The sequence below is a fragment of the Mesorhizobium sp. EU05-FHT14A09 genome (genome assembly GCF_058790995.1).
In genome coordinates this window covers 336420-392145 of the sequence record NZ_JBYTDF010000002.1, presented here as the reverse complement: position 1 = coordinate 392145, position 55726 = coordinate 336420, and the positions used below count along the sequence as shown (strand labels likewise).

At 62.4% G+C, this 55726-nt stretch carries 54 protein-coding genes (1 of these 54 running past the window's edge); 37 read left to right on the top strand and 17 right to left on the bottom strand.

All coding sequences use genetic code 11. The features are described 5' to 3' along the window. Window positions 1–19: 19 nt before the first annotated feature. The gene (locus AC3WTO_RS09295) at window positions 20–412 is read left to right on the top strand and encodes a hypothetical protein (RefSeq protein ID WP_492460421.1); all 393 of its coding nucleotides are present in this window, start codon (window positions 20–22) and stop codon (window positions 410–412) included. 43 nt (window positions 413–455) lie between these two features. On the opposite strand, the gene AC3WTO_RS09290 is transcribed toward AC3WTO_RS09295, so the two are convergent. Further along, window positions 456–1625, bottom strand: a complete 1170-nt coding sequence (locus AC3WTO_RS09290) for a cystathionine beta-lyase (protein ID WP_492460420.1) — start codon at window positions 1623–1625, stop codon at window positions 456–458. A gap of 398 nt (window positions 1626–2023) precedes the next feature. On the opposite strand from AC3WTO_RS09290, the gene AC3WTO_RS09285 reads away from it, so the two are divergent. From AC3WTO_RS09285 to AC3WTO_RS09265, 5 genes are all read left to right on the top strand, one after another. Beyond that, the gene (locus AC3WTO_RS09285; protein WP_492460419.1) at window positions 2024–3055 is read left to right on the top strand and encodes an amino acid ABC transporter substrate-binding protein; all 1032 of its coding nucleotides are present in this window, start codon (window positions 2024–2026) and stop codon (window positions 3053–3055) included. 62 nt (window positions 3056–3117) lie between these two features. Continuing rightward, window positions 3118–4305: an amino acid ABC transporter permease gene (locus AC3WTO_RS09280; RefSeq protein ID WP_492460418.1), complete on the top strand. Its 1188-nt coding sequence runs from the start codon at window positions 3118–3120 to the stop codon at window positions 4303–4305. A gap of 4 nt (window positions 4306–4309) precedes the next feature. Next, entirely contained in the window at window positions 4310–5467 is a 1158-nt protein-coding gene (locus AC3WTO_RS09275; RefSeq protein WP_492460417.1) for an amino acid ABC transporter permease, read from the top strand. Window positions 5468–5511: 44 nt separating this feature from the next. After that, complete coding sequence (locus AC3WTO_RS09270; RefSeq protein ID WP_492460415.1) at window positions 5512–6315, top strand: amino acid ABC transporter ATP-binding protein; 804 nt, start codon at window positions 5512–5514, stop codon at window positions 6313–6315. A 106-nt stretch (window positions 6316–6421) separates the two neighbouring features. Next, window positions 6422–7096 (top strand): TIGR02117 family protein, encoded by a 675-nt coding sequence (locus tag AC3WTO_RS09265; RefSeq protein ID WP_492460414.1) that lies wholly within the window; start codon window positions 6422–6424, stop codon window positions 7094–7096. A gap of 11 nt (window positions 7097–7107) precedes the next feature. Here the strand turns inward: AC3WTO_RS09265 and AC3WTO_RS09260 are convergent, their stop codons facing one another. Together AC3WTO_RS09260 and AC3WTO_RS09255 are read right to left on the bottom strand one after the other, a co-directional pair. Continuing rightward, window positions 7108–8346 (bottom strand): FAD-dependent monooxygenase, encoded by a 1239-nt coding sequence (locus AC3WTO_RS09260; RefSeq protein WP_492460413.1) that lies wholly within the window; start codon window positions 8344–8346, stop codon window positions 7108–7110. A gap of 19 nt (window positions 8347–8365) precedes the next feature. After that, window positions 8366–8611: a zinc-finger domain-containing protein gene (locus AC3WTO_RS09255; protein WP_492460412.1), complete on the bottom strand. Its 246-nt coding sequence runs from the start codon at window positions 8609–8611 to the stop codon at window positions 8366–8368. Window positions 8612–8756: 145 nt separating this feature from the next. Between AC3WTO_RS09255 and AC3WTO_RS09250 the strand changes: the two genes are divergently transcribed. Then, the gene (locus tag AC3WTO_RS09250; RefSeq protein ID WP_492460411.1) at window positions 8757–10952 is read left to right on the top strand and encodes an RNA degradosome polyphosphate kinase; all 2196 of its coding nucleotides are present in this window, start codon (window positions 8757–8759) and stop codon (window positions 10950–10952) included. Then, a complete protein-coding gene (gene ppx / locus AC3WTO_RS09245; RefSeq protein ID WP_492460410.1) occupies window positions 10952–12487 on the top strand; it encodes an exopolyphosphatase in 1536 nt (511 codons plus the stop codon). The genes AC3WTO_RS09250 and ppx overlap by 1 nt, the downstream gene beginning before the upstream one ends. 6 nt (window positions 12488–12493) lie before the next feature. Here ppx and AC3WTO_RS09240 read toward each other — a convergent pair whose 3' ends face one another. From AC3WTO_RS09240 to fumC, 3 genes are all read right to left on the bottom strand, one after another. After that, window positions 12494–12892: a DoxX family protein gene (locus tag AC3WTO_RS09240; protein ID WP_492460409.1), complete on the bottom strand. Its 399-nt coding sequence runs from the start codon at window positions 12890–12892 to the stop codon at window positions 12494–12496. Between the two features lie 195 nt (window positions 12893–13087). Further along, complete coding sequence (locus AC3WTO_RS09235) at window positions 13088–13507, bottom strand: DoxX family protein (RefSeq protein ID WP_492460408.1); 420 nt, start codon at window positions 13505–13507, stop codon at window positions 13088–13090. A 124-nt stretch (window positions 13508–13631) separates the two neighbouring features. Beyond that, window positions 13632–15029 (bottom strand): class II fumarate hydratase, encoded by a 1398-nt coding sequence (gene fumC / locus AC3WTO_RS09230; protein ID WP_492460406.1) that lies wholly within the window; start codon window positions 15027–15029, stop codon window positions 13632–13634. 290 nt (window positions 15030–15319) lie between these two features. Between fumC and AC3WTO_RS09225 the strand changes: the two genes are divergently transcribed. The 3 genes from AC3WTO_RS09225 to AC3WTO_RS09215 all read left to right on the top strand — a co-directional run bounded on the left by AC3WTO_RS09225 (window position 15320) and on the right by AC3WTO_RS09215 (window position 18663). Next, window positions 15320–16441 (top strand): metallophosphoesterase, encoded by a 1122-nt coding sequence (locus AC3WTO_RS09225; RefSeq protein WP_492460405.1) that lies wholly within the window; start codon window positions 15320–15322, stop codon window positions 16439–16441. 181 nt (window positions 16442–16622) lie between these two features. Continuing rightward, a complete protein-coding gene (locus AC3WTO_RS09220; RefSeq protein ID WP_492460404.1) occupies window positions 16623–17300 on the top strand; it encodes a winged helix-turn-helix domain-containing protein in 678 nt (225 codons plus the stop codon). Beyond that, window positions 17287–18663 carry a HAMP domain-containing sensor histidine kinase gene (locus AC3WTO_RS09215; protein ID WP_492460403.1) on the top strand — a complete coding sequence of 459 codons (1377 nt, stop codon included), beginning with the start codon at window positions 17287–17289 and terminating at the stop codon, window positions 18661–18663. Before AC3WTO_RS09220 ends, AC3WTO_RS09215 begins: the two co-directional genes overlap by 14 nt. Before the next feature lie 65 nt (window positions 18664–18728). On the opposite strand, the gene AC3WTO_RS09210 is transcribed toward AC3WTO_RS09215, so the two are convergent. Next, on the bottom strand, window positions 18729–19634 hold the full coding sequence (locus tag AC3WTO_RS09210; protein ID WP_492460402.1) for an aminoglycoside phosphotransferase family protein: 906 nt from the start codon (window positions 19632–19634) through the stop codon (window positions 18729–18731). Between AC3WTO_RS09210 and AC3WTO_RS09205 the strand changes: the two genes are divergently transcribed. Beyond that, window positions 19633–19896 (top strand): hypothetical protein, encoded by a 264-nt coding sequence (locus AC3WTO_RS09205; protein WP_492460401.1) that lies wholly within the window; start codon window positions 19633–19635, stop codon window positions 19894–19896. The two genes, AC3WTO_RS09210 and AC3WTO_RS09205, sit on opposite strands and share 2 nt — an antisense overlap. On the opposite strand, the gene groL is transcribed toward AC3WTO_RS09205, so the two are convergent. Both groL and groES read right to left on the bottom strand, forming a co-directional pair. Beyond that, complete coding sequence (gene groL / locus AC3WTO_RS09200) at window positions 19893–21533, bottom strand: chaperonin GroEL (protein ID WP_492460400.1); 1641 nt, start codon at window positions 21531–21533, stop codon at window positions 19893–19895. The two genes, AC3WTO_RS09205 and groL, sit on opposite strands and share 4 nt — an antisense overlap. A gap of 61 nt (window positions 21534–21594) precedes the next feature. After that, window positions 21595–21891 (bottom strand): co-chaperone GroES, encoded by a 297-nt coding sequence (gene groES, locus AC3WTO_RS09195; protein WP_019173599.1) that lies wholly within the window; start codon window positions 21889–21891, stop codon window positions 21595–21597. A 269-nt stretch (window positions 21892–22160) separates the two neighbouring features. On the opposite strand from groES, the gene AC3WTO_RS09190 reads away from it, so the two are divergent. Continuing rightward, the gene (locus AC3WTO_RS09190; RefSeq protein ID WP_492460399.1) at window positions 22161–22973 is read left to right on the top strand and encodes a class I SAM-dependent methyltransferase; all 813 of its coding nucleotides are present in this window, start codon (window positions 22161–22163) and stop codon (window positions 22971–22973) included. Between the two features lie 65 nt (window positions 22974–23038). On the opposite strand, the gene AC3WTO_RS09185 is transcribed toward AC3WTO_RS09190, so the two are convergent. Beyond that, window positions 23039–23710 (bottom strand): TetR/AcrR family transcriptional regulator, encoded by a 672-nt coding sequence (locus AC3WTO_RS09185; RefSeq protein ID WP_492460398.1) that lies wholly within the window; start codon window positions 23708–23710, stop codon window positions 23039–23041. Between the two features lie 96 nt (window positions 23711–23806). On the opposite strand from AC3WTO_RS09185, the gene AC3WTO_RS09180 reads away from it, so the two are divergent. The 8 genes from AC3WTO_RS09180 to AC3WTO_RS09145 all read left to right on the top strand — a co-directional run bounded on the left by AC3WTO_RS09180 (window position 23807) and on the right by AC3WTO_RS09145 (window position 32998). Then, window positions 23807–24991 (top strand): MFS transporter, encoded by a 1185-nt coding sequence (locus AC3WTO_RS09180; RefSeq protein WP_492460397.1) that lies wholly within the window; start codon window positions 23807–23809, stop codon window positions 24989–24991. 13 nt (window positions 24992–25004) lie between these two features. Then, entirely contained in the window at window positions 25005–26288 is a 1284-nt protein-coding gene (locus AC3WTO_RS09175) for a D-arabinono-1,4-lactone oxidase (protein ID WP_492460396.1), read from the top strand. Next, entirely contained in the window at window positions 26288–27436 is a 1149-nt protein-coding gene (locus tag AC3WTO_RS09170; RefSeq protein ID WP_492460395.1) for an alanine racemase, read from the top strand. Before AC3WTO_RS09175 ends, AC3WTO_RS09170 begins: the two co-directional genes overlap by 1 nt. A gap of 111 nt (window positions 27437–27547) precedes the next feature. Next, entirely contained in the window at window positions 27548–28483 is a 936-nt protein-coding gene (locus AC3WTO_RS09165; RefSeq protein ID WP_492460394.1) for a bifunctional helix-turn-helix transcriptional regulator/GNAT family N-acetyltransferase, read from the top strand. Between the two features lie 177 nt (window positions 28484–28660). Continuing rightward, window positions 28661–29185, top strand: coding sequence for an OsmC family protein (locus AC3WTO_RS09160; protein ID WP_492460393.1), 525 nt, complete (start codon window positions 28661–28663; stop codon window positions 29183–29185). Window positions 29186–29539: 354 nt separating this feature from the next. Further along, window positions 29540–30034: a MarR family winged helix-turn-helix transcriptional regulator gene (locus AC3WTO_RS09155; RefSeq protein ID WP_492460392.1), complete on the top strand. Its 495-nt coding sequence runs from the start codon at window positions 29540–29542 to the stop codon at window positions 30032–30034. Then, complete coding sequence (locus AC3WTO_RS09150; RefSeq protein ID WP_492460391.1) at window positions 30031–31212, top strand: HlyD family secretion protein; 1182 nt, start codon at window positions 30031–30033, stop codon at window positions 31210–31212. The genes AC3WTO_RS09155 and AC3WTO_RS09150 overlap by 4 nt, the downstream gene beginning before the upstream one ends. 253 nt (window positions 31213–31465) lie before the next feature. Continuing rightward, complete coding sequence (locus AC3WTO_RS09145; RefSeq protein ID WP_492460390.1) at window positions 31466–32998, top strand: DHA2 family efflux MFS transporter permease subunit; 1533 nt, start codon at window positions 31466–31468, stop codon at window positions 32996–32998. 49 nt (window positions 32999–33047) lie between these two features. Here the strand turns inward: AC3WTO_RS09145 and AC3WTO_RS09140 are convergent, their stop codons facing one another. Continuing rightward, window positions 33048–33569 carry a CAP domain-containing protein gene (locus AC3WTO_RS09140; protein WP_492460389.1) on the bottom strand — a complete coding sequence of 174 codons (522 nt, stop codon included), beginning with the start codon at window positions 33567–33569 and terminating at the stop codon, window positions 33048–33050. 182 nt (window positions 33570–33751) lie between these two features. Here AC3WTO_RS09140 and AC3WTO_RS09135 point away from each other — a divergent pair, with 182 nt between their 5' ends. Beyond that, window positions 33752–34570 (top strand): DUF2189 domain-containing protein, encoded by an 819-nt coding sequence (locus AC3WTO_RS09135; RefSeq protein ID WP_492460388.1) that lies wholly within the window; start codon window positions 33752–33754, stop codon window positions 34568–34570. 10 nt (window positions 34571–34580) lie between these two features. Here AC3WTO_RS09135 and AC3WTO_RS09130 read toward each other — a convergent pair whose 3' ends face one another. Beyond that, window positions 34581–35165 carry a LysE family translocator gene (locus tag AC3WTO_RS09130; RefSeq protein WP_492460843.1) on the bottom strand — a complete coding sequence of 195 codons (585 nt, stop codon included), beginning with the start codon at window positions 35163–35165 and terminating at the stop codon, window positions 34581–34583. A gap of 297 nt (window positions 35166–35462) precedes the next feature. Between AC3WTO_RS09130 and AC3WTO_RS09125 the strand changes: the two genes are divergently transcribed. Next, window positions 35463–36323: a TIGR01459 family HAD-type hydrolase gene (locus tag AC3WTO_RS09125; RefSeq protein ID WP_492460387.1), complete on the top strand. Its 861-nt coding sequence runs from the start codon at window positions 35463–35465 to the stop codon at window positions 36321–36323. A 10-nt stretch (window positions 36324–36333) separates the two neighbouring features. After that, window positions 36334–37317: a bifunctional riboflavin kinase/FAD synthetase gene (locus AC3WTO_RS09120; protein WP_492460386.1), complete on the top strand. Its 984-nt coding sequence runs from the start codon at window positions 36334–36336 to the stop codon at window positions 37315–37317. A gap of 165 nt (window positions 37318–37482) precedes the next feature. On the opposite strand, the gene AC3WTO_RS09115 is transcribed toward AC3WTO_RS09120, so the two are convergent. Then, the gene (locus AC3WTO_RS09115; RefSeq protein WP_492460385.1) at window positions 37483–38046 is read right to left on the bottom strand and encodes an HdeD family acid-resistance protein; all 564 of its coding nucleotides are present in this window, start codon (window positions 38044–38046) and stop codon (window positions 37483–37485) included. 379 nt (window positions 38047–38425) lie between these two features. On the opposite strand from AC3WTO_RS09115, the gene AC3WTO_RS09110 reads away from it, so the two are divergent. The 3 genes from AC3WTO_RS09110 (at window position 38426) to AC3WTO_RS09100 (ending at window position 43439) form a co-directional block, all read left to right on the top strand. Further along, window positions 38426–39235 (top strand): MipA/OmpV family protein, encoded by an 810-nt coding sequence (locus AC3WTO_RS09110; protein WP_492460384.1) that lies wholly within the window; start codon window positions 38426–38428, stop codon window positions 39233–39235. Window positions 39236–39629: 394 nt separating this feature from the next. Beyond that, a complete protein-coding gene (gene ileS / locus AC3WTO_RS09105) occupies window positions 39630–42566 on the top strand; it encodes an isoleucine--tRNA ligase (protein ID WP_492460383.1) in 2937 nt (978 codons plus the stop codon). Window positions 42567–42758: 192 nt separating this feature from the next. Then, window positions 42759–43439: a hypothetical protein gene (locus AC3WTO_RS09100; protein WP_492460382.1), complete on the top strand. Its 681-nt coding sequence runs from the start codon at window positions 42759–42761 to the stop codon at window positions 43437–43439. A gap of 137 nt (window positions 43440–43576) precedes the next feature. Here AC3WTO_RS09100 and AC3WTO_RS09095 read toward each other — a convergent pair whose 3' ends face one another. After that, window positions 43577–44023: a nucleoside deaminase gene (locus tag AC3WTO_RS09095; RefSeq protein ID WP_492460381.1), complete on the bottom strand. Its 447-nt coding sequence runs from the start codon at window positions 44021–44023 to the stop codon at window positions 43577–43579. A gap of 232 nt (window positions 44024–44255) precedes the next feature. Between AC3WTO_RS09095 and AC3WTO_RS09090 the strand changes: the two genes are divergently transcribed. The 5 genes from AC3WTO_RS09090 to AC3WTO_RS09070 all read left to right on the top strand — a co-directional run bounded on the left by AC3WTO_RS09090 (window position 44256) and on the right by AC3WTO_RS09070 (window position 50695). Then, on the top strand, window positions 44256–46379 hold the full coding sequence (locus tag AC3WTO_RS09090) for a pseudouridine synthase (RefSeq protein ID WP_492460380.1): 2124 nt from the start codon (window positions 44256–44258) through the stop codon (window positions 46377–46379). Then, window positions 46379–46933, top strand: coding sequence for a 16S rRNA (guanine(966)-N(2))-methyltransferase RsmD (gene rsmD / locus AC3WTO_RS09085; RefSeq protein WP_492460379.1), 555 nt, complete (start codon window positions 46379–46381; stop codon window positions 46931–46933). Before AC3WTO_RS09090 ends, rsmD begins: the two co-directional genes overlap by 1 nt. Window positions 46934–47207: 274 nt before the next feature. After that, window positions 47208–48512 (top strand): M16 family metallopeptidase, encoded by a 1305-nt coding sequence (locus tag AC3WTO_RS09080; protein ID WP_492460378.1) that lies wholly within the window; start codon window positions 47208–47210, stop codon window positions 48510–48512. A 3-nt stretch (window positions 48513–48515) separates the two neighbouring features. Continuing rightward, a complete protein-coding gene (locus tag AC3WTO_RS09075) occupies window positions 48516–49859 on the top strand; it encodes a M16 family metallopeptidase (protein ID WP_492460377.1) in 1344 nt (447 codons plus the stop codon). Next, entirely contained in the window at window positions 49856–50695 is an 840-nt protein-coding gene (locus AC3WTO_RS09070; protein ID WP_492460376.1) for a patatin-like phospholipase family protein, read from the top strand. The genes AC3WTO_RS09075 and AC3WTO_RS09070 overlap by 4 nt, the downstream gene beginning before the upstream one ends. Before the next feature lie 12 nt (window positions 50696–50707). Here the strand turns inward: AC3WTO_RS09070 and AC3WTO_RS09065 are convergent, their stop codons facing one another. The 3 genes from AC3WTO_RS09065 to AC3WTO_RS09055 form a co-directional block, all read right to left on the bottom strand. Beyond that, window positions 50708–51124, bottom strand: coding sequence for a VOC family protein (locus AC3WTO_RS09065; RefSeq protein WP_492460375.1), 417 nt, complete (start codon window positions 51122–51124; stop codon window positions 50708–50710). Between the two features lie 85 nt (window positions 51125–51209). Further along, window positions 51210–51575 carry a hypothetical protein gene (locus AC3WTO_RS09060; RefSeq protein ID WP_492460374.1) on the bottom strand — a complete coding sequence of 122 codons (366 nt, stop codon included), beginning with the start codon at window positions 51573–51575 and terminating at the stop codon, window positions 51210–51212. 1 nt (window position 51576) lies between these two features. Next, complete coding sequence (locus AC3WTO_RS09055; protein ID WP_492460373.1) at window positions 51577–52458, bottom strand: NAD(P)-dependent oxidoreductase; 882 nt, start codon at window positions 52456–52458, stop codon at window positions 51577–51579. A 128-nt stretch (window positions 52459–52586) separates the two neighbouring features. Between AC3WTO_RS09055 and AC3WTO_RS09050 the strand changes: the two genes are divergently transcribed. The 5 genes from AC3WTO_RS09050 to AC3WTO_RS09030 form a co-directional block, all read left to right on the top strand. Then, window positions 52587–52913, top strand: a complete 327-nt coding sequence (locus AC3WTO_RS09050; RefSeq protein ID WP_492460372.1) for a winged helix-turn-helix transcriptional regulator — start codon at window positions 52587–52589, stop codon at window positions 52911–52913. Window positions 52914–53028: 115 nt separating this feature from the next. After that, window positions 53029–54372 (top strand): TldD/PmbA family protein, encoded by a 1344-nt coding sequence (locus AC3WTO_RS09045; protein ID WP_492460371.1) that lies wholly within the window; start codon window positions 53029–53031, stop codon window positions 54370–54372. Next, on the top strand, window positions 54359–55165 hold the full coding sequence (locus AC3WTO_RS09040; protein WP_492460370.1) for a 3'(2'),5'-bisphosphate nucleotidase CysQ: 807 nt from the start codon (window positions 54359–54361) through the stop codon (window positions 55163–55165). The genes AC3WTO_RS09045 and AC3WTO_RS09040 overlap by 14 nt, the downstream gene beginning before the upstream one ends. Before the next feature lie 74 nt (window positions 55166–55239). Further along, complete coding sequence (locus AC3WTO_RS09035) at window positions 55240–55485, top strand: DUF4170 domain-containing protein (protein ID WP_326892365.1); 246 nt, start codon at window positions 55240–55242, stop codon at window positions 55483–55485. Between the two features lie 2 nt (window positions 55486–55487). Continuing rightward, window positions 55488–55726 carry the beginning of a lysophospholipid acyltransferase family protein gene (locus AC3WTO_RS09030; protein ID WP_492460842.1) on the top strand. Its footprint extends 553 nt past the window's final position, so the window shows 239 of its 792 coding nt (coding positions 1–239); the start codon lies at window positions 55488–55490; its stop codon lies off the right edge, out of view.

Below are 55726 nucleotides of genomic sequence, written 5' to 3'. Positions count from 1 at the left end.
GCAGCACAGTGGGCCCATCATGGCGGCGGAGTTGGATACAGTCCTGTTCGAGATGGCGGTGCGGGCCGCCAGCACGCTGCCGACCAGCTTTTCGGAAAAGGTGACGGACATTGCAGCGCGCACCGCGGGGCAGCTGGCTTTCGATGTGCGGGTCGAGGGTGACTATCGCTTCCAGCGTATCGCCGGCATCCGCTATGGCGGTGATGTCGGCATCCTGGCGCTGACCAAGAATGGCCAGTCGGTCGACAGCTGCAGGGTCAACGGCGCCCTGGCGGGTTTCATAGAGCCGCTGGAGAACTGGAACGGTCTGTCGCTGCAGGCCCAGGCGCAGACCGATATCCTTGGCCATACCAGCCTGCTGGTTGCCGCGCTCCGGAATGCCGGCAGCCTGCCCAATCGGTCGACCGATTGAACAGGGTGCGCAGGTCGAGCGCGCCGCTGTTTCTGCAAGGGTGTCAGGCGCTGCCGGCAGCCGCCAATCCGGCTGAGAGATCGGCTTTCAGATCCTCGATATCCTCAAGCCCGATCTGCAAACGGATCAACGGGCCTTCATAGGGGCCTTTGGCGATGATGCGGTCGCCAAGGAAGACGGGGACGGCGAGGCTCTCGTAGCCACCCCAGGAATAGCCGAGACCGAAGATCTTCAGCGCGTCGAGGAAGGCATGCGCCTGTTTCTGGCCACCGCCGGCAAGGACGATGGAAAAGACGCCGCTGGCGCCGCTGAAGTCGCGCTTCCACAGGCTATGATCAGGGTGGCTCGGCAAGGCGGGGTGGAGGACCCGTGCAATGCCAGCCTGTGCTTCCAGCCAACTGGCGATCTCCAGGGCGTTCCTGCCGTGATGATCCAGTCGAACGCCCATGGTACGCAGGCCGCGCAGCACCTGGTAGACGTCGTTGGGGCCGGCACAGCAACCCAGGGCATCAAAGCCGGCGAGCAGTTGCGGCCAGCAGGCTTCGTTGGCCGAAACGGTGCCGAGAAGCACGTCCGAGTGGCCGCCCGGATATTTGGTGGCGGCGTGGATGGAGATGTCGACGCCATGGTCGAGCGGCCGCAGATAGAGCGGCGTCGCCCAGGTGTTGTCCATCATCACCACCGCGCCAATGGCATGGGCCTCCTTCGCGATCGCCGGTATATCCTGCACCTCATAGGTGTTCGATGCCGGCGATTCGGTGAAGACGACCTTGGTGTTCGGCCGGAACAGCGCCTTGATGCCGGCGCCGACGCGCGGCTCGTAATATTCCACATCCACGCCCATGCGCTTCAGCATGGTGTCGCAGAAATGGCGGGTCGGCCGATAAATGCTGTCGACAACCAGGATGTGGTCGCCGGCCGAAGCGAATGCCAGCAGCGGTACCGTCACGGCCGCGAGGCCCGACGGCACGATGATGGTCCCGGCCGAGCCTTCGAGTTCATCGATCGCCGCAGCCAGTGCATCCGATGTCGGCGTGCCATGCGTGCCATAGGTATACTTCTGGCCGCGGGAGTTCATGGTGGCGGCATCGGGATAGAGCACGGTGGAGGCATGGACCACGGGCGGATTGACAAAGCCGAAGAAGTCGCGCGGATCGTTGCCGCTGTGGGCGAGCCGGGTGTTGATGCCCCAATTGTCGTTGTTTTTTGCCATGATCCTGCTGCCTGCTGAGGTTGGGAAGGGATAGTGCGGGCAGGGCGATGGCGCAACCACCGGACGGTTGCCAGCGCCTCGCATCGGATGGACCAGTAAAGCAAAATCCGTACTGTTCTTTGGGCAATTTTGAGTTGAATTTCGTCGATCTGCCGAACGGCGTAACAGTCGCGAGCGCAGGTTTGTTCGAGCCTCGATATTATTTGCTTGTTGGCCGCCACGGTTCGGTCATTTTTCTTGACCTCACGGGAATTATCGCCTTCGATGCTCTTCGTGAACGGGAACAGCTCGTGCGTCGGCTAGGGAGCCGCGTTCCGGAAGTGGGCCGGAATGGCTGGTGGGGTTCGCACAAAAAATCGGGCAATGCGCCCAAACAACCGAAAAAGGGTCTGAGGGTTATGAAACACATTGCAATCGGCATTCTGGCTGCGGCGACCATGGGTCTGATGGCGTCCGCCGCTTCGGCCGCAAGCACTCTGGAGGCCGTCAAGGCCAAGGGATTTATCCAGTGCGGCGTCAACACCGGTCTGTCGGGCTTCTCGTCGCCGGACGACAAGGGCGAATGGAAGGGCCTGGACGCTGATTTCTGCCGCGCGGTCGCTGCCGCCGTCTTTGGTGACGGCACCAAGGTCAAGTTCACGCCGCTGTCGGCCAAGGAACGTTTCACGGCCCTGCAGTCGGGCGAAATCGACTTGCTGTCGCGCAACACAACCTGGACGATCAATCGCGACACCGCGCTCGGCCTGAACTTCGCCGGGGTAACCTACTATGACGGCCAGGGCTTCATGGTGAACGCCAAGAAGCTGCCGGGCGTCAATTCCGCTCTCCAGCTTTCGGGCGCTGCGGTCTGCGTGCAGTCCGGCACTACGACCGAGCTCAACCTTGCCGACTACTTCAAGGCAAACAAGATGGAGTACAATCCGGTCGTCTTCGAGAAGGTCGAGGAAGCCAATGCGGCATATGATTCCGGCCGCTGCGACGCCTACACCACCGACCAGTCCGGCCTCTACGGCATCCGCCTGACGCTGTCGTCGCCGGGCGATCATGTCGTGCTGCCGGAGATTATCTCCAAGGAACCGCTCGGACCGGCCGTACGCCAGGGTGACGACCAGTGGTACCACATCGTGAAGTGGACCTATTTTGCCCTGCTGCAGGCGGAAGAGCTCGGCATCACCCAGGCCAATGTCGACGAGCTGAAGGCTTCGGGCGGTCCTGAAGTGAAGCGCGTGCTCGGCCAGGAAGCCGACACCAAGCTTGGCACCGATCTCGGCGTCTCCAACGACTGGGTCGTCAGCATCGTCAAGTCCGTCGGCAACTACGGCGAAATGTTCGAGCGCAATGTCGGTGCCGGCAGCCCGCTCAAGATTGCGCGCGGCATCAATGCTCTCTGGACGAAGGGCGGCCTGCAATACGCTCCGCCGATCCGCTGATCGAGAATACCGCGAGGGAGGCAGCTTTGCTGCCTCCCGGTTTCTCATTAGGGGATTGACCCATGGCATCGCAGGAAGTTCTTCGCGAGGAGCCCGCTCGCGGCTCCTTGATCAATGACCCGAGAGTCCGCAGCATCTTCGTTCAGGTCGTCGCTGCCCTGGCGCTGGTCCTGCTTATCTGGTGGATCGTCGGCAACACCATCGAAAATCTTCAGCGCCTGCGGATCGCGTCCGGCTTCGCTTTCCTGAAAGGGCGCGCCGGCTTCGACATCGCCGACAGCGCCATCGCCTATTCGTCGGACAACACCTATGGCCGCGCCATCCTCGTCGGCCTGATCAACACGGCGATCGTGGCCCTTGCCGGTATCGTGACGGCAACCATCATCGGTTTCATGGTCGGCATCGGCCGGCTCTCCAACAACTGGCTGATCCGCAAGATTTGTACGGTCTATGTCGAGGTGTTCCGCAACATCCCGCCGCTGCTGGTCATATTCTTCTGGTATTTCGGCGTGCTGTCGGTGCTACCACTGCCACGCGATAGTATCGAATTGCCTTTCGGCTCCTTTGTGAACAGTCGCGGGTTCTATTTCCCGCGCGCCGTCTGGGGTGAGGGCTCGTGGCTGATCCTGCTGGCCTTTGTGCTTGGCATCGCCATGTCCTGGTTCGTCGCTCGAAAGGCGCGCCAGCGGCAGATGGCCACCGGGCAGCAGTTTCCCGTATTCTGGACATCCGTGGCGTTGATCGTCGGACTGCCATTGCTCGCCTATGTCGCCAGCGGTTTTCCGTTGTCGTTCGACATGCCGAAGAAGTCGACTTTCAACCTGACCGGCGGTTTCCAGGTCAAACCGGAATTCCTGTCGCTTTACCTGGCGCTCTCCTTCTACACGGCGTCTTTTATCGCGGAGATCGTGCGTGCCGGCATTCGCGGCGTGAGCAGGGGGCAGACAGAGGCTGCCGGGGCGCTCGGATTGCGTTCAGGCCCGATCCTTCGCCTTGTCGTTGTTCCTCAGGCGATGCGCATCGTCATCCCGCCGCTGACCAGCCAGTATCTCAACCTGACCAAGAATTCGTCGCTGGCCATCGCGATCGGTTATCCCGATCTGACCGCCATCGCCGGGACCGTGCTCAACCAGACCGGCCAGGCGATCGAACCGATCCTGATCATGATGGCGGTCTATCTCGGTCTCAGCCTGTTGACGTCGGCCATCATGAATGTGGTCAACGCCAAGATGGCATTGGTGGAGAGGTAAGGTCATGACACAGACTGATCTTTCCTGGGTTCGCACCGAAATGGCGCAGGCATTGCCTGCGCCTGCCGGGGAGCGTGGGCTGGTAGCCTGGGTCCGCAAGAACCTGTTCGCCTCGATTGGCGACACCATTCTCACCCTGGTGGGGCTGGTCCTCGTCGCCATGATCCTGCCGCCGATCATCGATTGGGCTTTCGTGCAGGCGCAATGGAGCGGGCCGGACCGGTCGGTCTGCGCGACTGTGGCACAAGGAGGCATCCAGCCTGACGGCTGGTCCGGTGCCTGCTGGGCCTTCGTCAACGCCAAGTTCGGCCAGTTCATGTTTGGGCGCTATCCGCTGGAAGAACGCTGGCGGCCGATCCTGGTCGCCATCCTGTTCGTGGCGCTGCTTGTGCCGCTGCTGATCCCGCGGGCTCCGCGCAAAGGGCTGAATGCGGTACTGTTCTTCCTGGTGCTGCCAGTCGTGTCTTTCGCGCTGCTGGTGGGCGGCATGTTCGGCCTGCCGCATGTCGAGACCCCGCTGTGGGGCGGCCTGCTGGTGACGCTGACGCTGTCTTTTGTCGGCATCGTCGTCTCGCTGCCGCTCGGCATCCTGCTGGCGCTTGGCAGGCGCTCGAAGATGCCGGTCGTCAAGATGATCTGCGTCGTCTTCATCGAAACGATCCGCGGCATCCCGCTGATCACAGTGCTGTTCATGGCGAGTGTGATGCTGCCGCTGTTCCTGCCGGCGGGCGTCACCTTCGACAAGTTCCTGCGCGCGCTGATCGGTGTCTCGCTGTTTGCTGCAGCCTATATGGCGGAAGTGGTGCGCGGCGGCCTGCAGGCGATCTCGAAAGGGCAGTACGAAGGCGCCGATTCGCTCGGGCTGAGCTACTGGCAGAAGATGTATTTCATCGTGCTGCCGCAGGCGCTGAAGCTGGTCATTCCCGGCATCGTCAACACCTTCATCGGCATGTTCAAGGACACCAGCCTCGTCTACATCATTTCGATGTTCGACCTGCTGGCGATCGTGCGCCAGAATTTCTCAGACGCTTCATGGGCATCGCCGCAGACACCTGCGTCGGGGCTTATTTTCGCGGCGGCGGTATTCTGGCTGTTCTGCTTCGGCATGTCTCGCTATTCTATGTTCATGGAACGCCGGCTGGACACCGGTCACAAGCGTTGACCGGCAACGGTCAGCGCCAGAATCAAACAAGGGGAAATCGGCTTATGGCCATAGAGAATGCAGTCAGCGCGGAAGATCTGAGCGTCAACACCAAGAAGATGCATATTTCGGATACCGATGTGGCGATCGAAATCGTCGGCATGCACAAGTGGTACGGCGAGTTCCATGTGCTGAAGGACATCAATCTGAAGGTGATGCGTGGCGAGCGCATCGTCATCTGTGGTCCTTCCGGCTCCGGCAAATCGACCATGATCCGCTGCATCAACCGTCTGGAAGAACACCAGAAGGGCAAGATCATCGTCGACGGCAAGGAACTGACCAACGATCTGAAGAAGATCGACGAAGTGCGCCGCGAGGTCGGCATGGTGTTCCAGCACTTCAACCTGTTCCCGCACCTGACCATCCTTGAGAACTGCACGCTGGCGCCGATCTGGGTGCGCAAGATCCCGAAGAAGCAGGCGGAGGAGACCGCCATGCACTTCCTCAAGCGCGTCAAGATTCCGGAGCAGGCCCACAAATATCCGGGCCAGCTGTCGGGCGGCCAGCAGCAGCGTGTGGCGATCGCTCGCTCGCTGTGCATGAACCCGCGCATCATGCTGTTCGATGAGCCGACCTCGGCACTCGATCCGGAAATGATCAAGGAAGTTCTGGAGACGATGGTGGGTCTTGCCGAAGAAGGCATGACGATGCTGTGCGTGACGCACGAGATGGGCTTCGCCCGCAAAGTCGCCAACCGCGTCATCTTCATGGATCAAGGCCAGATCGTGGAAGAGAACACCCCGGTGGAGTTCTTCGATCATCCGCGCCACGAGCGCACCAAGCTTTTCCTCAGCCAGATCCTGCACTGATCGCGCTGGCTGCAATTTTCGAAAAAGGCCCCGTCGCAAGACGGGGCCTTTTGCTTGAGGCGGTAAACGGCTTCCCCATGGCTGGTGGTTTCTGCGGGACATCAAGATGAGAAGAGCCCTTCGCCTGGTTCTGCGTGTTTTGGCTCTGGTCGCCGGCATTGCCGTCCTGGGTACGGTTGTGCCAAGGCCGCTGTGGTCTACGGATGCGGATGAAGGCCCGGCCACACGCCGCATCTATGTCATCAGCAATCCCATCCACACCGACATCGCCGTTCCGCTCGATGCCGCGGTCCTTGAACGTTTCCGCTTCCTCGCCGAAGACGGCATTCCGGCAAATGGGGAGGGCGTGCGCTATCTCATCTTCGGGTGGGGTGGCCGGGCTTTCTATCTTGAAACGCCGACCTGGTCGCAATTGAAGGCCGGGCCGGTGTTCAAGGCGCTGACAGTCGACGCAGCTGCAATGCATGTCGATATCGCCGGTGCCATCCCCGAGACCCATCCGGCCGTGGCTGGCTATGACATCAGCGAAACGCGGTTCATCGCGTTGCTGGACTTCATAGCCGCAAGCTTCTCGCGACAGGCGGACCGGCCGAAATTCATTCCGGGTGCCGGTTACTCCAGCAGCGACGGGTTCTACGAAGCGGAAGGTGTGTTCAATGCACTTGTCGGCTGCAATACCTGGACAGCCAAGGCCCTGCGGGTGGCCGGGCTCAAGACGGGCTGGTGGAACCCGTTGCCGTGGTCGCTGAACCTTTCGATGCAACTCCACAACCAGCAGTAAACGGGTCGCCGTCAGGTTTTGCGCTTGGCAGCTGCATCTGGCATCTGCCAGCCGTAAAGCCAGTCGAGATCCGCGGCAAGGCGGTGCGGCGGACGCAAAGCCAGCACCAGATTGCGCGCCACGGCGATCGGTCCTGCGGCATGCCAGGCAAGGTGATTGAACGCGCCGCGTCGCGCCACCTTGGCCACCCGCGGCTTGCGCTGTTGCTGCCAGTTCGTCAGCGCCTGAGCGATGCCGGCCGGGGATTCCGCGATGCAAGCCGCAAGCGTGGCGGCATCCTCGATCGCCATGCCGGCGCCCTGCGCGGCAAACGGCGTCATGGCGTGTGCCGCATCGCCAATCAGGGCAACGCCTTGCGGCAACGTCCATGACGGTCTCTGGTCGACGGCATGCAGCGGCCAGGCCAACCAACGACTGGCCTCCGCGACCAGCCTTACGAGGGCAGGGGCGGCCCCCTTGAGTGCATCGTTCAGAATTGCCGGATCGGCATGGCCGGACCAGCCTTCGGCGATACGCTCGCCTTTGGTGAAGGCCACGAGGTTGATCGCTGCACCCGCGCTGACCGGATAGGCAATGAGATGAAAGCCGGAATGCAGGAAGGCGGTGACGCAGCCTGCGGCACCGATGGAGGCAAAGACTTCGCCCGCCGGGCTGTCCGCGGCAATGGTGACGCGCCAGGCAAGTTCGCCGGTGAAGCGGCTCCTGCCGGCAAGGCCGGGCAGTTGCCTGACCATTGACCAGACGCCATCTGCACCGACCAGAAGCGAGCAAGGAGGCTGCGCTTGCGTACCGTCATGTTCGAAGGTGCCGATGACGCCCTCGGGGAAAATGCCGATATCCTTGAGTGTCGCGCCTGTGGTCAGCCGGATGTTCGGCGTCTCGGCTACTTTCGCGACCAGGGCCGCCTGTACGTCGGCACGGTGGGCCGTGAGATAAGGTGCGAACCAGCGTCGTTCGGCAAAGGCGCCGAGCGGCACGCGTGCGCGTTCTTTCAAACTGGCCGCATCCTTGAGCACGACGGCGTCGGGCTTCACGGCCACGGGCAACAGTGGCTCCAGCACGCCGAGGCTCCCCAGGATGCGCGTCGCGTTCGGGGAAAGCTGGATGCCGGCGCCGATAGTTTCGAGGCGAGGTGCCTGCTCGCAGACCTCAACCGCGAAGCCGCGCCGGGCAAAGGCAAGGGCAGCGGTCAGGCCGGCGATACCGCCGCCGGCGATCACGACTGGTCGGGACCGCGCATCCGTCGTCATGGTGTGGTAATTGGAAAGATCAGGCGGCGCGATCGAGGTAGAGGCAGCCGGCCGGAACCGTTTCGGTCGCCTTCAGCTTCGCCGAATAGCGATAAAGAGTCGAGCAGTAAGGGCAGACCTTCTCGTCGTCACTGCCGAGGTCAAGGAAGACATGCGGGTGATCGAAGGGCGGGTTGGCGCCGACGCACATGAATTCACGCACGCCGATCTCGATTGCCGGGTGACCCGCATCGTTCTGGAAATGGGGAATGGAACCGCCGGCCATCATCGTCTCCTTCAGCGCGTACGACATGCGTTTGAAGCATATCTGTGTTCTTTGCAAGTTCGATGAAATGAAACTGTCGCAAAACCCTGTCACAGGATAAATTGAGCCGGTTAACCGGTGTGACTCGCTGGAGAGAAAGGCGGACATGAACGAGCTCAAGCCGGTCCAGGCTGATTTCATCAATGTCGAAACGGCAAGCGTCGACGGCGGTAACCCCGATCGCTTCGTCAATCGCGAGTTTTCCTGGCTGCAATTCAACCGTCGTGTGCTGGAGGAATCGCTCAATGCGAACCATCCGCCGCTCGAACGCGTCCGCTTCCTGTCGATCTCCGCCGCCAATCTGGACGAGTTCTTCATGGTGCGCGTCGCCGGCCTTGCCGGACAGGTGCGCGAAGGCATCGTGCTGAAAAGTCCGGACGGGCGCACGCCGGAACAACAGCTCGAGCAGTTGCTGCGCGAAGTGGAGCGCCTGCAGGAAGATCAGCAGAAGAGCCTGTCGGCGCTGATGACGCTGCTCAACAAGGAAGGCATCGAGACGGTCGCCGGCGACGGGCTGACCAAGGAAGAGCGGGTTTGGCTGGAAGAGCATTTCCAGGAACAGGTCTTCCCGGTGCTGACGCCGCTGTCGATCGACCCGGCGCACCCGTTCCCGTTCATCCCCAACCTCGGGTTTTCGATCGCGTTGCAGCTACGGCATCGCAAGAACGGCGAGACGATGAGCGCGCTGCTACGCCTGCCGCAGGCCCTGAAGCGCTACATCCGCCTGCCGGATCGCAAGGGACATGTGCGTTTCATTCCGCTGGAGGCGGTGGTCGGCCTCTACATCGGCAAGCTTTTCCCGGGCTATGAGGTCACCGGCTCCGGCACGTTCCGGATCATTCGCGACAGCGATATCGAGGTCGAGGAAGAGTCCGAAGATCTGGTGCGGCTGTTTGAGACGGCGCTGAAACGCCGCCGCCGCGGTTCGGTGATCCGCATCGAGTTCGACAATTCGATGCCTGGGGAATTGCGCGAATTCGTCGCCGGTGAGCTCGGCGTTTCGTCGAGCCGCATCAGTGTTTTGACCGGACCGCTGGCTCTCAGCCAGATTTCCGAGATCGTCTCGGTCGCACGCGACGACCTGAAGTTCGTGCCCTACAATCCACGCTTTCCGGAACGTATCCGCGAGCACGGCGGCGACTGTTTCGCGGCGATCCGCGAGAAGGACATCGTCGTCCATCATCCATACGAATCCTTCGACGTCGTGGTGCAGTTCCTGCGCCAGGCGGCAGCCGATCCGGAAGTCGTCGCCATCAAGCAGACGCTTTATCGCACCTCGAATGACAGCCCGATCGTGCGGGCGCTGGCGGATGCGGCCGAGGCCGGCAAGTCAGTCACCGCGCTGGTCGAGCTGAAGGCGCGTTTCGACGAAGAGGCTAACATTCGCTGGGCGCGCGACCTCGAGCGCGCCGGCGTGCAGGTCGTGTTCGGGTTCCTGGAATTGAAGACACATGCCAAGATGTCGCTGGTGGTTCGGCGCGAAGACGGACGGCTGCGCAACTACGTGCATCTCGGCACCGGCAACTATCACCCGATCACTGCGCGCATCTACACCGATCTGTCCTTCTTCACGACCGACGCACACATTGCGCGCGACGTGGCGCAGATCTTCAACTTCATCACCGGCTACGCCGAACCGACCGGCGAGATGCGCCTGGCGTTGTCTCCCTACACACTGCGCAGCCGCATCCTCGACCATATCAAGGAAGAGATCGAACATGCGCACAACGGCAAGCCGGCGCGCATCTGGATGAAGATGAACTCGCTGGTCGACCCGACCATCATCGACGCGCTCTACGATGCCAGTCGCGCCGGGGTCGAAATTGACCTCGTCGTGCGCGGCATCTGCTGCCTGCGGCCCCAGGTTCCTGGCCTTTCCGAGAACATCCGCGTCAAGTCGATCATCGGCCGCTTCCTGGAGCACAGCCGCATCTACTGTTTCGGCAACGGACACGGGCTACCCTCCGACGATGCCGTCGTCTACATATCGTCGGCGGACCTGATGCCACGCAACCTCGACCGCCGTGTTGAATGCATGGTGCCGATCACCAATCCAACTGTGCATGAACAGATCCTTGGCCAGATCATGCTGGGCAACATCATGGACAACCAGCAAAGTTTCGAAGTATTGGCCGATGGTACCTCCCGACGCCTTGTGCCCGATGAGGGCGAGGAACCGTTCAACGCGCAGGAATATTTCATGACCAATCCGAGCCTGTCGGGACGGGGCGACGCCTTGAAATCGCATGCGCCCAAGCGCATCGCGCAATTCAAGCGCCGCAAGAAGGACATGGCCGGCTGATGATGGCCGCATCCCAGGGGCGGCTGCAGGACCGCCGCCCGCTGTCGATCATCGATATCGGCTCAAACTCGATCCGCCTCGTCGTTTACGAAGGGCTGGCGCGTTCGCCGACGGTGCTGTTCAACGAAAAGATGCTGGCCGGCCTTGGTCGCGGCATCGTTTCCACGGGCAAGCTAGACCCAGAGGCCGTCACCCGCTCGATGGAGGAGTTTCGCCGCTTCCGTGCGCTGTCGGAACAGGCCGGCGCGGAGCGCATGTATGTGCTGGCGACCGCCGCCGCGCGCGAGGCCGGCAACGGCCCGGACTTCATCCAGCGCGCCGAACGGGTCCTTGGCACTGAAATCCATGTGTTGAGCGGCCGACAGGAAGCCTATTATTCTGCACTCGGCGTCATTTCCGGCTTCCACCCGGCCAACGGCATTGCGGGCGACCTTGGTGGCGGCAGCCTGGAACTTATCGACATCAACGGCGAAGTGATCGGCGACGGCATCACACTGCCGCTTGGCGGCTTGCGGCTGCAGGACATGGCCAAGAATTCGCTGGCCCAGGCGACCCGCATCGCCAAGACGCAACTGGCCAAAGCCAAGCTGCTCAAGGGCGGTCAGGGCCGGCCCTTCTATGCCGTCGGTGGCACCTGGCGAAACCTGGCGCGTCTCCATATGGAGATGAACAACTATCCGCTCGGCGTCATGCACCATTACGAGATCGGCGTGGAGAGCGCGCTGACCTTTCTCAAGCAGGTGGCCAAGGGCGACGTTGAAAAGGTCAAGGGCATTGAAGGCGTGTCGAAGAACCGCCGTTCACTGCTGCCTTACGGCGCCGTCGTTCTCCAGGAAATCCTCGGCGCGATGCAGCCGTCGAAGATCGTGGTTTCGGCGATCGGCGTGCGCGAGGGCTATCTTTATTCATTGCTCGACGAGGTCGAGCGCAAGGCCGATCCGCTGATCTCGGCAGCCGAGGAACTGGCCCGGCTGCGTTCGCGTTCGGTCACCCACGCGCATGAATTGGTCGACTGGACCGGCAAGTCGTTCGAGACATTCGGCATCGACGAAACCGCCGACGAGGCCCGCTACCGCAAGGCCGCCTGCCTGCTTGCCGATATCGGCTGGCGCGCGCATCCCGAATATCGCGGCCGCCAGTCCCTCAACATCATCGCCCACGCTTCCTTCATCGGCGTCGACCATCCCGGCCGCGCATTCCTGGCGCTGGCCAACGCCTATCGCCATGACGGCGTGTTTAACGAAAGCATCGCTCCGGAGATCAAGGCGCTGGCGACCCCGCGCTATCTGGAGCGGGCTCGTATCCTGGCCGGCATGATGCGCGTCGTTTACCTGCTCACCGCTTCGATGCCGGGCGTGATGCCGCGCCTGCGCTGGGAGAGCCGCGCCAACGGTGCGCTTGCGCTGGTCATACCCGCCGATCTCGCCGGCCTCTATGGCGAGCGCCCGGCCGGGCGCTTGGCACAACTGGCCAAGATCACCAATCGCCGTCTCTTCCTGGCTGTGGATGGCGGTCCCAGCATCAGCGCCAAATAGGCGGGCTCAGCGCCAGCGGGAATCGATCGACCAAGCGCCCGCGCCAGCCGCGGCAAGTGCCAGAAAGCCGCCGGCGATGGCGATGTCCTTCATCAGCATCTGCGTGTGCAGGAAAACAAGCATCGGGTCACCACCCTGGCCGTAATGGCCGAGATAGCCAGCAAACAGGCAGAAAGCGGCAAGCAAGGTCGCCGCGATGCGGGTCTGGAAGCCGACCAGAATGGCTGCTCCGCCAATGAGTTCGAACAGGCCGACACTCCAGGCGGCAAGCCGTGGCGAGGGTAGGCCGAGGCTGATGAAATAATCCGTCGCACCGCCGATGTCGCCAAGCGTCTGGATGCCGGCAGGGACAAACAAAGCCGCCAGCAAAAGCCGGGACAGAAATAGCAGAAGATTCGCTCGCATGGCGTGCCTCCGACCAGAGATGCCGCTGACGCAGTCTACATCGGTTGCGGAACGCTCCGATAAAGAAAAAGGGCGTGGAGTTCATCCACGCCCTTTCGTTTGTGCTTAGAGCGATGGAAACGCTCTAAGTTTTGTTTTCGCCGCATTCTGTAGCCCAGTGATCCTACTTGGCTACACAATGCTCTGGCGGATCGATCAGCCGCGGCGGCCGTCGATCGAATAAGCGCCGGCGCCAATCAGGGCGAGCAGCAGGAAACCGCCGGTGATGGCGAGGTTCTTCTGCAGCATCAGCGGATTGATTTCCTGCGAGAAGTCGAGATGTGCGACCGCGGTGGCAGCCAAGGTGAAGATGGCGAGCACGATCGCGGCGATGCGTGTCTTGAAGCCGACCAGAATGGCCAAGCCGCCAAGCAGTTCGACCAAGCCGATGAGGACCGTGGTCGCAGTCGGAGCGGGCAGGCCGAGGCTGGCGAACCAGCCGGCGGTGCCGGCGATGGCGGTCAGTTTGCCGTAGCCGGCGAGAATGAACAGGATGGACAGGAAAATGCGGCTGACGAGAATGACGCCCGAAGCATTTGAGGTAACGCCGGAAGTGGCGGATGAGTTGACGGACAATGTACCCTCCAATGGCAAGCGTCCCCCCAGGAACGCAACACCAGCAAGGTAACGCACTTTCACCGTTCACTAAAGACGGCTGTCCGGCAACACATCGTTCACTGGTTGGCCCGCGTCCCCGGTGTTATCCAGGGTGCGTCATGTCCTCCGGCTTCACCAGGCGATCGAAGTCGGCGTCGCTGACATAGCCGCCGCCAACAGCTTCCTCGCGCAGCGTGGTGCCGTTCTTGTGCGCGGTCTTGGCGATCTTGGCGGCATTGTCGTAGCCGATCGTTGGCGCGAGCGCGGTGACCAGCATCAGCGAGCGTTCGAGCGCCGCCTTGATGTTGTCTTCGCGGGCTTCGATGCCGACCACGCAATTGTCGGTGAACGAGACAGCCGCATCGGACAGCAACTGCACGGATTGCAGGAAATTGTAGGCCATCAGCGGGTTGTAGACGTTGAGCTCGAAATGGCCCTGGCTGCCGGCAAAGGTGAGGGCGGCATTGTTGCCGAATACCTGCACGCAGACCTGCGTCAGTGCCTCGCACTGGGTCGGATTGACCTTGCCCGGCATGATCGACGAGCCAGGTTCATTTTCCGGCAGTGACAATTCACCGAGGCCCGAGCGCGGGCCGGAGCCGAGGAAGCGGATATCATTGGCGATCTTGAACAGCGCGGCAGCAGTCGCGTTGATGGCGCCGTGAGAGAACACCATGGAATCGTGAGCGGCGAGCGCCTCGAACTTGTTCGGAGCCGATGTGAACGCGATGCCGGTGATCTTGGCGATGTTGGCCGCGACCTTTTCGGCAAAACCGATCGGCGCGTTGAGGCCGGTGCCGACGGCGGTGCCGCCCTGCGCCAGTTCCTGCAGGCCCGGCAGGGTCAGTTCGATGCGCTTGATGGAGGAGGCGATCTGCGCTGCATAGCCGCCGAATTCCTGGCCGAGCGTCAGCGGCGTGGCGTCCTGCGTATGGGTACGGCCGATCTTGACGATGTGATCGAAGGCCTTGGCCTTGGAATCCAGCGCGGCATGCAGATGCTTCAGGGCCGGCAGAAGGTCGTGCACGATGCGTTCTGCGCAGGCGATATGCATGGCCGTCGGATAGGTGTCGTTCGACGACTGGCTCATGTTGACGTGATCGTTCGGGTGCACCGGCTTCTTGGAGCCCATCGTTCCACCGAGCAGTTCGATTGCCCGGTTGGAGATCACCTCATTGGCGTTCATGTTGGACTGCGTGCCCGAGCCGGTCTGCCAGACGACGAGCGGGAAATGCTCGTCGAGTTTGCCGTCGATCACTTCCTGCGCGGCTTCGATGATGGTCTTGCCGAGCGCCGGGTCGAGGCGTCCCAGTTCCATATTGGCTTCTGCTGCCGCGCGCTTGACGATGCCGAGCGCCCGCACCACCGAAAGCGGCTGCTTTTCCCAGCCGATCTTGAAATTGCCGAGCGAGCGCTGCGCCTGTGCACCCCAGTAACGATCGCTGGCCACTTCGATCGGGCCGAACGTATCGGTTTCGGTTCTGGTCTTTTCAGCGCTCACGGCCTCACTCCAATCTGATGCGGTGGCAAGGGCCTATCGCGTTGCACAATACGCTTCAAGCGAAGAATGCGCGGCGTCCGAAACCAAATCGGTTGAAGGAGATGCGGTCAAACCTGCTGGTGACACGGCAGAAGCCGTCAGGGTGTCCGAACACCGATTTGGCGGTGTTCCAAGCCAGTGCTGCAACAATCGCTGTCGGTCACAACCAGGCCTATGCTGGGCGGCGGCCGGCCGAGGGCAGGCTGGGGAACTGGACGAGAGCGGGAGTGGCGTGCTGAACTGGCGATGTCATGGCCAACCAGCTCACATTTCCATTTTCACGGCGTCGCTTGCTTGCCGGTATGGGGGCCATGGCCGCCGGTGGGCTCGTGCCCGGCCTGGTCCATGGCCGGTCGTCGGCGCCTGCCGACGCGACGTTCCTGTTCATCGCCGATATCCATGCCTGTCGCATGGCAAGCGGATTGAGTCCCAATTGCCAGCAGGAAGGCAAGACCGATGCCGCGCTGCTGCGCCATATCGCCGTACTGAACGGCATCGGTGACAAGCTGTGGCCGGCAGAGATCGCTGGCGTCGCCACCAATCTGCATTCGGCCGGCAGCGCGATCGGTACTCCGCTCGGTGTCGTCGTTGGCGGCGACATGACCGACGATGGCGGCGGCCAGGTGACGCAGCCCAGCGAGGGCACCCAGCTTCTCCAGTTCAGCCAGCGCTACCAGGAAGGGATCGGACCGGACCGTGTGCATGTGCCGGTCTATGTCGGCCTCGGCAATCACGATCTCGACCAGAATGGTCCACCGCCGCATATCGACTGGTATCGACGTGAATTGCGCGATTATGTCGAGGTCAATCATCGCTCCGGGGTGTTCTTCAAACCACCGGTGCCGGTCGCGGACTATGATGTCGCTTCCGATTGCTATTCCTGGGATTGGGGAGGGCTGCACCTGGTGCAGTTGCACCGTTTCGCCGGCGATACGGCCTTTGGTGCCGAAAGCAGTCTGCCCTGGCTGAAGCAAAACCTGGCAGCAAATGCGGCCGGCGGGCGGCCAGTGGTGCTGTTCCAGCATTATGGCTGGGACAGCTTTTCAACGGAGCGATGGGATCCGCAGAAATCCACCTTCGACGACGATGGTTCCGGCGCGCCGCATTGGTGGAATGATGCAGATCGGGAAGCGTTGTTGGCGGTGCTCAAGGGATACAACGTCGTTGCGGTCTTCCACGGCCATCAGCACGAGACCCCAATGATCTACCAGCGGGATGCCCTCGACATCGTCAAACCGAAAGCGGCCTATTTGGGCGGCTTCGCTCTGGCCCGCGTCACCAACGACGGCATGGATGTGGTGCTGGGCGAGGCGAGCGGCGATGATGGTGGCGTTGTCTTCACCAACGCGCTGGCGCGCCGCTGGAAGAGTTGACAGCGGATCTGGCGGTTCGTTTGGGCGACACAGGCTGCTCTGCCATGATTGGGCCGGCAGCGCTCCATCATTTCATCATAAAGCCCTGCCACCTCATCATCGCGCCGATGCTGGTGCGATGACGGCTGTTTTGCTTGCCGGCTCGCACCCCGCTGAGGCTTTCCAACCCGGATCCGACCGCATGCGCATCCTTATGCTGGAGGACGACAAGAAGACGGCGGCCTTCGTTGCCAAGGGACTGAGCGAGGCCGGCCATGTCTGCGATCAACTCGCAGATGGCCGCGACGCGCTGTTCCAGGCGACGCGCGAAGCCTATGACGTCTTCGTCGTCGACCGGATGACGCCTGGGCTTGATGGGCTTTCCGTCGTGAAATCACTGCGGGCCGCCGGTGTCATGACCCCGGCCATTTTTCTCACTTCCGTCGGAGGTGTCGACGACCGGGTCGAGGGACTGCAAGCCGGCGCTGACGACTATCTGGTCAAACCTTTCGCCTTCTCGGAACTTCTGGCGCGCCTGCAGGCGCTTGGTCGCCGGCCGCCCGTGCAGGAGCAGAAGACGGTGCTCAAGGTCGCCGATCTCGAGATGGACCTGGTCAGGCGCCATGTGGCGCGGCGGGGGCAACCGATCGACCTGCAGCCGCGCGAGTTCCGGTTGCTGGAGGTGCTGATGCGGGGCGAGGGCAGGGTGATCACTCGCACCATGCTCCTGGAGCGGGTCTGGGATTTCCATTTCGATCCCAAGACCAGCGTGGTCGAAACCCATATCAGCAGGCTGCGCGCCAAGATCGACCGCCCCTTTACGGTGCCGCTGCTTCATACCGTCCGGAACACCGGCTACAGCCTCCATGCGTCCCATTGAGAGCCTGCTGCGCTCGACGCCGTTCCGGCTGGCGCTGGCCTTTTCGGCCTTTGTCATCCTCGCCTTCCTGCTGACCGGCGGCATCGTCTACCAGACGATGAGCGCGAACCTGGATCGGCGCCTCGACGACTCTGTCCGGCAAGCCTACTCGATGATCGCGACGACCTACGCCGAGAGCGACGTCGACGACCTCATCATCGCTGTGAACAGTCACGCCGTGGGCAATTCCGGCAATGACCAGCTGATCTCGCTGACGGGGGCGCAAGGCGAAAGCTTGGCCGGCAATCTTTCGGCGATCGACCTGCCCGAGGGGTTCGCCATCGTACCCGAAGGCACCCCCGGTTTCCCCGAGACGTCACCGTACAGGGCCTATTCCGGCAAGGTCGGCTCCACCAATCTCACCGTCGCGCAGAGTTTCAAGGAGACGGAAGAACTGGAAAGCCTGCTCCTGGCGAGCTTTGTCTGGGCGGCCATGATTGTCGCCGGCCTCGCCATTGCCGGCGGCGCATTCCTGGCATCCCGCGTCCAGCGCCGGCTGGACGCGATCGGTGATACGATGGTGGCTGTCTCGCAAGGCGAGCTTGAGGCACGCATCCCACAACTCGGCCGCGACGACGACATCGATGCCGTCTCGATCCAGATCAATGCCGCACTCGACCGGCTCGGTTCGCTGGTCGAAGGCATGCGACAGGTCAGCAGTGATATCGCCCACGACCTGAAAACGCCTCTCAACCGCCTGCACATGATCCTGGATGGTGCTGCCGGCAAGGCTGACAAGCGCGAGGACATCTCAGAAGACCTTGCCGAAGCCCGCGCCGAGAGCACACAGATCAACGAGACTTTCGACGCCCTGCTGCGTATCGCCCAGATCGAGGCGGGCGCCCGCAAGGCGCGTTTCGTACAGCTCGACCTTGCCGAGGTGATGGCATCGGTGGCGGACATCTATGCCGAAGTCGCCGCGGATGATGGCAAGACACTGCTCGTTACGCGTTGCGAAGCCGGAGCCACGATCACAGGAGATCGCGAACTGCTGACGCAGCTTTTCGCAAACCTGATCGAGAATGCCATTCGCCATACGCCGCAAGGTACGCGGATCGAAATTTCGGTAAGCAGACATGGGGACGGGCTGGTCGCCGAGGTCCGGGATGACGGTCCGGGAATTCCCGGCGAGGAAAAAGAGAAGGTTTTCCGGCGCCTCTACCGCCTGGACAAGAGCCGCTCGACCCCCGGAACGGGTCTCGGCCTGAGCCTGGTCAAGGCGGTCGCCGAATTGCACGGCGCTGCGGTTTCAATACAGCAACGAAATCCTGGTGTGGCAGCCGTCGTGATTTTCCCGGCGCTCACGGCTCAGAGCATTTTGTAGCCAAGTTGAATCACTTGGCGTTACAAAAAATGCGGCGAAAACAAACTTAGAAAAACGGGAACGCTCTATTTGCCGCTCCGATAGTCAGCCAGCACGGCATTGATGACGCGCTCCGACGTTCGGATTTCCTCGGCGCTGCGGCCGATCTGGCCGGAAACCGTGATCATCGCCTTCCACAAGGTCCAGGCCCGGCCGCGCGCCCAGGTGCCGGCATCAAGGGGCAGGGCGGTGCGGAAGGCGTCGCGGCTGGTGGTCTCGAACAGCGTCCAGGCAATCGCCAGATCGCAAGCCGGATCGCCGACCGCCGAACTGCCGAAGTCGATGACAGCGCAAAGCTTGCCGTCCATCACCAGCAGATTGCCCCAGGCGATATCGCCATGCACCCAGACCGCCGCATGCTGCCATTCAGAGGCAAGGGCTTCTTCCCAGATCGCATGCGCCGTCTTCGTATCGATCCGGCCTTCGAGCAGGCGAAGTGCTTCTCGCGTCTGGTCGTCATAGACGGTGAGCGAACCGCCGCGAAAATAGTTCTGCTGCCCGGCTGGCGGCCCGTCGGAAGCATCGATCCGGTGCAGTGCAGCGAGGAAGGCAGCCAGGTCGCCGGCGAATTCGTCGAGATTGCCGATGCGCCCGTTCGTTGCGGTATCTCCTTCCAGCCATTCATAGACGGACCATGGCCAGGGATAACCCGCGCCCGGCTTGCCCAGGGCAAGTGGTGCCGGGATCGGCAGGGGCAGATGCGGGGCCAGTTTCGGCAGCCAATGCTGTTCGCGGGTCACCTGCGCCGCATAGCCAGCGGCACTCGGCAGCCGCACGCTCATGTCATCGCCCAGAAGGAAGGTGCGGTTGTCCCATCCGCCGGGCTCGACCTTGCGGATCGGCAGATGTGCCCATTGCGGAAACTGGCTATCGATCAGCCGGCGTACAAGTGTCGTATCAATCTCGACCGTGATTTCGGATGTGTTCGACATGGCTATCCTCGGTGCGTGCTGGCAGCCTCGCGAAAGAAGAAAGGGCGACATTTCTGCCGCCCTTTCCCGGATATTGCCTGAGAAGGGCAGCCGTAGACGGATTTCGTTAAAAAACCATATCTTTGCCGGGACTTACCCGCGGATCGTGAAAATTGTCCCGATGTCGGGAGTGCCAAAATCCGCGACAGAAAACGACTTTGACAAAGAAAAGGGCGGCATTGCTGCCGCCCTTCACAAGCTTGAGCCGGTTGGCTGGACTTAGAAGTCCATGCCGCCCATGCCGCCCATGCCGCCAGGCATAGCCGGAGCCGGAGAATCCTTCTTCGGAGCTTCGGCGATCATGGCCTCGGTGGTGACCAGCAGGCCGGCAACCGAAGCAGCGTCCTGCAGAGCGGTACGGACAACCTTGACCGGATCGACGATACCGAAGGCGATCATGTCGCCGTATTCGCCGGTCTGGGCGTTGTAGCCGTAGGTCGCGCCCTTGTTCTCGAGCACCTTGCCGGCGACGATCGAAGCTTCAGCGCCTGCATTCGCGGCGATCTGACGGATCGGAGCCTGAAGGGCGCGACGGACGATCGCGATGCCAGCAGCCTGGTCGGCATTGATGCCGGCCGACTTGATGGCCTGGGTAGCGCGCAGCAGGGCGACGCCGCCACCAGCAACGATGCCTTCTTCCACCGCAGCGCGGGTGGCGTTCAGGGCGTCGTCAACGCGGTCCTTCTTTTCCTTCACTTCCACTTCGGTCGCACCGCCGACGCGGATGACGGCAACGCCGCCAGCCAGCTTGGCAAGACGCTCCTGGAGCTTCTCACGGTCGTAGTCCGAAGAGGTTTCTTCGATCTGCTGCTTGATCTGGGCAACGCGGCCCTGGATCTCGGCCTTCTTGCCGGCGCCGTCGACGATCGTGGTGTTCTCCTTCTCGATGCGGACCTTCTTGGCCCGGCCGAGCATGTTGAGCGTCACGCTTTCGAGCTTGATGCCGAGGTCTTCCGAGATGACCTGGCCACCGGTGAGGATAGCGATGTCTTCCAGCATGGCCTTACGGCGGTCGCCGAAGCCCGGAGCCTTGACGGCAGCGATCTTCAGGCCACCACGCAGCTTGTTGACGACCAGCGTGGCCAGAGCCTCGCCTTCGACGTCTTCCGAGATGATAAGGAGCGGCTTGGAGGTCTGCACGACGGCTTCGAGAACCGGGAGCATGGCCTGCAGGTTGGACAGCTTCTTCTCGTGCAGGAGGATGTAGGCGTCCTCGAGCTCGGCGATCATCTTGTCCGGGTTGGTGATGAAGTACGGCGACAGGTAGCCGCGGTCGAACTGCATGCCTTCGACGACTTCCAGCTCGGTCTCGGCGGTCTTGGCTTCTTCAACCGTGATGACGCCTTCGTTGCCGACCTTCTGCATCGCCTCAGCGATCATCTTGCCGACCGACTCGTCGCCGTTGGCCGAGATGGTGCCGACCTGAGCAACTTCCTCGGAGGTCTTGATCTTCTTCGCAGCCTTGCCGAGGGCGGCAACAACTTCGATGACGGCGAGGTCGATGCCGCGCTTCAAGTCCATCGGGTTCATGCCGGCGGCCACCGACTTGGCGCCTTCCTGCACGATCGCCTGGGCGAGAACCGTTGCGGTCGTGGTGCCATCGCCGGCGATGTCGTTGGTCTTCGAAGCGACTTCGCGGACCATCTGGGCGCCCATGTTCTCGAACTTGTCCTCAAGTTCGATTTCCTTGGCGACGGTGACGCCGTCCTTGGTGATGCGCGGTGCGCCGAACGACTTGTCGATGACGACGTTGCGGCCCTTCGGGCCGAGGGTAACCTTCACCGCGTCGGCGAGGATGTTGACGCCGCGCAGCATGCGCTCGCGGGCATCACGGGAGAATTTTACTTCTTTAGCAGCCATTTTTTACTCCTGGGCTTAAGCGCCCGAAATCAAGATTGGATGGTGCGGATGACTTCGGTGATCAGCCGATAATGCCCATGATGTCGGATTCCTTCATGATCAGAAGGTCTTCGCCATTGAGCTTCACTTCGGTGCCGGACCACTTGCCGAACAGAACGCGATCGCCAGCCTTGACGTCCAGCGGGACCAGCTTGCCGGCCTCGTCACGAGCGCCCGAGCCGACGGCGATGACTTCGCCTTCCTGCGGCTTTTCCTTGGCGGTGTCGGGGATGATGATCCCGCCAGCCGTCTTTTCTTCGGATTCAACCCGGCGAACGACCACGCGGTCATGAAGCGGGCGGAACTTCGACTTTGCCATTTGATTTCCTCGGTGCGAAAGGTGAGAAAGAATTTCCTCCGTCCGGCCCTGCCGGACCTTCGGTTAGCACTCGCCGTTGGTGAGTGCTAACGTGCCGGTGAGATAATCCTGCCTTGGAGGAGAGTCAAGGCGCGGCGCGGCATCTGGCCGCATGAAATCGGCGTTTTATCCTAGCCGCGGTCCTTCCTGGAGGAAGCATGCCTGCCGCAGCTGATCCAGGACGAACAAATGTGCTAATCTCATAGGTTCATGAACGGCGGATGATGGCCATGCTCAAGCCGGACCAGGTTTTCGCGGGTTCGATACCGGAAAACTACGATCGCTATATGGTACCGTTGATTTTCGCGCCTTACGCGGCGGATATTGCCCGCCGCGCGGTGTCCCTTTCACCGAGCGCCGTTTTGGAAATCGCTGCCGGCACAGGTGTCGTCACCCGGGCGCTGGCACCGGGCTTGCCTCCCGGCGCAACCTATGTCGTGACGGACCTCAATCAGCCCATGCTGGACTATGCCGCCTCCAGGCAAGCGCCCGACGGCCGCATCACATGGCGACAGGCGGACGCGATGGCGTTGCCGTTCGAGGATGCGGCGTTCGATCTGGTGTGCTGTCAGTTTGGGGCGATGTTCTTTCCCGACCGCATAGTGGCCTATGGTGAAGCGAAACGGGTGCTGAAGCCCGGTGGGCATTTCCTGTTCAACGTATGGGATCGCATCCAGGAGAACGTCTTCGCCAATGACGTGACGGATGCTCTTGCGCGGGTTTTTCCAGATGATCCGCCGCGCTTCCTGGCGCGCACGCCGCACGGCTATCATGACTGGGAACTGATCCGCCGTGACCTTGAGAATGCAGGGTTCTCCCGCGTGGAGATCGATACGAGAGCCGAACAGAGCCGCGCATCCTCGCCAATGGTACCGGCTGTCGCCTACTGCAAGGGCACCGTGCTGAGGACCGAGATCGAGGCCAGGGAGGCCGGCAGGCTGGACGCTGCAACCGACTACGTTGCGAAAGCGCTCGCGGAAAAGCATGGACAGGGCGAGGTCACCGCCAAGATCCAGGCTCATGTCATCGTGGCCAGGAACTGACTTGAGTCACAGCACATCGGCCTGACGAACAGGCTTCGCGTACCGGAGTCGACGCGGGGGTGCCTCTAATCAAAAAATGCGCGCAACTGGCCGTGGATGATCGACTTGTAGTCTTCGATCGTGCGTTTCCCTTCTGCCTCGTCTTGCGTCAGCGACAGCCGCACAACACCGCCGGCGAGTTGAAAGAACAGGAACACCAGACGCCGAAAGGCCTCGCGCCGCTCCGGCTTCAGCAGGTACACAAGCTGGTCGCAGAAAACATCAGCCTGATGGTGCGTCTCGGCGATATCGAGGTTCTGCAGAGCCTTGTCCGCCTGGATAGCGTTCTGCATATCCTGAATGGCGGGGTCTGCAGCGACGCGTTGAAAATAGTCATCAAGCATCCTGTCCGATGCCGCGATCATGCTCTCCAAGTCTTCAACGCCTGCGGCGATCTCCTGCTGTCGCGCGCGCGTTACTTCTGAAAAGCGCTCGTACAGTGTGGCCAGGATCGCCGATTTGTTCGGGAAGTAGTGATAGACGGTCGCGATCGGGCCACCGGCAAGCGCGCCGACCTCCTTCATGGTGACGGCATCTATGCCCTTTTCGCCAATCAGCCGCTTGGCGGTGGCGAGGATGGCGTCGATGCGCTCCCGGCTCCGCTCCTGTTTCGGCCGGCGCCGCAACTGCGGCCCTGCTGCACGCTTGACCTGTTTCATGAGCCGGCTGTCCACACTCCAACGCTTGCTGGCTGGCAAATCTGCATTGACAAGAAAGATGATAATGTATCAGTTTTCAAGATACTGATTGATTGTCAGCTTTTGGCTTGAGGCAACGGACGTTGGGAGGCGCCTGTGGACTCGACGAATTCCGCGCATGCTGGAGACGGGGACTGGCTGGTCGGAAATCCGACGCCACGACAGCTTGCCGCTGCGCTGTGGACCGGATCGGTCGGCCTGCTTGTCCTGGGTTTGCAGCCGGTTCTGCTCGGCGCACTGTTCACGCAGGGCCATGTCAGCGGCGACGAACTGGCCCTGGTGGCAACGGCGGAACTGATCACCATCGGTGTTGGCTCGGCCATCGTCGCAATGGCATTGCCGGCGCGCAACATGCGCGGGAAGAGCACCATTCTGCTTCTGCTCCTGGCGCTGGCCAATGTGTGGACTGCCTATGCGACAGGCGCGAACATGCTGATCGCGGCGCGCGCGGTGGCCGGCCTGGCCGAAGGCGGGCTCGTGGCGGTCGCCACCGAACTGATCGCGCGCTCGCGCAGGGCGGAGCGCATCGGCGGCTATTTCGTGTCGCTGCAGACCCTGGCGCAGTGTGTCCTGGCTTTGCTGCTCGCCCTTGTCGTCATCCCGGTCTATGGCGCGAGCGGTGGTTTTGTCACGCTGGCGGTGGTTTGTGTGCTGTCGCTGCTGGCCGCACGCGCCTTGGCGGACGACTATGCCGACCTGCCGAAAGACGAACATTTTTCAAATGTACTGACACCCGGTGCCATCACGGCGCTGCTTTCCATCTTCTGCTACTTCATGTTCTTCGGTTCGGTCTGGGCTTTCCTGGAACCGCTCGGTGCCCAGTACGGCATCGACGGCCGCACGGTCGGCCTGATCGTTTCTGCCAGCCTTGCCGCGCAAATCCTCGGCGCCATGACGGCAACCGTTTTCGAGGCACGCATCGATTATCGGCTTGCCATAGCCGGGGTCGGTATCGTTGCCGTGCTTGCATGCACGGTTCTGGCCAGCTGGCCGGCGTTGACTACCTTCTGGGCAACCGCGCTGGCGATGGGTTTCATCCTGCTCTTCATCGTTCCCTATCAGATCCGGCTGGCGATCACCTCTGACGAGACACGCACGGCAGCGCTTCTGGTGCCGGCGGCACAACTTTTCGGGCTGGCACTCGGGCCGGTCGCAGCCTCGATGCTGATCGATGATGGCGACTTCCGCGCCGTGCCGGAATTCGCGGCGGCCAGCGTTATCGCCTCCGTCGCTCTGCTCGGTCTCTTCGTCGCTCTGTCCCGCCGTCGCGCTGCCGCCTGAATCAAGGAAACCCATGAGCAACACCACGCGCTGGACGAACTGGTCGGGCTTCGTCGGGAGTTCGCCGCAACGGATCGTGACTCCTGAGAGCCTCGACGGTGTCATTGAGGCAGTGAAGACGGCGCCGGGACCTCTGCGCGTCGTCGGGGCAGGGCATTCGTTCACGCCGCTCGCCAGGACGGGTGGCACGATGCTGTCGCTGGAGAAGTTCGAAGGGCTGGTCTCGTATGACGTCGCCGCCAGTGTCGCACGCGTTCGCGCCGGCACCAGACTCGGTCCGTTGATGCGCCTCCTGCAGGCGATAGGCCAAGGCCTGCCCAACATGGGAGACATCGACAAGCAGGCCATCGGCGGGGCGCTCGGCACGGCGACGCATGGTTCGGGCCGTACGCTCGGTGCCTATCATACGCAACTGGAGGCGACGCAGTTCATCGACGGGCGCGGTGAGGTGCGGGAACTGACGCTGGCCAGGGATCGCGACGTGATCCACGCCACGGGCGTGGCGCTCGGAAGCTTCGGCGTGTTGACGGAAGTCGCGTTGAAGAACATCCCGACCTACAGGCTGCGCCGGCGCAAATGGGTGCTGCCGATAAAGGAGATGCTGGCGCAATTCGAGCCGATGATGGGCGCACACCGCTCGGCCGAGTTTTATTATGTTCCTTTCTCCGGCCATGCGCAGTTCATCGCAAGCGACCTGTCCGACAAGCCGGTAAGCCCACGGCCACCGGAAGAGGATGAAGAAGGGTTGGCCACATTGCGCAAGTTGCGCACCGGGCTGCGTTGGGCGCCATGGCTGCGCGGACTGATCATCCGTTCCGTCATGGCCAGGCTGCCGGCGGAGGATTACGTGCAGGATTGGCTCAACGTCTACGCCAGCGACCGTCTGACCCGCTTCAACGAGATGGAGTATCACCTGCCTTTCGAGGAAGGTCCGAAGGCATTGGCGGAAATCATCGCGTTGACCGAAAAGCGCTTTCCAGAGGTCTACTTCCCGATGGAGGTCCGTTCCGTCACCGCAGACGAATTCTGGCTGAGCCCGTTCTACAGGCGGCCGACCTGCTCGATTGCGATTCATCATGACGCGGCCAACGATCCGTTGCCTTTCATGAACGCGGCGGAGCCGATTTTCCGCAAATATGGCGGCCGCCCGCACTGGGGAAAGATGCACAGCCTGAAGGCCGCGGATTTCGAGGCGATCTATCCGCGCTGGAAGGACGCAATGGACGTGCGGCGCGACATCGATCCGCAAGGCCGTTTCGTTTCGCCCTACATGGCAGAACTGTTCGGGTTGACGTGATGGACGCCTATTTTCAAACGATGACGGCAGCACTGCGCGAGGCCGGGCTGTTCAAGCCTTGCCTGGTGTTGGATCGTGACCGGCTCGATGGCAATATTGCGTTGAGCAAGCGGAAGCTGGCGCCCGAGCTCGCGCTACGGCTGGTCGACAAGTCGCTGGCTTGCCTGCCGCTTCTTTCACACATTGCCGCGGCCCTCGGCTCATCGCGGTTCATGACCTTTCACCTGCCGATCAGCGCGGTCGTTCTAAAGGCCTTTCCAACAGCGGACCTGCTGCTCGGCAAGCCGATGCCGGTCGCCGCCGCCCGGCAGGTACTCGCGCGCAAGGACGATGAGTGGCGGCGGGTCTGCTGGCTCATCGATACGGAAGCGAGGCTGGAGCAGTATATGGTGATGGCGGAAACGCTGGGCTGTGAGCTGCGCATCGCCTTCGAGGTCGATATTGGCCTGCACCGCGGTGGCATAGCGGAACCGGCGGCACTGTCGCGGGTCTTGCAGCGGGTACGCCAACATCCCTTGCTGCGTTGCGAAGGCATCATGGGCTACGAAGCGCATGCACCACATATTCCAAACCTGTTCGGCGGGCCGGAGAAGGCGTTGGCGCAATCGGTCGCCGCATTCCAGGCTTTCGTGGCCTGCCTTGCACAAGTCGAGCGCCAGATCCTGAACACCGGCGGTTCGAAGACCGCGCTGTTGCACGGCGTGAAGACACAAGCGAATGAAGTGTCGATCGGTTCGGCATTCGTGCTGCCGAGCGACTTCGATACTGCCGGGCTGACCGGATTCAGGCCTGCAGCCTTCATCGCGACACCCGTGCTGAAGGTGGTCGAGGCGAGGTTGCCTGGACCGGCGCTGGTCGGCAAGGCGTTGCAGGCGCTTGGCCGGTTTCCACGTCGCGGCTGCTACATCTATGGCGGCAAGTGGATGGCGAAGCCGGTCTTTCCCGAAGGAGCACGGGAAGAAGCGATGCTTGGCCAGTCGTCGAACCAGCAGTTCATGGCCTTGCCGGACGATACGACGCTGCAGCAGGATGATTTCTTCTTTCTGCGTCCCACGCAGTCCGAGTTTGTCCTGCAGCAGTTCGGTTCCATTGCGGTGTTTTCGCAAGGCCGTATCGTCGAAGAATGGCCGGCTCTGCCGATGGGCTGAATCGACATCTTGCGAAAGCAACCTTGGGCTTGATCGTTGCTTCTGGCATCCATATACTTGACTAAGTCAACAATATGATTGACTGAGTCCATTGATGCCGTCGAGGTTCCCATGACTGCCTTTTCCAGCCCGAATGACGAGCAAGTTGCCTGCGTGCGCGCCTTCAACCGCTTTTACACGCGCCAGATCGGCCTGTTGGAGGAGGTTCTGCTGAAGAGCCCGTTTTCGCTGAGCGAAGCGCGGGTCCTGTTCGATCTTGCCCAGCGAGACGGCCAGAGTGCTGCCGAGTTAGGACGCGAGCTCGGGCTCGATGCCGGCTATCTCAGCCGTATGCTGAAGAAGTTCGAGGAGCGTGGCCTGGTGCAGCGCCAGGCACAGGCCGACGATGCCAGGCAATCGGCAATCGCGCTGACCGATGCGGGCAGGCAGACATTTGCCGACCTGGATGAAGCCTCGAACAATGAAGTCGGCGCCATGCTGGACCGGTTGCCGGCCGAACGGCGCGAAACGCTGGTCACGGCGATGATGACGGTCATGCGGCTGCTGGGCGATCAGACCGAGCCCAAGGTGCCTTACATCCTGCGGCCGCTGCAGACCGGAGATATCGGCTGGATCGCGCATCGGCAGGGGCTGCTCTACGCGCAGGAATATGGCTGGGACGAAAGCTATGAGGCGCTGGTCGCCGAAATCCTCGTCAGCTTTGTCAGATCCTACGATCCGAAAAAGGAACGCGCCTGGGTTGCGGAGCGCAATGGTGAGGTGGTGGGTTCGATTTTTGCCGTGCATCAATCCGACGAGGTGGCGAAACTCAGATTGCTTTATGTCGAGCCGTCCGCGCGCGGACTTGGCATCGGCAAGCGGCTGGTGGACGAATGCATCGCCTTCGCCCGCTCGCGCGGCTACAAGACGCTGACGCTGTGGACCAACGACATCCTGATTGCAGCACGACGCATCTATCAGACGGCAGGTTTCAAGCTGGCCAAGGAGGAACGCCACACGTCGTTCGGCAAGGAGCTGGTCGGCCAGATCTGGAACCTCGAACTTTAGGTTTGGCCGCTCTTCGATCGGCGTTGGCACGCGCGATCGCAACATTGTTCCGTTCTTGTCCGGCAGTACGCACGACCATGCCTGCACCGATCATGCGCAAGGCATCGGTTTGCTTTTCCTGGTCGAACCGACACGCGACACTTCGAGCATTCGATGCGGTCGAGCTGGAGGTGAGTGATGGCGTTCCGTTTCAAGGATGTTTTCGACAATACGCAAAGCGCGCTGGGTGCTGACGCGAGCCAGGCGGGCGTGACCTTCCAGGCGCGTTCGCAGCTCGCCGACGGGTTCCGCTCGAATGTGGCGATCCGCCAGTTCAGCGTCGGTGTCGACGAGCCGCCGGCGCTGGCCGGCCAGGATACGGCGCCGAATCCGGTCGAGTATATTCTGGCGGCACTCGGTTCTTGCCAGGAGATCACCTACCGCCTCTATGCCGACGCCCTTGGCATTCCGCTCAACGGCGTGTCGGTACAACTGAGCGGCGAGATCGACCTGCGCGGCTTCTTCAATGTCGATCCGCAGGTTCGGCCGGGCTATCAACGCATCAATGCCGAGGTCTTCATCGACAGTCCAGCGCCGGAAGCCGACATCGCCCGGCTCAAGGAAACCGTCGACCGCCATTGTCCGGTGCTCGACATCCTGCGCAATCCGACGCTGGTAGAGCTGCAACTCACCACAACGGTGCGGCAGGTGGCGGCAGAGTAGCGCAAGCGCTTACCCACCCTTGCCGTCTCGCCTTAGGGCGCCGCGCGTCCTTTCGGACGCGCAAAGGTGGCTCTAACTTTTTTGATTTGGCGCATGACGGGTGACGCGTGTCACCCCGGGGTGACGCATGCCCCCATTTCCGAAAATCGATTCCGATTTTCGGGGTCAGACGCAAGTCCAGTTTGAAGATTGTCAGGGTCGAACCGTCAGGTTCGGCCCGTTTTGTCATGCCGTCATGGCCTGCGTCCCTGTCAGGATGCTGAGGCGCCGGCGCATGGCTGCCATGCAAATTTGCCGGTTCACGTTTTTTGTGACCGGCTTGAATAGTAAGCATGCTCATTATATATCGCGCTCATGACTTCGAACACGGAACATACACTTGGCTTCCTGGTCCACACCGTGGGCCGGCTGCTGCGCAAGCGCCTGGAGCAGATGGCGATCGATACACGCCTGTCGCCGGCGCAATGGCGGCTGCTGTTCTGGGTCGCCAAGGACGAAGGCACGACCCAGGCCCGCATCGCCGAATATCTTGAAATCGAGCCGATCAGCGTTTCGCGCATGCTCGATCGCATGGAGCAGGGCGGTTGGGTCGAGCGCCGCGCCGATGCCGCGGATCGCCGTGTCCGCGCGATCTTCCTGACCGAGCTCGGACGGGAAGCCTTTTTCTACGTGAAGAGTTTTGTCGGCGAGGTCACCGAAGAGGCATTCGCCGGCGTTTCGAAGTCCGACCAGAAGATCATCATGCAGGGGCTCGAGAGGGTCATCGAGAACCTGAACAACAGCATAACGTCCTCCCAAGACGTTGAAGACGGCACCGAAGCCAAGACCTTAGAAAGTGCACCCCAATGAACGCCGTGTCCAAGATCGATGAGAAAGATGCTGCCAAGCTCGAGGTGGAACAGCCGGCCCCGGTTGCCCAGCCGGCGATAGCAGCGCCGCCTCCGGTGGAAACGCTGGCGGTGCCGCAGAAGAAGAAGTCCCGTGGACTGCGCTTCTTCCTGATGGTTTCCGTGCCGCTGATCCTGGTGGCTGCCGGCGGATATTACTGGGTGACCGGTGGCCGCTACGAAGAGACCGAAAACGCCAATCTGCAACAGGCGACGCTTTCCATTGCGGCCAATGTTCCCGGGCGTATCGTCGAGGTGAACGTTGCCGACAACAAGCCGGTCAAGAAGGGTGACGTGCTGTTCGCCATCGATCCGCAGCCCTACAAGATCGCCCTTGCGCAGGCGGATGCCGCGGTTGCCAATGCACGGCTTGGTGTCGAGCAACTGCGTTCCGCCTACAGGCAGGCCCAGGCCAAGCAATTGTCGGCGTCGAGCGAAGTCACCTATGCCCAGTCGCAATATGACCGGGCCGTGGACCTGGTGAAGAAGGGCATCAACCCGCAATCAACCCTCGACCAGACCCGCAACGACCTCGACAAGGCCAAGCAGGATCTCTCTGTCGCGGTCCAGGGCATCGACAGCGCCAAGGCTGCCCTTGATGGCAATCCCGAGATCGTCACCGACCAGCATCCGACGGTGCTGGCAGCACTTGCCGCGCGCGACAAGGCTGCCTTCGACCTCTCCCAGGCGACCGTGACAGCGCCGGATGATGGTGTTGCCTACAAGGCAGCGTCGTTCCGTATCGGCCAGTATGTCGGCGTCGGCACGCCGCTGTTCGCGCTGGTCGAGACCGGCGACACCTGGATCGATGCCAACTTCAAGGAAACGCAGCTGACACGCATGAAGCCGGGCCAGAAGGCCGAGGTCGTGCTCGATACCTATCCGGACAAGACCTTCGAGGCGAGGGTCGAGGCGATCGGGGCCGGCACCGGCGCACAGTTTTCGCTACTGCCGGCGCAGAATGCCACCGGCAACTGGGTCAAGGTCACGCAGCGTATCCCCGTGCGCCTGCTGCTCGACGACAAGGATGCCGAGCTCGCACTGCGTGCCGGCATGAGCGCTTCCGTCACCGTCGACACCGGTGTCTCGCGCGGCTTCGGTGGTCTGTTCGGCAAGGCTTTCGCGGGCGAGGTCAAGTAAGTCTGCTCTGCCGGGTGCATTTTTGACGAGGAGAATTGGTTTGCCGGCGTGACAGGTGATGCAGGCTGATGCGGTGCGCCGCTGTCCAGCCGAACCATCCGTCGCCACCCGCACAGAGTTTCCGGGCGGCAGGCACCACGAAGCGGGCGCCGGCCGTTAAACCCCCAAAACGGCTGGCATCATCCCGAGTTGGGTCGCCTGCCGCCCGGAAAGCCTGCAGGTCGCCGAGCATTCCGTATTGGACGATATTGCCATGAGCGCAGATCAAACCTTTCGCGAAGTCCCGAACCGCGGGCTGGCCACCGTCGCCATCATGGCCGCGACGGTCATGCAGGTGCTCGACACCACGATCGCCAACGTCGCCCTGCCGTCGATGTCTGGCGACCTCGGCGCTTCGCCCGATACCATCAACTGGGTGCTGACCTCCTACATCGTCGCCGCGGCGATCGTGACGCCGATGACCGGCTGGCTGTCCGACAAGTTCGGGCGCAAGGAGTTGTTCCTCGGTTCTGTCGTGGGCTTCGTCGCCTTTTCGCTGCTGTGCGGAATCGCCTGGAGCCTGGAGACGATGGTGCTGTTCCGCTTGATGCAAGGTGTGTTCGGTGCATCCATCGTGCCGTTGTCGCAACTGTTCCTGATGGACATCAATCCCAAGGAACGGCGCGGGCAAGCGATGGCGATTTGGGGGGCGGGCATCATGGTCGGCCCCGTGGTTGGGCCGACGTTGGGCGGCTGGCTGACCGACAGCTACAACTGGCGCTGGGTGTTCCTGATCAACCTGCCTGTCGGCATCATCGCCTTCCTCGGCATGGCGGCGTTCCTGCCCAGCATCCCGAAGCGCGTGCGCGGCTTCGACTTCTTCGGCTTTGCGATGTTGTCGCTGGGCGTCGGCTCGCTGCAGTTGATGCTCGACCGCGGGCCGGACGCCGACTGGTTTTCGTCCACCGAAATCTGGATCGAGACGGGACTGGCGCTGATCGGCTTCTGGGTGTTCATCGTCCACACGATCACGGCTGAGCGGCCATTCATCGATGCCAAGATCTTCCGCGATCGAAATTTCGCGGCGGCGCTGGTGTTCATCTTCATCATCGGCGTCATCCTGCTCGCCGGCATGGCGCTGCTGCCGCCGATGCTGTCGGCCATCTTTGGCTATCCGACGGTGACGACGGGCATGGTGATGGCACCGCGCGGCGTCGGCACGATGATCTCGATGCTGGCAGTTGGACGCCTGATGAAAATGATCGATCCGAAGAAGCTGATCTTCGTCGGCATGCTGCTGACCGCCTATTCATTTTACATGATGTCGGCCTTCACGCCGCAGATGGATGCATGGCCGATCGTGACATCGGGTATCGTCCAGGGCCTGGGGCTTGGCCTGGTGTTCGTGCCGATCTCGACCATGGCGTTTTCGACGCTCAACCCGGCCAACCTGCCGGATGCGACATCGTTGTTCACGCTGGTGCGCAACATCGGCTCGTCGATCGGCATCTCGGCCTTCACGGCGGTGCTGACGCAGAACACGCAGATCAATCACGTCGAGCTGTCGACCTTCATCAACCCGTTCAATCCGAATTTGTGGCTTGCCAATCCCTCGGCGGCGCTGGGTGACCGTACCGCGCTCGCGCAGGTTGACGGTCTGGTCAATATCCAGGCGCAGATGATTTCCTATGTCTCGGACTTCAAGCTGATGGCCCTGGTCACGGCCTGTGCAATCCCGTTGCTGTTGCTGCTGAGATCACCGAAGCAGGCGCCTGCGGGCGGTGCGCCGGCGGTGCATATGGAGTGAGGCAGTAGGCAGTAGGGGATAGGCTGTCAGTTGCCTACTGCCTACTCTGCTATTTCCCCAGCACCAACGCCCAATAGCGCCAGTCCGGTCGCTTGGCGTCCGCGACATAGGCGAGGCCGAAGCGCGTGAAGCGCGGGTCGAGCATGTTGCGCCGGTGTGGCTGCGAGTTCATCCACATGTCGAACAGGCGGTTGAGGTCCATGCGGCCCTGCGCGATGTTTTCGGCGGCCGCCCCCTCGATGCCGTTGTCGGACACGCGCGATGCGAAATCCTTGCCCCAGCCGGTGGTGTGCTCCATGCGCCCGGCGCCGGCCATGTAGCGCGCCTGTTGCAGGGCGGCCTGCTCCAGTTGCGAGTCCGGCGTCATCGTGGACAGTCCTGCGCTGGAGCGGATCTTGCCGACCAGCCCGGAAGCCGACGACGAGGCGCCGCCACCTTCGCCCGTCATGCGCGTCGTGCCACAGCCGGCGAGCGCGACAAGCAGCCCGGAGCCGGTGAGTGCCAGGAAGGCGCGGCGCTGAATTGCGGAAGTGCCACCGACGGTGGGTGAAAGAGCGGATGAAGAAACCATTCGACTTTCCATAACAGTGATCATGGCTTTTAGCAGGCAATGCGTGTCCGGCCTCAACAATCTGTGATGGCGGCGGCGCGACAATAGGAACGAAAACTGTTAGTCTCCCGTCGTTCATTGAGTGGCAGCCAGGAGCGGCCATCCCGCCGATGACCGCCCTCCAACCCGACGGGAGGAAGGTAATGGCCGATTTTCACGTCATGGCAGGTGCGCACGGGCTCGAATTGCCGATCGTGCGCCGCATCACCATCTCGGATCTTTTCGATGCACTGAAGCGCGGCGCCGAGGATTTTTGGGCCAAGCCGTCGCACTACGTCTTTCTCGGCCTGATCTATCCGATCGTCGGCCTGATCCTGACCCAGTGGTCGTCGGGTTCCAATGCCATCCAGTTGATCTATCCGCTGATGACCGGTTTTGCGCTGGTTGGACCTTTCGCGGCAATCGGCCTCTATGAGATGTCGCGGCGCCGCGAACGCGGCATGGATACATCCTGGAAGCGTGCGCTGGACGTGCGCCACTCGCCGGCGCTGCCGTCCATCGCGGTCATCGGTATCATGCTGATGGCGCTCTTCCTGCTCTGGCTGTTCACCGCGCAGTCGATCTACACGGCCTATTTCGGCGAACAGCCGCCGGCGTCGGCGGGTACCTTTATCCGTGATGTGTTGACCACCGGGCAGGGGCTTGGACTGATCCTGTGGGGCAACCTGACCGGTTTTCTCTTCGCGCTGGTGGTTTTGGCAACCACGGTCATCGCTTTTCCGCTGCTGCTCGACCGCGACGTCGGCGTGGTTGCGGCCATCGATACCTCGGTGCGCGCCGTGGTCATGAACCCGGTGCCGATGCTGGCCTGGGGACTGATTGTCGCCGTGCTGCTGGTGATCGGCTCCATCCCGCTGTTTGCCGGCCTCGCCATCGTCATGCCGATTCTCGGCCATGCCACCTGGCACCTCTACCGCAAGGTGGTCGAGCCGGAAGCAAGGGTGGACCGCCGGCCGATGTAGCCTGGAATTTTCAGCGCTGGCTTTCGGTCGCCATCCGCAAGGCCAGCGCAGCCAGGACCGTTCCCATAAGCCAGCGCTGGATCAGCATCCAAAGCGGCCTGCCGGCCAGGAACACCGCAATGGAGCCTGCTGTCACTGCAATGATGGCGTTGACCGACAGGCTGATGGCAATCTGGGTTACGCCCAGCACCAGAAGCTGCGTCAACACCTGGCCCTTGTCCGGGTCGATGAACTGCGGCAACAACGACAGATAGAGCACCGCCACCTTTGGGTTCAAAAGGTTGGTCATCAACCCCATCATGAACAGCTTTCGCGGGCGGTCGCGTGGCAGTTCGCGCACCTGGAACGGCGAGCGTCCGCCGGGCCGCAATGCCTGCCAGGCGAGGTAGAGCAGATAGAGAGCGCCAGCGAGCCGCAATGCATCGTAGGCATAGGGCACGGCGAGCAGCAGCGCGGTGATGCCGAAAGCTGCCGAGAATACATAGAACAGAAAGCCGACCGCGACGCCGCCGAGCGAGATCAATCCGGCTTTCGGCCCTTGCGACAGCGAGCGGGAGATCAAGTAGACCATGTTCGGGCCCGGCGTCAGTACCATGCCGAGGCAGATCAACGCGAAGGCGATGTGATTGGCTGTATCGGGCACGACTATCCCCCGGGGCGGCACCGAAGCAGACGGTGCCGGCGGAAATTGCATCTTTGCCGTGTGTGCCGCAAGAGCATGCCGCCCCGGTTGATTGCGCCAGCGCGGGCTCCTCCTTATGGCCACTGCCCAGCGACGGCAAAAGCTGGTGACAGGCGGGAACGCTTCAGCTAATCCGGGGGCCGTCCTGGTCGTGTCTGGCACCCCAAGCCCGCCGCCGGAGACGCCAACGCGGCCTTTTCCTGGGATGCCATGACGGACCTTTTTGAGACGATCGAGACGTTGACCGCCGTGTCCGGCCGCTACGACGCACTCCTGTGCGACGTCTGGGGCGTGGTCCACAACGGCGAGACGCATTTTCCGGCCGCCGCAACTGCCCTGGCGGAGGCACGCAAGGCCGGCCTGGCTGTCGTGCTGATCACCAACTCGCCACGCCGCAGCGCCGATGTGATCACGCAGATGCGGCTGATCGGCGTGCCGGAGGGGACTTTCGACCGTGTCGTCAGCTCCGGCGACGTAACGCGCGACCTGATCGCTGAAGGCCCGCGCAAGGTGTTCCACCTCGGCCCCGACCGCGACATGAACATCTATGACGGGCTGGACGTGGAGATCTGCGAGGAATTCGAGGCCCAGGTTGTCGTCTGCACCGGCATGTTCGATGACGAAGCCGAGACGCCGGAAGATTATGCGGAGATGCTGGCCAGGTTGCGCGCCCGCAACCTGCCGTTCATCTGCGCCAACCCGGACATCATCGTCGAACGCGGCGAAAGGCTGATCTGGTGCGCCGGTGCGCTGGCTCGCGACTATGCGCAGCTTGGCGGCCGCACGCTGATCGCCGGCAAGCCGCACGCACCGATCTATGCCGCCGCGATGAAGGCGGCGGCGGAAGTTCTCGGGCGCGAGATTCCGCGCAGCCGCGCGCTGGCCATCGGCGACGGCATGATGACGGACGTAAAGGGCGGCGCCGACAACGGCTTTGACGTGCTCTACATTTCAGGCGGTATCCATGCCCGTGACTATGGCGATCCGCTGCGGCCAGATCCGGTACTGCTTGCCGCCTTCCTCGAAAAGCATGGCTATCGGCCGGTTGCCGTCATGCCGCGGCTGAAATAGGAAGGCCGGCATGACCAAGCCGTTCGAGCGCATTGCGGGTGACACGGTGTTGCCACCGCGCCTGCGTGGCGGCGTCGTTGCGATCGGCAATTTCGATGGCGTCCATCGTGGCCATCAGGCAGTCCTGCAACAGGCTCTCGACGAAGCGCAGCGGCGCGGCGTGCCGGCACTGGTTCTGACCTTCGAGCCGCACCCACGTGTGGTCTTTCGGCCGGAGATGCCCCTGTTCGTGCTAACGCCGCCGCCGGTGAAGGCGAGGCTGCTGTCCGATCTTGGCTTCGATGCGGTGATCGAACAGGAATTCACCCGCGAGTTCTCACAGCGTTCGGCTGAATCCTTCATCACCGACATACTCGAGCGCAATCTGGGCATTTCCTGCGCTGTCACTGGCTTCGATTTTCATTTCGGCAAGGATCGGCAAGGTGGCCCGGCGTTTCTCGCTGCAGCTGGCCAACGCGACGGCTTCGGCGTCGTGCAGGTCGAGGCATTCTGCGACGAAGGCAGCGAGGTCATCTCCTCCAGCCGGATCCGCTCGCTGCTGACGGAAGGCAAGCCGGAAGAGGCGGCTGGCCTACTCGGTTACCGGTTCACGGTCGAGAGTGAAGTAATCGGTGGACAGCAGCTTGGCCGCACGCTCGGTTTTCCGACGGCGAACATGCGGCTCTCGCCGCAGACGATCTTGAAGGAAGGCATCTATGCCGTCCGCTTCCGCCGGCAGGACGGCTCGATCCATGACGGTGTCGCGAGCTTCGGCCGGCGCCCAACCGTGGACGACAACGGCGCGCCGCTGCTGGAGACCTTCCTGTTCGATTTTTCGGACAGCCTCTATGGCGAGACCTGCGAGGTCTCGCTGTTCGCCTACCTGCGCGGCGAGGTGAAGTTCGAAGGCCTCGATCCGCTTGTCGTGCAGATGAAGCGTGACGAGGCGGAGGCGAGGGCACTGCTGGCCGGCGTCAGGCCGCTGTCGGAACTCGATGCGAAGATCGCGTTCTAACGAGCACGTCGCCTGTCCGGCAGGGCACGCAAAGGGCGAAAGCGTTTCCCATTTTCCGGCGGAAATCATAGAGCGAGATGCGATCCTAAGGGGTCGGCATTCCGCTCTATCTCTTTGTTACCGCATGATCTTGTCCGAAAAGTCTTCAACTCTTCGGACCATGCTCTAGGCCTTGCTGTTCTTCAGCGCCAGGCCGAAGGCGATGTAGGTCCAGCCTTGGAAAACGAGGTCGATCGCCAGGAAGAGGCCGAGCACCCACAAGCTGCTGACCGGCCATTGCAGGGCGATCAGCAGACCGGCCAGCGCGGTGATGATGCCGCCGGCGATGATCCAGCCAGAACCCTTTTCAGCGCGATGCTGATAGCCGATCGAGGCGCGGATCAGGCCCGCGGCCACCAGCGCGATGGCGAGCAGCAGGGTGAAAACGGTCGATGCCAGCACCGGATTGTAAAAGGCGAAGAAACCAGCCACCGCGTAGAGCAGGCCGCTGAGCAGCCAGTAGAAAAAGCGCCCCCAGCTCTTTACCCCGAAAGCATGGATGATTTCGACGGCGCCGGCCATCAGCATCAGCCAGCCCACGAAATAGACCGAGGCAACCGTGGCGATGAACAGATTGCCGAAGGCGATGCCGCCAAAGACCAGCAGCAAAACGCCGAGCGCCACGAACCATCCCCATTTGGAGCGGGCTTCGCCGATTACGTTCTTCAGTTCGTCCGTGGGCAGGGTCATGGCTGTCCTCTCCAGGGTTGTGCCTGTCACAAGACGAACGATAACGCTGTGCCAATATGACGTCCAGCCAGCGCATGACCCGAAAATCGGAATCGATTTTCGGAAAGGATCATGCGCCAAATCAACGTGTTAGAGCGACCTTTGCGCGTCCGAACGGATGCGCGGCGCTCTAGAGCATTTTGTAGCCAAGTGGAATCACTTGGCGTTACAAAAATGCGACGAAAACAAAAACTTGGAGCGTTTCCGCGTTTCCGTGAAAAACGGAAACGCTCTAGTGACGGAGCCGAAACCGAATGTGTTTGAAAATCGGAGATTTAAATCAAATTTTACCAAGAGCCCCGCATAGACAACGCAACGGTGAGTTGTGCATGGTGTTGTTATGAGTCCTGCAAGGTCCCTTCCTGTCGCGATTGCGGCCGTCGTTCTGTTTGCGCCAGCCAGCGCGCGCGCCGAAGGCGACTTCTTCGGCTGGATTCGCGGCGACTGGTATCTCGAGGTCGGCGTCACCGGGCTGGTCGCGCCGAACTTCGAGGGCGGCAAGAAATATCTGCTCGGCGCCGAGCCGATCATCTCGCTCGGCAAGGCCGGCGGCGATACGAAGTTTTCGTCCCGTAACGACAACATTTCGCTTGGCCTCTACGACAATGGCAATTTCCGCGCCGGTTTGAACGGCAAGCTCCTGTTGCGCCGCGACAGCGACACGCAGGGGCTGGAAGGGCTGGATCCGGTGCGCTGGGGCGGTGAAGTCGGCGGGTTTGCCGAATTCTACCCGCTCGACTGGCTGCGCGTGCGTGGTGAGGTCCGGCAGGGGATCCGCGCGCATCACGGTGTCGTCGCCGATTTTGCCGCCGACGCCTTTTATGACGTCACCCCGGAAGTGCGTATTTCCGGCGGTCCGCGCATGTCGTTCGCTTCAGCCAGCTATTTCGATGCCTATTATGGCGTCAATGCCGCTGAATCCGCGGCTACCGGCCTTGCCGAATACAAGCCGGGTGGCGGCTTGAAATCGGTCGGTGTTGGCGGTGCCGTCACCTGGAAGGTGACCGATCCGATCACGGCAAGCCTGTTTGGCGAGTACAGCCGACTGACCGGGCCGGCTGCCGATTCCAGCCTGGTCAGGCAGAATGGCTCGAAGGACCAGTTCACCTTCGGCATTTCGACCAGTTATCGCTTCGATTTCAAGCTCTAGGCGCATGACATTGGAGCGCAGATGAGTGCTGCAGCCTCTCTGCGCTTTCGGCGCCAGCGCGCCAGGACGTCGGCTTCCGGTCCTCGAAATCTGGTCGTTGCGGCTTTTCCCGTCAGAATTCCGACGCATCGGCAAACGTCGTGACAGTTGCTGTCGGGGAAGCGCTTTATTCCTGTCGTCTTATCCGCTAAAAGCGCGGCCATGACAGCTTTTTCGCGCCCTCGCGGCATCGCGATACGAATTAGTGGCCCGGTGTTCCGGACGGCCTGAGGTCGTCGGAGCCGCCGGGACTTTTTGCGCGGGCCGCTCTCGCGCTTTTTCCATAACATGTTCCAAAACATGCTAGTTCAACGCCCGAGGCTCGCCGCCGACGGGCAACGCATATGGCAGATCGATGAACGACAAAGCTGAAACCCTCGACTATTCGAAGACCCTTTATTTGCCGCAGACGGAATTCCCGATGCGCGCCGGCCTGCCGGAAAAGGAACCGGTTCTGGTCCAGCGCTGGCAGGATATGGACCTCTACAAGCGGCTGCGTGAAACCGCCGCCGGCCGGCCGAAATACGTGCTGCATGACGGCCCGCCCTACGCCAACGGCAACATCCATATCGGGCACGCGCTGAACAAGATCCTGAAGGACATCATCGTCCGCTCGTTCCAGATGCGCGGTTTCGATTCCAATTACGTGCCGGGCTGGGACTGCCACGGCCTGCCGATTGAATGGAAGATCGAGGAAGAGAACTATCGCTCCAAGGGAAAATCCAAGCCGGATCTCTCGCAGCCGGCCGCCATGGTGGCTTTCCGCCAGGAGTGCCGCGCCTATGCGGAAAAGTGGATCAAGGTGCAGGGCGACGAATTCCAGCGCCTCGGCGTCATCGGCGATTTCGACAATCCGTACACCACGATGGCTTATCACGCCGAGGCACGCATCGCCGGCGAATTGCTGAAATTCGCGGCAAGCGACCAGCTCTATCGGGGCTCGAAGCCGGTCATGTGGTCGGTGGTGGAGCGCACCGCGCTGGCCGAAGCCGAGATCGAGTACCAGGACTATGAGAGCGACACGATCTGGGTGAAGTTCCCGGTCAATGGCGCGACCGGCGTGTTCGATGGCGCCCACGTCGTCATCTGGACGACCACGCCCTGGACGATCCCGGGCAACCGCGCCGTCGCCTATTCGCCGCGTGTCGCTTACGGTCTCTATGAGGTCACGGCGGCGGAGAACGATTTCGGCCCGCAGCCGGGCGAGAAGCTGATCTTTGCCGATGCGCTTGCCGAGGATTCATCGGCAAAAGCGAAAGTGACGATAAAGCGGCTGGCCAGCGTCCCTGCGGAAGAGCTTGGCAAGTATACGCTTTCTCATCCTTTGAAGGGGCTTGGCGGCGGCTATGACTTCGTCGTGCCGATGGTCGCCGGCGAGCACGTCACCGACGATGCCGGCACCGGTTTCGTGCACACGGCACCCAGCCATGGCCGCGAGGACTTCGAGGCCTGGATGGATGCCGCGCCGGAACTGCGCAAGCAGGGCATCGATGTCGCGATCCCGTTCCCGGTCGACGATGCCGGCTTCTACACCAAGGACGCGCCGGGCTTCGGTCCGGATCGCGAGGGCGGGCCGGCGCGCGTCATCGACGACAACGGCAAGAAGGGCGACGCCAACAAGGCCGTCATCGAGGCGCTGATCGTGGTGAATGCGCTGTTTGCGCGGGGGCGGCTGAAGCATCAGTACCCACACAGCTGGCGCTCGAAGAAGCCGATCATCTTCCGCAACACGCCGCAGTGGTTCGTCTATATGGACAAAGAACTCGGCGACGGCACCACGCTGCGCAACCGCGCGCTTGCAGCGATCGACGCAACACGCTTCGTGCCGGCTGCCGGCCAGACACGTCTGCGTTCGATGATCGAGGAGCGCCCGGACTGGGTTCTGTCGCGCCAGCGCGCCTGGGGCGTGCCGATCGCCGTCTTCGCCGATGTCGACGGCAACGTCCTGAAAGATGATGCGGTCAATTCCCGCATCATCGAGGCTTTCGAGACCGAAGGCGCGGATGCCTGGTTCGCCGAAGGCGCACGCGAGCGCTTCCTTGGTTCCCGCGCCAACGAGCCATGGACGCAGGTCATGGACATCCTCGACGTCTGGTTCGATTCCGGCTCGACCCATACTTTCACGCTTGAGGATCGCCCCGATCTCAAATGGCCGGCCGACGTCTATCTCGAAGGCTCCGACCAGCATCGCGGCTGGTTCCATTCCTCGCTGCTGGAAAGCTGCGGCACCAGGGGCAGGGCACCCTATGACGCCGTCGTCACCCATGGTTTCACCATGGACGAGGAAGGCCGCAAGATGTCCAAGTCGCTCGGCAACACCGTGGTGCCGCAGGACGTCATCAAGCAGTCCGGCGCCGACATCCTGCGCCTGTGGGTGGCTACGACCGACTATTGGGAAGACCAGCGGCTCGGCAAGACCATCCTGCAGACCAACATCGATGCCTATCGCAAACTGCGCAACACTATCCGCTGGATGCTGGGCACCCTGGCGCATGACGACGGCGCCGAAGTGCCGCTCGCTGAAATGCCGGAACCGGAGCGGCTGATGCTGCACCGCTTGGCCGAGCTCGACGAGGCGGTGCGTTCGGGCTTCGACGCCTTCGAGTTCAAGCGCATCACACGCGCACTTCTGGACTTCATGGTGGTCGAACTCTCGGCCTTCTACTTCGACATCCGCAAGGACGCGCTTTACTGCGACGCGCCGTCGAGCGTGAAGCGCAAGGCATCCGTGCAGGTGGTGCGCCATCTGTTCGACTGCCTGGTGAAGTGGCTGGCGCCGCTTTTGCCCTTCACCACGGAAGAAGCCTGGCTGGACCGCAACCCGCAGGCCGAATCGCTGCATCTCGAACAGATGCCAGTGGTGCCTTCGGAATGGCGTAACGACGCACTGGCCGAGAAATGGCGCAAGGTGCGCCAGGTGCGCAGTGTCGTCACCGGCGCTCTGGAACTGGAGCGTGCCAAGAAGACCATCGGTTCCTCGCTCGAGGCGGTGCCTGTCGTTTATCTCAGCGATGCTAGCCTCGAAGCGGCTCTCGCAGGCATCGACCTGGCCGAAATCAGCATCACGTCGGATCTGGTCATCTCGCATGATGCGGCACCTGCCGACGCCTTTACGCTGCGCGAAGTTCCCGGTGTCGCCGTCGTCATCGCGAAGGCGGAAGATCGTGGCCTCGTCAAATGCGCGCGCTCGTGGCGCTATACCGCCGATGTCGGCTCGGATGCAGCTTATCCCGATGTTTCGGCGCGTGACGCGGCAGCCTTGCAGGAACTGAAGGTGCTGGGCCGTTTCTAGGGGCTCGAGGCCTTGCAACGTCGGTGGTAGTACAGTCGCCGACGTTGCCCTTAACCGGGCGTTGAGGTAAAGACGCGAAATTCCGACGAACAACAATGACAAACTATCGCCGGATTCCCGTTGAATGAGCGCATAGCGTTTCATTTCCGGGCCACCGGGGCTGGCCAGAGGTCGAGAGTGACAAAATTCAACATGACCGAAAGACACCGCGCACGTGCGCTGGTTCTCGTGCCGCTTATGGCCTCAGGTCTTGCGCTGGCTGGTTGTGTCGGTTCGCCGACCTACGGCACAGGCACACCGGCGGGCGAGCAATTGCTGGGCGACGTCTCCAATGCGATTTCGCTGCGTCCGCCAAAGCGTGATGCCATCGACTACAAGCCGCGCGCGACGCTGGTGAAGCCGAAAGCAGGTGCGAAGGAAGCGCTGCCGGCGCCGCAGGACTCGATCACGCAGGCCGCGAACGGCCAATGGCCGGAATCGCCGGAGCAGCGCCGTGCACGCCTGCGCGCCGAAGCGACCGCGAACGAAAACAATCCAAACTATGAGCCAGGCATCGTTGCCGACGACGTGCAGACCGATCCGGTCGCCGTGCGCAAGGCCTTGGCCGAATCGGGTTCGAGCCACCCGCCCGCCCCGGACAGTGGCCAAGCGGTTGCCCGCCGCGCTGAAGTTGCAAAGCGTGTTGCCGCGAGCCAGCAGAGCACGCCGACAAGCCGCCGATACCTCAGCGATCCGCCGGTCGTCTACCGCACCGCGGCCGACACCGCCCCGCAGGGGGATATCGGTGAGGACGAGTACAAGAAGGAACGGCGCCTGAAGAAGGAAGCCCAGGCGAAGGGCGGCAAGTCAGGCTGGTTCGACTGGTGGAACTAAGCCGCCAACACACTTTTCGCGTTATGACGCCGCAGACCTTGTCTGCGGCGTTTTTCGTTCAGGCCGCCGTTTCGCGCAAACGACGCCTCGCTTTGACGTGTCGGGATCGAAGGCGCTGCACACTTTGCCGGACTGCGTTAGCGGCGGTGCCGGAAAAAATCCTTGAGAATGGCCGCAGCCTCCGCCTCGGCAAATCCGGCATAGACGTCGGGGGCGTGATGGCAGGTTGGGGCGGCGAAGAAACGCGACCCATTGAGGACCGCGCCGCCTTTCTCATCGGCAGCGCCGAAATAAAGACGGCGCAATCTGGCAAACGAGATCGCGCCGGCGCACATCGCACAGGGCTCCAGCGTCACATACAGATCGTGATCGGTCAGTCTTTCGCTGCCGAGTTTGCGGCAGGCTTCACGGATAGCGAGGATTTCCGCATGCGCGGTGGGGTCGGACAGTTCCCGCGTGCGGTTACCGGCGACGGCAACGATCGTGCTGCCACGAACGACGACGGCGCCGACCGGCACTTCGCCGCGCGCCGCGGCCGCTTCGGCTTCCTTCAGCGCGGCCGCCATGAAATCCGGTCGTTTCACGCTGTTTCTGCTCCTTAATGGGCTTAGATTAATCCTCGCCACCCGGCGGCGATCCTGTTATCTAGCGCGCGACTTCGAAAACCGATATCGATTTTCGAACCGGATCATGCGCACAACAGAAGCGTTACAGCGTCCAGACGCGTCGTTTCCGACGCGCGACGGCGTGACCGCGCGGTAAATATGGAGATAGGGTGGAGTGCGGACTGCATTCTGCCCTAGCGAGCAAGGCAAGATGGACGACAAAGACAACAAGTCGCCGCGTTCGCGCGGCCCCAGAACAGACGGTCCCCGCGGCCGCGATTCCGGCAAGGGCGGAAAGCCCGGTTTCGCCAAGAAGCCGTTCGCCAAGCGTTTCGATGGCGACAAGGCACCCGGCGAACGTCCCCGTGGCGATTTCAAGCCTGGCGGGGGCAAGCCGTGGCAGAAGCGTGAGGATGGTGGCAAGCGGCCGTTCGAGAAAGCCGCCCGCGGTGAAGGCAAGCCTTTCGTCAAGCGCGACGGCCCGCGCAAACCCTATGCGCCACGCGAAGAGCGCGCGGCCGAGGGCGAGCGCCCGAAGCGCGATTTCAGCGATCGTCCCCGTAGCGCGCGCTCGGAAGGCGATGTCCGCCAAGATCGCAAGCCCTATGAGAAGCGGGACGGTGGCGGCCAGCCATGGCAGAAACGCGAAGAGGGCAGCAAGCGGCCGTTCGAAAAGGGTGCCCGCAGCGAAGGCAAGCCTTTCGTCAAGCGCGACGGCCCACGCAAACCCTACGCACCACGCGAGGACGGCGCAGCGGATGCCGGGCGCCCGAAGCGCGACTTTGGCGGCGACCGGCCGCGCGGCCCGCGCCCGGAAGGCGGCTTTCGTCCGGATCGCAAGCCCTATGAGAAACGCGAAGGCACGGGCAGTCAACGTCCCGGTCGCGTCGAGCGTGGCGAACGCAAATTTGAAGGCGACCGCGCTGAGCGGCGTTTCGACAACGACACTGGCGAGCGCCGTTTCGAGCGCCCGAAGCGCGAGTTTGACGGCGACCGCAAGCCATTCCAGAAGCGCGACGGGGCAGGAGCACCGCGTAGCTTCGACAAGGGGCCACGCCGCGAAGCCGCACGCCCCCAGGCTTCGGCCGAAGCCGTCGAGAGCGGAGAGCGTATCGCCAAGCGGCTGGCACGCGCCGGAATTGCCTCGCGTCGCGACGCCGAAGAACTGATCGCCGCCGGCCGCGTGAGGGTGAACGGCCAGGTGCTGACCTCGCCGGCCTTCAACGTGGCGCCCGCTGATGTCATCCATCTCGACGGCACCGAAATTCCGCCGATCGAGCGCACGCGGCTGTTCCTGTTCCACAAGCCGGCCGGCGTGGTCACCACCAACCGTGATCCGGAAGGCCGCAAGACTGTCTTCGACGTGCTGCCATCCGAGCTGCCGCGGCTGATGACCATCGGCCGTCTCGACATCAACACCGAAGGCCTGCTGCTGCTCACCAATGACGGCGGACTGTCGCGCGTCCTGGAATTGCCGGCCACCGGCTGGTTGCGGCGCTATCGTGTGCGCGTGCACGGCAAGGTCGAGGAGCAGGCGCTGGCCGATCTCAGGGATGGCATTGCTGTCGACGGCGTTTTCTACGGCGCCATCGAGGCTTCCCTCGAGCGCACGCAAGGCACCAACGCCTGGCTGACCATCGGCCTGCGCGAAGGCAAGAACCGCGAGGTCAAGAACATCCTCGGCGCACTTGGCCTCGAGGTGACCCGGCTGATCCGCGTTTCTTACGGTCCATTCCAGCTTGGCGAGTTGGCCGAGGGCCATGTGCAGGAGATCAAGGGCCGTACGCTGCGTGAACAGCTCGGCGAAACCCTGATCGAGGAGTCAGGCGCCAATTTCGACGCCGATATCGCCGTGCCGTTCTCGAACAAGCCGGTGCGCCGCACCGAGCCGCGCCAGGAGGATGCGCCGCGTCCACGGCCCTTGCGAGACGGCGACCATCGTCCAGCCGGTGAGGGAGGCCTGATTAAGGCGCGCAAGCGCCGCGAGGGCAGTCGTGACGAGGCGCTCGGCAAGCTGTCGACCAAGCCGGATCGGGGCGGCTTTGGCGACCGTGGTGGCTTCGGTGACCGTGGCGGGTTCAGCAAGGGTGGAGGCGGAAAAAGCTTTGGCGCGCGTGCCCCGAAGAAGGGCGAGCGCGAGCAGCGGCCGATCGATCCGCCCGGCCAGCGCCGTGCCAATGTCTGGATGGCACCGGGTGCCAGGCCGCAGGGAGCCAAGACCGAGCGACCGGAAAAACCCGACGCCGGCAAGGCCGGTCCGCGCGGCCGCTCCTTTGACGGCAAGGGCGGCGCACCGCGTAGCAAGGGACCGGGCAAAGGCCCAAGGTCGCGCTGATGCGGGTTGTCGGGGGTGAATTTCGCGGGCGGCCGCTGGCGACACCGCGCGATCAGTCCATTCGCCCGACCACAGATCGCGCACGCGAGGCCGTTTTCAATGTGCTCGCACATCGCTTCGGTGAGAAGCTGGAGGGCGCGCGCGTGCTCGACCTCTTCGCCGGTACCGGCGCGCTCGGCCTCGAGGCGTTGTCGCGGGGGGCGTCCTACGCGGTGTTTATCGAGGAGTCGGCGGAGGGACGTGGCCTGATCCGCTCCAATGTCGAAGCCTTTGGCCTTACCGGTCGCACCAAGATCTTCCGCCGCGATGCCACCGGGCTTGGAGAGGCCGGGACGATAGCGCCGTTCGGTCTGCTGTTTGCCGATCCCCCTTATGGCAAAGGCCTGGGCGAGCAGGCGCTGCAATCCGCGCGCGCCGGCGGATGGCTGTTGCCTGGCGCATTGTGCGTGGTCGAGGAAACAGCCGCCGTGCCTTTCCATCCCGGGGAAGGGTTCTCCGTGCTGGATGAGCGCAGCTACGGCGAAACCGTCATCCGCTTCATCGAAGCGGCCTGACTTCGCGCTTTTCGCACAGTGGCCTGACTTCGGCCCAGATTTGCGGCAAGACGGGCAGAGGCACTCAGGGAGAGCGGTGAAGACGCATGGTTGCAGGAAAGCGGAGCGGTCGATGAGAGTTCGCAAGGATTGGCCGCGCCGCATGATGCTTGCGGCATCGCTGGAGCGTTTCCGTTTTTCACGGAAACGCGAAAACGCTCCGATTCCTTGTTCTTACGCAATTTCCGGCGCAAAACCGCTGCGCATTTTTGCTGGAATTGCTCTAGGCGCCCTGATGACAACACCGGGACTGGCTGAGCAGGCGCCTGCCGAAAGCACGATCAGCCAGTTCACGCTGGGCAACGGCATGCAGGTGGTGGTCATTCCCGATCATCGAGCGCCGATCGTCACCCACATGGTCTGGTACAAGATCGGCAGCGCCGACGAACCGCCCGGCAAATCCGGTATCGCCCACTTCTTCGAACACCTGATGTTCAAGGCGACCAGCAACCATCCTGCCGGAGCGCTCGACCAGGCGGTCGCCGATATCGGCGGCAACGACAATGCCTTCACGTCGTATGATTTCACCGCTTTCCATGAGACCGTGCCGCCATCGGCGCTTGGTCAGATGATGGGTTTCGAGGCGGATCGCATGCGCAACCTCGTGCTCAGCGACGAGGTCGTAACCACCGAGCGTGACGTCATCATGGAAGAACGCCGTTCGCGCATCGACAATGATCCACAGGCGCAGCTCGACGAGGCGGTCAACGCAACGCTTTACATGAACCAGCCTTACCGCATTCCGGTAATCGGCTGGATGCAGGAGATCGAACAGCTCAACCGGATCGACGCCAAGGCCTTTTACGACCGCTATTATGCGCCGAACAATGCCGTGCTGGTTGTTGCCGGCGATATCGAAGCCGAAGCCGTACGCAAGCTGGCGGAAGAGAATTATGGCAAGGTGCCGCGTGGGCCGGACCTGCCGCCCCGCGTGCGCCCGACGGAGCCGGAGAAGACCACGACACGCTCGGTGACCCTGGCCGATGCGCGTGTCAGCGTGCCGAATTTCTCCATGCAGTGGGTCGTGCCGTCCTACAACACAGCCAAGCCGGGTGAAGCCGAAGCGCTCGACCTGCTGGGCGAGATCCTTGGCGGCGGAACGCGCAGCCGCCTTTACCAGGAACTCGTCGTGAAGCAGGGCATCGCCGCCAGCGTCGGCGCCGGCTTCCAGGGGCGGGCCCTGGATGACACGGTCTTTGCCGCCTATGCCACGCCGCGAGGCACCGCCAAGCTGGCCGATGTCGAGAAGGCCGTGGGCGTGGAAATCGAAAAGATTGCGCGCGACGGTGTCAGTGCGGACGAAGTGGAGCGAGCCAAGAACCGTTACGTCCGGTCGATGATCTTCGCACGCGATCGTCAGGATTCGATGGCCAACATCTACGGCAACGTGCTTACCACCGGCGGTACGATTAAGGACGTCGAAGAGTGGCCGGAGCGCATCCGCAAGGTGAGCGCCGACGAGGTCAAGGCGGCCGCACAACGCTATCTGGTCCTCGACAAAGTGGTGACGGGCTATCTCTTGCCCAAGGCGGAGAACTGAGCGATGCCGCTATCGAACCCTACCAATGCCAGCCTCTCCATCCGGCTACTGCTCGGCCTGATCTTCCTTGTCCTGCCGGCATTCACTGCTTCGGCTGCCATGAACATTCAGGAAGTGAAGTCCGACAAGGGCATCACCGCCTGGCTGGTCGAAGACTACACCGTGCCGATCGTGACCGTGCGCTTTGTGTTTGACGGTGGTGCCAGCCAGGATCCCGCTGGCAAGGAGGGCACGGCCAACCTGATGGCCGGCCTGTTCGACGAGGGAGCGGGCGATCTCGACAGCGATGCTTTCCAGATCAAGCTCGACGATGTCGGCGCCGAAATGAGTTTCGAAGAGACGCGTGATGGTTTCTACGGCACCATGCGCATGCTGGCGGAGAAGTGCGATGATGCGCTCGGCCTGCTCAAGCTGGCGATCGAGGAGCCGCGTTTTGACGCGGCACCGGTGGAGCGGATTCGGGCACAGATCATTTCCGGCATCGAATCCAATGCGCGCAATCCCGAAACCATCGCCCAGGCGAAATGGCGTAAGGCGCTTTACAGCGATCATCCTTATGCCAATCCGGAAAACGGCACCAAGGAAAGCGTGGCGGCGATCAGCCAGGACGACCTGCGCGCGTTCCACAGGGCGATGTTCGGTCGTGATGGCCTGCATGTCGCGGTCGTCGGCGCAATCGATGCCGAAACGCTGAAGCGCAAGCTCGACGAGATCTTCGGCGGCCTGCCGGAGAAGCAGCAGCTACGGCCACTCGCCGATGTCGATCTCAAGCTCGGCCAGACCATTGAGGTCAACTACGACCAGCCGCAGACGTCGCTGCAATGGGCTTTCCCGGGTGTTGCGCGCGACGCGCCGGATTTTTATGCGGCCGCGCTGCTCAACGAGATCCTGGGCGGCCAGGCCTACACGTCACGGCTCTACCAGGAAGTGCGTGAGAAACGTGGACTAGCCTATGGCGTTTCCTCGTCGCTGGTCGACCGCCGCCATTCGGCTATGTTGACTGTCGGTACGGCAACACGCTCGGACCGGGCCGCAGAAACCCTGAAGATCGTGCGCGACGTGGTGCAGCGCCTGGCGACGGATGGGCCGACCGACCAGGAACTTGCGGCGGTGAAGAAGAACCTCGTTGGCGCCTACGCCATCAACAATCTGGATTCGTCGAGTTCGATCGCCAACACGCTGGTGGAATTGCAGCTCGACAAGCTGGGCATTGACTACATCCAGCGTCGTGCCGCCTATATCAACGGCGTGACGCTCGACGAGGTTAAGGCCGTGGCCAAGAAACTGTTGTCAGTCGATCCTGCGATCCTGGTGGTTGGGCCTGCGCTCGCGGGGAACAAAGGTTGAGCCCGTCCTTCTCCATCGCGTTCGGCGGCGGTGGCGCGCGTGGCCTTGCACACATCCACGTCATCGAAGCGCTGGATGAGCTCGGCATCAAGCCGGTGGCGATCGCCGGCTCCTCGATCGGCGCACTGATGGGGGCCGGCGTCGCCTCCGGCATGAGTGGCCGTGACATCCACGACTACGCGCGCTCCATTCTCGGCACGCGGGCGCAGGTGGCCAGCCGCATGTGGCGCGCTCGCCCCGGTACTCTTGCCGAGGCGGTGGAGGGTGGCTTTCGTTTCGGCCAGTTCAATGTCGAGCGCATTCTCAAAGCCTTTCTGCCGGAGGTCGTTCCGGCCAGCTTCGAAGAGCTGAAAATCCCCCTCAAGGTGACGGCGACCGACTATTTCGGCCACCAGCTCGCGGTGTTCGACAGTGGCGACCTGAATTCGGCATTGGCCGCGTCAGCGGCGATCCCGGCGGTGTTCCGGCCCGTCACACGCGACGGTCGCATGCTGATCGATGGGGGCATCTACAACCCGGTGCCGTTCGATCTTGTCGAGGGAACGGCCGATATAACCATAGCGGTCGACGTCGTCGGTGGCCCGGAAGAGGGCAGCAAGAGGCCGACCTCGATCGACCTGATGTTCGGTGCGACGCAGTTGCTGATGCAGTCGATCATTGCCAACAAGCTGACGCAGTGCCGTCCGGATATCCTGATCCGCCCGCCGGTCTCACGCTTCCGCGTGCTCGATTTCATGAAGATCGATGCGGTGATGGCGGAGACGGCGGCAGTGAAGGATGAGGTGAAGCGCTCCGTCGAGGCCGCGCTCGAGGCGCGGCGCGAACCGCAGGCATAGGCTCGCCCTGAATCAGTGTGCGAAAATCTGCTCCAGCGAGCGGAAGCCTTTGAACTCGAGCGCGTTTCCGGAAGGATCGCGGATGAACAGCGTGGCCTGTTCGCCCGGCTGGCCCTTGAAACGCACCATCGGTCGTTCCAGCCAGTCGATGTCGTCGCGGGCTTCCAGACGGGCGGCCAGTTTTTCCCACTCGTCCATCAGCAGCACCGCGCCGAAATGCGGGATCGGCACGACGACGCCATCGACCGCGCCGTCGCGCTGGGCCGCGGCTGTACCCGGGCGCAGATGCGCCGACATCTGATGGCCGTAGAGATCGAAATCGACCCAGGTGTCTGAAGAGCGCCCGATGCTGCAGCCAAGCACATCCCCGTAGAAGGTGCGTGTCTCGTTGAGGTCACGGACGGGAAAAGCGAGGTGGAAGGGTGTCATGGGGCGACCTTTGCGCGTGGGCCTTGGTTCATGGAACACAACCACATGCGGGCGCGCGCCGCAAACATCGGCCGCCGGGAGAGGGTTAAGCCTTTGCCAATGGCCCGAAGAAGCCGATGATGCGGGTTATGCGTGTCTGACCGGCATTCAGGAAGGCGATGTCAAGGCCTTCGGGGAATGACGATCCGTCCGGCAGCACGAACTTCCAGGCAAAGCGCGCAACATCATGGTGAACATCCACCGCGCTTGTGCGCAGGATGCGGGCACCCGGATATCTCGCCTGGATTCCCGCAATATGCGCCAACAGTTCATCGGCGCCGTTGGCATGAGCGGTCGGATCCGAATAAATCGCGCCGTCGCTCCACACCGACAACAGCAGCGCCCGTCGCCTTGCGGCATCCTGGTCTGACCAGGATGCGCAATAGGTGTCGATGAGTTGCGTCAGCGCCATTTTATCGGGTCTTTCCCATAAATTGCGACAGTGCCGCGAAATCGTCGTTCAGGTGACCCGCGGCGATGGCCCGCTGGAAGATGGCATCATAGCCATCGACCACAGCCGGGTCGATGTTACGCACCTCCATCAGATCCACGAGATGCCGGAATGCGCTGTAGTGGGGGGAAATCGACGAAAGCGTTTCGTTGTCCGCCGCCAGTCGTCCTGCCGCCGTGCGTTTGATCAGATCAGCCACCAGACCTTCGACAACCGGGGCGGTTGCGGTCCACTGGCGTGCCAGTTCGCCGAGCTCGATGTTTTCTGCCCGGCACACGGCAATGGATTGCAGCGCACCGAACAGTGCTCCCCACATCAGCGCGAGCAGGGCGCTGTCCAGCGCGTTGGCCAGTCCGAGGTCCTCGCCGACATGCTGAAGATTGCCGCCGAGTGCCAGGAATGTATCCTTGCCCTTGTCGAAGGCGTGGCGGGGTCCAGAGACCAGAATGGTGCCATGCTCCGTGCCGATGAAATCCGGCGTGGCCATGATCGCACCATCCAGATAGTCGATACCGTGATCCGTCGCCCACTGGCCAACCTCACGTGCGCCATGCGGCGTTCCGGACGTGAGTTCCAGCACCAGCTTGCCGCGAAGCGCCGGAGCGACGTCACCGCGCAGCAATGCCGTGGTTGCGGGATAGTCGGTGACATTGACGATGATGATCTCGCTCGCATCAATCGCTTGTCGTACTGAAGATGCAACGACAGCGCCCGCGGCGGCTAGGGGCACCGTCTTTTCCACGGTCCTGTTCCATATCGTGGTGGGGTGTCCGGCTTTCAAAAGCGCGTGGACGAGTGCTGCTCCCATACGTCCGGTTCCCAAAACAGCAATTGCAGGCTTCATGACGACACTCCATATCCATCGGCTGAACGAGCGGCTTTCTTGCCGCTGGCCGTGAGCTATGAGGTGGGAGAGGGAAGGCCAATACGCACAAAAGCGTAAGTGGTTACCCTAAGGTAAGGAGAACGGGGATGAATGAGCCTTTGGAAAATGGCTTCTCGGTCGCGATGAAGCTGGTCGCAGGCAAATGGAAGATCGATATCCTGTGCGCGCTCTCCAGCGCGCCGCGCCGGTTCGGCCGGCTGCGCCATTCCATCCCGGACATCAGTGAAAAGATGCTGGCACAGCAATTGCGTGAAATGGAAGCCGATGGGCTCGTCAACAGGCAGGTCTATCCGGGATTGCCGGCCAAGGTCGTCTATTCGCTGACCGAGAGTGGGGCAGCGCTTTGCGCAGGCGCCGAGGGGCTGTGCCGCTGGAGCGAAAGGTTTCCAAGCCATGCCGAGGCGCAGGCCTAGGCACCTCCAGAGCTGCGGCGGATTGGCTTTCGGCATTGCGCAGACCGGCCGGGAACAATAGATGGAGCTACGGCGGTCGCGCAAAGACGCGGTCGCTCAAACGCAGGAAATCAGCATGGCCGATACGCTCGACACTTCGAAACTGACCGATCGCGTCGCTGCGCTCGTCGATGCCGCCAAGAAGGCTGGCGCCGATGCAGCCGATGCCGTCGTGGTGCTCGGCCGTTCGACCAGCGTTTCGGTTCGGCTCGGCAAGGTGGAAAACACCAACGCCTCGGAAAGCGAAGACGTGTCGCTGCGTGTCTTCGTCGGCAATCGTGTTGCCTCGGTTTCGGCGACCGCCGCCTCGGATCCGATATCGCTGGCCGAACGAGCCGTGGCGATGGCCAAGGTGTCTCCGGAGGACCCGTATCAGGGCCTCGCGGACCCGTCGCTGCTTGCGAATGGCAGCAATGATCTCGACCTGTTTGACAACACTGAAGTTTCCGCCGACCGCTTGCGTGAGGATGCTCTTGCCGCCGAAGAGGCTGCTCTCGCCGTCAAGGGCGTGACCAATTCCGGAGGCAGCGCCGCTGGCGCCGGCATGGGCGGGCTGGTGCTTGCCACATCGCATGGCTTCTTCGGCCAGTATGCCGCGACGCGCTTCTCGCGCTCCGCCAGCGTGATCGCGGGCGAAGGCACCGGCATGGAGCGGGACTACGATTATTCGTCGCGCCTGCATTTTGCTGACCTTGACGCCTCCGAAACGATCGGCCGCAGTGCCGGCGAGCGCGCGGTCAAACGCATCGGCGCCCGCAAGGTGCCGACCGGCACCGTGACGGTCGTGTTCGATCCGCGCGTTGCGCGTGGCATCGCCGGGCATCTCGCCGGGGCCATCAACGGCGCTTCGGTGGCGCGCAAGACCTCGTTCCTGCGCGACATGATGGGCAAGCAGGTGGCTTCGTCCGCGATCACCGTAACCGACGAGCCGTTGCGCCGGCGCGGCCAGGCTTCGCGTCCATTCGACGGCGAGGGTGTCGGCGGTGAAAAGCTTCTGATGGTCGACAAGGGGGTGCTCAACCACTGGTTCCTGTCGACATCGGCGGCGCGTGAACTCGGGCTCACCACCAACGGCCGTGGCGCCCGCAGCGGTTCGCAGGTGTCGCCGTCTTCGACCAATGTCGCCATCGAAGCCGGGGAGCATTCGCCAGAAGATCTGATCGGCGCGCTGAAGACCGGCTTCTACGTCACCGAAGTGTTCGGCCAGGGCGTCAACATGGTGACCGGGGAGTACAGCCGGGGCGCTTCCGGTTTCTGGATCGAAAACGGCGAACTTACCTATCCGGTGTCGGAAGTGACGATCGCCTCGAACCTCAAGACGATGTTCCTCGGGCTGGTGCCGGGCAGTGATCTCGACCGCGACTACGGCACGGCGGCACCGACGCTGCTCATCGAAGGAATGACCCTTGCCGGAAGTTGACGCAGCAAACCTGACCGGCGCCGATGAAGACCTTGCCTTGCTGCGCGATGCCGCGCGCGAGGCCGGCGCGATTGCGTTGCGCTATTTCGGCAAGAATCCGGAAGTGTGGATGAAGGGTGGCACGTCTCCGGTCAGCGAGGCTGACTATGCGGCCGACACCTATCTACGCAACACATTGCTGGCAGCCCGCCCCGATTATGGCTGGCTTTCGGAAGAAACCGCCGACGGTCCGGAGCGGCTGACGGCGCGCCGCATCTTTGTCGTCGACCCGATCGACGGGACGCGTGGTTTTCTCGAGGGCTTGAAATTCTGGTGCGTCAGCGTCGCCGTGGTCGAGGACGGCAGGCCGATCGCCGGTGTGCTCGAATGTCCGGCCGCGCACGAGACCTACTGGGCAACACCTGGTGCGGGGGCTTTCCTCAACGGTGAACGCATCAAGGTTCGCAACGTGCCGGCCATAGCGGAACTCGCCGGTCCGAAAGCGTTTCAGGACCTGGTGCCGCAGGATTGGCAAGCGAGGGTGAAGCGTACCGCCTACGTTCCTTCCCTGGCTTATCGGCTGGCGATGATCGCAAGCGGCAATCTGGACGCCACCTTTGTCAAGCCGAATGCGCATGACTGGGATATCGCTGCCGCGGAGCTCATTTTGCGCGAGGCCGGCGGACAACTGCTTGACAGCCATGGAACGACACCTGCCTTCGGCAAGGAGAAAGTCAGTCATGGTGCTCTGGCGGCCGGAAGCGGCGAAATGCTCGCCATGATGGCCCGCGTGATTTCCGGCCACGCCGGCTGAGGCGTTTCATAGGTTTCAAAATTGGCGGCTTTGGTCTAGACCAAGCACCAAATCACGTGATGTGAAGGACGGACATGACCGGGGAAGACGGAAAGAAACAGCTTTTGCATCTGGTGTTCGGTGGCGAACTGGCGACACTGGGCGGCAGCGAGTTCCGCGATCTCGATGCACTCGACATCGTCGGCATCTATCCCGACTACCAGTCGGCGCTGAACGCCTGGAAGTCCAAGGCGCAGGCAAGCGTCGACAATGCGCATATGCGCTACTTCGTCGTGCACCTGCATCGCTTGCTCGACCCGCAGGGCCAGGCCAGCGCGTGACGATGGAAGAGCAGGTGGCGAAACCGCAGGCAGACCAGCCAGCGGCCGAAAGGAAGCGCTCCAACAGCGCGCTGAAGCCGCTGTGGAAGAAGGTGCGCGAGCCGCTTGCACAGTCGCGTTTCGTCAAGGGTCTGATTGTCAGCCTGTTCACGCTGACGATGCGCTTCATTCGGCTCACCAATCCGCGCCTCGCCGAGTCCGCCAGGTTCAGCGACAAGGAATATGAAGGCATCGAGCCGGG

Excerpts from the sequence above, each read along its gene's own strand:
- AC3WTO_RS09075 (WP_492460377.1), top strand. The coding sequence starts at position 48,516 with ATGCCGCTATCGAACCCTACCAATGCCAGCCTCTCCATCCGGCTACTG.
- AC3WTO_RS09055 (WP_492460373.1), bottom strand. The coding sequence starts at position 52,458 with ATGAAGCCTGCAATTGCTGTTTTGGGAACCGGACGTATGGGAGCAGCA.
- AC3WTO_RS09150 (WP_492460391.1), top strand. The coding sequence starts at position 30,031 with ATGAACGCCGTGTCCAAGATCGATGAGAAAGATGCTGCCAAGCTCGAG.
- AC3WTO_RS09140 (WP_492460389.1), bottom strand. The coding sequence starts at position 33,569 with ATGGTTTCTTCATCCGCTCTTTCACCCACCGTCGGTGGCACTTCCGCA.
- AC3WTO_RS09260 (WP_492460413.1), bottom strand. The coding sequence starts at position 8,346 with ATGACGACGGATGCGCGGTCCCGACCAGTCGTGATCGCCGGCGGCGGT.
- AC3WTO_RS09135 (WP_492460388.1), top strand. The coding sequence starts at position 33,752 with ATGGCCGATTTTCACGTCATGGCAGGTGCGCACGGGCTCGAATTGCCG.
- AC3WTO_RS09190 (WP_492460399.1), top strand. The coding sequence starts at position 22,161 with ATGCTCAAGCCGGACCAGGTTTTCGCGGGTTCGATACCGGAAAACTAC.
- AC3WTO_RS09120 (WP_492460386.1), top strand. The coding sequence starts at position 36,334 with ATGACCAAGCCGTTCGAGCGCATTGCGGGTGACACGGTGTTGCCACCG.
- groL (WP_492460400.1), bottom strand. The coding sequence starts at position 21,533 with ATGGCTGCTAAAGAAGTAAAATTCTCCCGTGATGCCCGCGAGCGCATG.
- AC3WTO_RS09165 (WP_492460394.1), top strand. The coding sequence starts at position 27,548 with ATGACTGCCTTTTCCAGCCCGAATGACGAGCAAGTTGCCTGCGTGCGC.
- AC3WTO_RS09175 (WP_492460396.1), top strand. The coding sequence starts at position 25,005 with ATGAGCAACACCACGCGCTGGACGAACTGGTCGGGCTTCGTCGGGAGT.
- AC3WTO_RS09090 (WP_492460380.1), top strand. The coding sequence starts at position 44,256 with ATGGACGACAAAGACAACAAGTCGCCGCGTTCGCGCGGCCCCAGAACA.
- AC3WTO_RS09155 (WP_492460392.1), top strand. The coding sequence starts at position 29,540 with ATGACTTCGAACACGGAACATACACTTGGCTTCCTGGTCCACACCGTG.
- AC3WTO_RS09295 (WP_492460421.1), top strand. The coding sequence starts at position 20 with ATGGCGGCGGAGTTGGATACAGTCCTGTTCGAGATGGCGGTGCGGGCC.
- AC3WTO_RS09265 (WP_492460414.1), top strand. The coding sequence starts at position 6,422 with ATGAGAAGAGCCCTTCGCCTGGTTCTGCGTGTTTTGGCTCTGGTCGCC.
- AC3WTO_RS09255 (WP_492460412.1), bottom strand. The coding sequence starts at position 8,611 with ATGGCCGGCGGTTCCATTCCCCATTTCCAGAACGATGCGGGTCACCCG.
- AC3WTO_RS09125 (WP_492460387.1), top strand. The coding sequence starts at position 35,463 with ATGACGGACCTTTTTGAGACGATCGAGACGTTGACCGCCGTGTCCGGC.
- AC3WTO_RS09145 (WP_492460390.1), top strand. The coding sequence starts at position 31,466 with ATGAGCGCAGATCAAACCTTTCGCGAAGTCCCGAACCGCGGGCTGGCC.
- AC3WTO_RS09160 (WP_492460393.1), top strand. The coding sequence starts at position 28,661 with ATGGCGTTCCGTTTCAAGGATGTTTTCGACAATACGCAAAGCGCGCTG.
- ppx (WP_492460410.1), top strand. The coding sequence starts at position 10,952 with ATGATGGCCGCATCCCAGGGGCGGCTGCAGGACCGCCGCCCGCTGTCG.
- AC3WTO_RS09115 (WP_492460385.1), bottom strand. The coding sequence starts at position 38,046 with ATGACCCTGCCCACGGACGAACTGAAGAACGTAATCGGCGAAGCCCGC.
- AC3WTO_RS09250 (WP_492460411.1), top strand. The coding sequence starts at position 8,757 with ATGAACGAGCTCAAGCCGGTCCAGGCTGATTTCATCAATGTCGAAACG.
- AC3WTO_RS09275 (WP_492460417.1), top strand. The coding sequence starts at position 4,310 with ATGACACAGACTGATCTTTCCTGGGTTCGCACCGAAATGGCGCAGGCA.
- AC3WTO_RS09215 (WP_492460403.1), top strand. The coding sequence starts at position 17,287 with ATGCGTCCCATTGAGAGCCTGCTGCGCTCGACGCCGTTCCGGCTGGCG.
- AC3WTO_RS09130 (WP_492460843.1), bottom strand. The coding sequence starts at position 35,165 with ATGGTACTGACGCCGGGCCCGAACATGGTCTACTTGATCTCCCGCTCG.
- groES (WP_019173599.1), bottom strand. The coding sequence starts at position 21,891 with ATGGCAAAGTCGAAGTTCCGCCCGCTTCATGACCGCGTGGTCGTTCGC.
- AC3WTO_RS09270 (WP_492460415.1), top strand. The coding sequence starts at position 5,512 with ATGGCCATAGAGAATGCAGTCAGCGCGGAAGATCTGAGCGTCAACACC.
- AC3WTO_RS09285 (WP_492460419.1), top strand. The coding sequence starts at position 2,024 with ATGAAACACATTGCAATCGGCATTCTGGCTGCGGCGACCATGGGTCTG.
- AC3WTO_RS09280 (WP_492460418.1), top strand. The coding sequence starts at position 3,118 with ATGGCATCGCAGGAAGTTCTTCGCGAGGAGCCCGCTCGCGGCTCCTTG.
- AC3WTO_RS09050 (WP_492460372.1), top strand. The coding sequence starts at position 52,587 with ATGAATGAGCCTTTGGAAAATGGCTTCTCGGTCGCGATGAAGCTGGTC.
- AC3WTO_RS09225 (WP_492460405.1), top strand. The coding sequence starts at position 15,320 with ATGGCCAACCAGCTCACATTTCCATTTTCACGGCGTCGCTTGCTTGCC.
- AC3WTO_RS09035 (WP_326892365.1), top strand. The coding sequence starts at position 55,240 with ATGACCGGGGAAGACGGAAAGAAACAGCTTTTGCATCTGGTGTTCGGT.
- AC3WTO_RS09060 (WP_492460374.1), bottom strand. The coding sequence starts at position 51,575 with ATGGCGCTGACGCAACTCATCGACACCTATTGCGCATCCTGGTCAGAC.
- AC3WTO_RS09205 (WP_492460401.1), top strand. The coding sequence starts at position 19,633 with ATGGCTATCCTCGGTGCGTGCTGGCAGCCTCGCGAAAGAAGAAAGGGC.
- rsmD (WP_492460379.1), top strand. The coding sequence starts at position 46,379 with ATGCGGGTTGTCGGGGGTGAATTTCGCGGGCGGCCGCTGGCGACACCG.
- AC3WTO_RS09170 (WP_492460395.1), top strand. The coding sequence starts at position 26,288 with ATGGACGCCTATTTTCAAACGATGACGGCAGCACTGCGCGAGGCCGGG.
- AC3WTO_RS09220 (WP_492460404.1), top strand. The coding sequence starts at position 16,623 with ATGCGCATCCTTATGCTGGAGGACGACAAGAAGACGGCGGCCTTCGTT.
- AC3WTO_RS09100 (WP_492460382.1), top strand. The coding sequence starts at position 42,759 with ATGACCGAAAGACACCGCGCACGTGCGCTGGTTCTCGTGCCGCTTATG.
- AC3WTO_RS09240 (WP_492460409.1), bottom strand. The coding sequence starts at position 12,892 with ATGCGAGCGAATCTTCTGCTATTTCTGTCCCGGCTTTTGCTGGCGGCT.
- AC3WTO_RS09080 (WP_492460378.1), top strand. The coding sequence starts at position 47,208 with ATGACAACACCGGGACTGGCTGAGCAGGCGCCTGCCGAAAGCACGATC.
- ileS (WP_492460383.1), top strand. The coding sequence starts at position 39,630 with ATGAACGACAAAGCTGAAACCCTCGACTATTCGAAGACCCTTTATTTG.
- AC3WTO_RS09290 (WP_492460420.1), bottom strand. The coding sequence starts at position 1,625 with ATGGCAAAAAACAACGACAATTGGGGCATCAACACCCGGCTCGCCCAC.
- AC3WTO_RS09210 (WP_492460402.1), bottom strand. The coding sequence starts at position 19,634 with ATGTCGAACACATCCGAAATCACGGTCGAGATTGATACGACACTTGTA.
- AC3WTO_RS09045 (WP_492460371.1), top strand. The coding sequence starts at position 53,029 with ATGGCCGATACGCTCGACACTTCGAAACTGACCGATCGCGTCGCTGCG.
- AC3WTO_RS09110 (WP_492460384.1), top strand. The coding sequence starts at position 38,426 with ATGAGTCCTGCAAGGTCCCTTCCTGTCGCGATTGCGGCCGTCGTTCTG.
- AC3WTO_RS09065 (WP_492460375.1), bottom strand. The coding sequence starts at position 51,124 with ATGACACCCTTCCACCTCGCTTTTCCCGTCCGTGACCTCAACGAGACA.